This is a genomic window from Bacteroides sp. CAG:633 (assembly GCF_000435115.1).
Lineage (GTDB): Bacteria > Bacteroidota > Bacteroidia > Bacteroidales > Bacteroidaceae > Bacteroides > Bacteroides ndongoniae.
Map to the genome: position 1 here is coordinate 1 of NZ_FR883047.1, position 52,270 is coordinate 52,270.

The window sequence follows — 52,270 nt, forward strand, 5'->3', positions numbered from 1 at the left end:
CTGCAAAACTCATGGGGACAGGCTGGCTCAGGTCTGATTGGAGAACTGGAACATCCTGAAACAGAGCTGGAATTCCTGAAAAGAATAAAGAAAACGTTCGAAGTGGGATGTCTGAAACACAATAAACTGACAGGAAGGGAAATACAGACTGTAGCTTTATGTGGTGGTGCGGGATCCTTTTTAATCCCTCATGCCATACGCAATCAGGCAGATGTCTTCATTACCGGTGAAATAAAATACCATGACTATTTTGGCCTTGACACAGAAATACTGCTGGCCGAAATAGGGCATTATGAGAGCGAACAATATACGAAAGAAATATTTTATACAATAATCAGGGATTTGTTTCCCACTTTGGACATACAGATGACTAAAGTAAATACAAATCCCATAAAATACATGTAAAGCAATGGCTAAAGAAGCAAAAAAAGATCCACAAGAACTGACCGTGGAACAAAAGTTGAAAACGTTGTACCAACTACAGACAACCTTGTCCAAAATCGACGAAATTAAAACATTAAGAGGCGAACTGCCGTTAGAAGTGCAGGATCTGGAGGATGAAATAGCAGGTTTAAGTACTCGTATCGAAAGAATTAAATCTGAAATTGCAGAACTGAAGACTTCTATAGCAGGCAAAAAAGTTGAGATAGAGGCAGCTAAAGCTTCTGTTGCAAAATACAAAGAACAACAGGATAATGTCCGCAATAACCGGGAATATGATTTCCTGACCAAAGAAATTGAATTCCAGACACTGGAAATCGAACTCTGCGAAAAGAGAATCAAAGAGTTTACCGCACAGGAACAGGCAAAGACTGCTGAAGAAGCAGAAAGCTCAAACACACTGGAAGAAAGAAAGAAAGACCTGGAAGTAAAGAAGAACGAGCTGGACGAAATTATTTCTGAAACCAAACAGGAAGAAGAAAAACTGAGAGATAAGGCTAAAGACTTGGAAACCAAAATAGAGCCTCGTCTGCTTCAGTCGTTCAAACGAATCCGTAAGAATTCACGCAACGGTCTGGGCATCGTCTATGTACAACGTGACGCATGTGGCGGTTGCTTCAATAAGATTCCGCCTCAGAGACAACTGGATATTCGCTCACGCAAAAAAGTCATTGTATGTGAATATTGCGGACGCATCATGATAGACCCCGAACTGGCTGGAGTAACCCCTGAACATAAAGAAGAGCCAGTAAAGGAAAAGCCGACAAGAAGCAGAAGAAAAATAGCTGACGCTGATTAAAAAAGAATAAAAAAAGTCCGATTTGTCCGCATTACTTTGCAAAAGACAGATCGGACTTTTTTTCATGAGGAAACGCCATGAAACTGAGGACTACATTCATTTTAGTAAGTTATTTGTTTAGTGTAACAACTCTCTGTGCACAAAACACAACATTACAATCCAGAATTTCAGACTTCCTGAAAAACAAAAAAGCTACGGTAGGAGTCTCCGTTCTAACGGAAAGGGGAGATACGCTACTCTATAACAACAATTTACGTTATCCGCTCCTTAGTGTTTTCAAATTTCATATAGCAATGGCCGTTTTAGATAAAATGGATCATGCCGGCACACCTTTGGATAGTATTTTGCACATCAGCTCGTCTCAGCTACAGAAGAATACCTATAGTCCCTTACGAGACAAATACCCCAATCAAGACATCAATATCTCACTACGTGACTTATTGAAATACAGTGTCTCACTCAGTGACAACAACGCCTGTGACATTTTAATAGATTATGCAGGAGGCATCTCAAAAGTAGATAGCTACATAAGAAAGCTGGGTATCAAGAATTTCCATCTTTCGGAAACAGAAAACACCATGCATCAGGATCCGGAAAAGGCACCTTATAACAATTGGAGTTACCCGTCAGAAGCAACCCGGCTGCTTTTCATTGCAGATACAAAAACGCTGTTTGCCAACAATTACAAAGAGTTTCTCACAGAAATCATGCTGGGTACAACTACTGGCACAGATAAGTTAAAAGGCCTATTACCTCCCTGCACTCAAGTAGGGCATAAGACCGGTTCGTCCGATCGGAACCCAAACGGAATGAAGCTTGCAGACAATGATCTAGGCTTCGTCACGCTACCTTGCGGGGTGAAATATTACATTGCAATCTTTGTGATGAACTCATACGAAACCGATCAAGAAAACGCTTCTATCATTGCATTCATCTCAAGACTGATTTACGACGAACTGAATACACGCTATAGCAACCGGTAATCCGGTATGTCCTGCAAAAAGGTATAAGTATTCCGCTCGTAATCCATACGACAACAATAATGTTGTATACCGTTGCTTACCACCAGATAATCTACCTTAAGCACCATATTGTAGCGCGTTATCTGATTGAATACAGCTTGTGTAATCACTACATCCGGTGCTTTGTATTCTACAATCATCTGTGCACTAAGATCGCGACGATAAAGCACAGTATCACAACGTTTTCTTGTCCCATTCAATTGCAACTGTACTTCATTAGCCATTAAAGCCTGCGGATATCCTTTATAAGTCAACAGGAAGTGAACAAAATGCTGGCGAACCCATTCTTCTGGTGTCAATGCTACATATCGGCGACGTATTATGTCGAAAATAGCCTTTTTCCCATCTTTTACGATAATTTTAGCATCGAATGCTGGCAAATTTAACGATAACATTTACTACATTTGTGAATTTAATAATAGATGCATCCTTATTAGAAGGTGCAAAAATAATGAAATCTTATGAAAACAAAGGAAGAAATTGTAGCTAATTGGTTACCTCGTTACACAAAACGTAGTCTGGAAGATTTTGATGAGTATATATTGCTGACTAATTTCAATAAGTATGTAGAAATCTTTGCCGAAAAGTTTAATGTACCAATCTTAGGAAGAGATGCCAATATGATATCAGCAAGAGCTGAAGGCATAACGATAGTAAACTTTGGAATGGGAAGTCCCAATGCGGCAATTATCATGGATTTATTAAGTGCTATTCATCCCAAAGCATGCCTGTTTTTGGGGAAATGCGGAGGAATTGACCGTAAAAATAAAATTGGTGACCTTATTCTTCCCATTGCCGCAATTCGTGGAGAAGGTACCTCCAATGATTATTTTCCTCCAGAAGTGCCGTCACTGCCTGCATTTATGCTACAGCGTGCCGTTTCATCTGCTATTCGTGACTATGGCCGCGATTACTGGACCGGCACCGTTTATACTACTAACCGACGAATCTGGGAGCACGACGACGCCTTCAAAGAGTATCTGAAGAAAACTAGAGCAATGGCCGTCGATATGGAAACCGCAACCTTATTCAGCTGTGGATTTGCTAACCACATTCCTACTGGTGCTCTGCTTCTGGTTTCCGATCAGCCTATGATTCCGGAAGGTGTCAAAACAGAAAAAAGCGACAATCTCGTAACCCAGAACTACGTAGCAGAACATGTAGGCATCGGAATAGAGTCTTTACGTATGATTATCGATGAGAAAAAAACCGTAAAACATCTGAAATTCGACTGGTAAAACCACTCCATTTATATGACAAAACAAGAGATAACATGTGATGATATTTTAAGAGAACTACGCTCAAAACAGTATCGTCCTATCTATTATCTGATGGGGGAAGAAGCATACTATATTGACCTCATCTCTGATTATATCATGGACAATGTTCTGACTGATACGGAAAAGGAATTCAACCTTTCTGTAGTTTATGGTGCAGACGTAGATATCGCTACAGTCATCAATGCAGCCAAGCGATATCCCATGATGTCCGAACACCAGGTCGTTATAGTGAAAGAAGCTCAATCGATTCGTAATATAGACGAACTTTCCTATTACCTGCAAAAGCCTCTCAGATCCACCATACTGGTCATGTGCCACAAACACGGAGTACTGGACCGAAGGAAAAAATTAGCTGCTGAAATAGAGAAAGTGGGCATCTTGTTCGAATCAAAGAAGCTAAAAGAGGCCCAACTTCCGGCATTTATCACTTCCTACATGAAACGTAAAGGGGTAGATCTGGAGCCTAAAGCCACTTCTATGTTAGCCGACTTTGTGGGCACAGACCTTAGTCGGCTGACAGGAGAACTGGAAAAATTAATCATTACACTCCCTAAAGGGCAGACCCGTGTCACCCCAGAGCAAATTGAGCGTAATATAGGTATAAGCAAAGACTATAATAACTTTGAGCTTCGAAGCGCATTGGTAGAAAGGAATGTTCTAAAAGCTAATCAGATAATAAACTATTTTGAGAAAAATCCTAAAACCAATCCATTACAGATGACCTTATCTTTACTTTTTGGCTTTTATTCAAACCTCATGCTAGCCTATTATGCACCAGAAAAATCGGAACAGGGAATTGCCTCTTTCCTGGGATTGAAAAGTCCATGGCAAGCTAGGGAATACCAAACTGCCATGAAACGATACAGTGGCGTAAAGACAATGCAAATCATAGGGGAGATCAGGTATACTGATGCCAAATCAAAAGGAATTGGTAACTCATCATTGACAGATAGTGAGCTTCTTCGAGAATTAATTTTCAAAATACTACACTAATAAGAATAAAATATCCTTATACTTATTTGCCATAACAATAGTCTGTAACATCTTTCGTTTACATATTATCTGCACTACTTACAATCAGCAAGCTGCAAATAAGAAATGAATAGTCGGCAAAACTTATAAGTCCCCTTAGGGGATCTATTTCTTTATAATAGGTTTTTCCGACTTTTCACAAGATTCATTAACGGCAACTTCACTTTTTCCTCTTCTACCATTCATTCCTATTATTAATTCATGCTCAAAGCCATTATTTTCTAGAAGCGAAGTTATTTATAAATAGGAAATCGGATATATTATTCTGTTTTTCAACAGATTATAGCCAAATAAAGCTTTTTAGAATCACAAATTTGCACCCCGATCCAATATCCGGTAAAATTAAGCCCCAAATTTTAGGTTTAACCAGATTTTCTTTGTTTAAACCTAGGTGTTGGCATAATTAGAGAAGATTTAACTTCACAGATTCTTTTTAAATGTAATATTCAATAAAGTAAATCACGAATATTACATTTATAATCATACTTAAATACTACAAATAATATTCCCAAAATACATAAATCTTAATCATCGTACATACTATTCCAAAAGTATAGCGTTTAATCATAAATGTAATATGTATGAGTCAACAGAATACACATTCATATCTATAATAAAATCAATATCAATAGAATCAGCTGATTATAAGGATTATCTATCGTAAAAATTTAAATAAAATATAGCTGATATATAATAATAACCAGTTAATAGAATAAATAAGCCATAATACGATACGATAATCAACTGTATATCATTTATTTATATATGAATTATAAACTAAAAGATTAATATATAAACAGGGTTATTACAATCGTATATATAACAAACGAAATAATTCTATTACTTATGTATAATACTGTATTTACAAAAATATATTTGCTATTGTAATTTTAATACTTTATCTTTGTAATCCATAAAATACAAAAATACATTCATAATAATATATGGTATGAGCATAAAGGACCGATTAAAAATGATTATGGACCGTGAGAAATTAACGGCTGGTGCCTTTGCCGAGAGTATCGGCGTAGCCCAAGCCACCATTTCACACATATTGGGAGAACGCAACAAATATCCAAGTACCGAAGTTATCCTTCGCCTTCACCAACGTTATAGCGATATTAATTTAGAGTGGCTACTGACAGGTAATGGAGAAATGAGCAAAGACTCATCTTCCTCCACTGCTAGTTGCCCGGATTTCGACTATCCCTTATTTGCTGAGAATGCAGAAAATCCGTCCAATGGGACAGACAAAACTGAAAATCGCAAGGAAATCGCATTAGGAACGCCTCAAAACAGTCCTAATAGCATTGTTAGACAAGAAGTTATCTATAAAGAAAAGCCTGCAAAGAAAATAACGGAAATAAGAATTTTCTTCGACGATAATACTTACGAAATATTCAAACCCGAAAAATAATCTGTAAAAATGCCTATTTCCATAAATTGGCGTATCTTTGCCACACGAAGATAAATATCTCTTAATTGAATATGAAAAAATACATTTTAGATCTTATTGTAGCAGAAAACATCAGACTGCATACAAATTACGCTTTACTAAAATTGACCTCATCTTCTCCTCTTCCGGAGATGCGCCCTGGGCAATTTGCAGAAATTCGAGTAGACGGATCACCCACTACTTTTTTGCGCCGGCCAATATCCATCAATTATGTAGATACTTCCCGCAACGAAGTATGGTTCCTGGTTCAATTAGTTGGAGACGGGACTAAGCGCTTGGGAGAGGCAAAAACAGGTGATACGATCAATGTTGTACTTCCTTTGGGAAATGGCTTCACAATGCCTCAAAAAGCTTCTGACAAGCTGTTATTGGTAGGTGGAGGTGTAGGAACTGCCCCCATGCTTTACCTGGGAGAGCAACTGGCTAAAAACGGCCACAAACCCACCTTCCTTTTAGGCGCCAGAAGCAGTAAAGATCTGCTCCAACTGGAGCAATTTGCCCAATACGGTCCAGTCTATACCACTACAGAAGATGGCAGCCATGGCGAAAAGGGATATGTAACACAGCATTCCATTTTAAACCAAATAGACTTTGAACAGATTTATACTTGCGGGCCCAAGCCAATGATGATGGCTGTAGCCAAATATGCCAAAAGCAAAGGTATCAACTGCGAAGTCTCATTGGAAAACATGATGGCTTGTGGTTTAGGCGCCTGCCTGTGCTGTGTAGAAAACACCACAGAAGGGCATTTATGCGTATGTAAAGAAGGTCCGGTTTTTAATATAAATAGATTATTATGGCAGATTTAAGTGTAAATATCGGTGAATTACAAATGAAAAATCCGGTAATGACAGCATCCGGAACATTTGGATACGGTGAGGAGTTTGCAGACTTTATAGATATAGCGCGAATAGGGGGTATTATTGTAAAAGGAACCACTCTTCACAAACGTGAAGGAAACCCATATCCCCGTATGGCAGAAACCCCTTCAGGCATGTTAAACGCTGTGGGACTGCAAAATAAGGGTGTCCATTACTTTGTTGAACACATCTATCCCAGAATAAAAGATATCCAGACCAATATGATTGTTAATGTGTCGGGAGCAACTGTCGAAGATTATGCCGAAACCGCTTCTATCATTAACGAACTTGACAAAATTCCTGCCATTGAATTAAACATCTCCTGCCCGAACGTAAAACAAGGAGGAATGTCTTTTGGCGTAACAAGCAAAGGCGCTGAAGAGGTGGTAAAAGCCGTACGCTCGGTCTATAAAAAAACGCTTATTGTGAAACTGTCTCCCAATGTCACCGACATTACTGAAATAGCCCGAGCTGCCGAAGGAGCAGGTGCCGACAGCGTTTCATTGATCAATACTCTGCTTGGAATGGCTATCGATGCCGAAAAAAGACGCCCCATACTCTCTACCATTACAGGCGGTATGTCAGGAGCAGCAGTCAAACCCATTGCCCTGCGCATGGTATGGCAAGTTGCTAAAGCAGTAAAAATACCTGTCATTGGTTTAGGAGGAATCATGAACTGGAAAGACGCTGTAGAATTTATGCTGGCTGGAGCTTCTGCTATACAAATCGGTACTGCAAACTTCATTGATCCTACTGTCACCATCAAAGTTGCCGAAGGTATCAACGACTACTTGGAAAGACATAAATTCAGTTCCGTACGCGATATTATCGGTGCGCTTGAGGTGTAATAGATTACAACAGCACATCCTTCGCATACAAAAACAAGAAAAGAGGACATTTCAACGAAAGTCCTCTTTTCTTGTTTTCATACAACTTTTATTTCTGTTTCCAGGTTGATTCTCTATTCCCCCAACAAGTCAGGACGAAGTCTTCTGGTACGTTCCAAGGACTGTTGCAGCTCCCATTCCTTTATTTTAGCCTCATGGCCCGAAAGTAAAATTTCAGGAACCTTCCATCCTTTATAATCAGCAGGGCGAGTATACACAGGCGCAGCCAGCAAATTGTCCTGAAACGAATCGGACAGAGCAGATTGTTCGTCTGATATAACACCGGGAATAATACGCACAATCGCATCGGCCATAACAGCCGCAGCCAGTTCGCCTCCGGTAAGCACATAATCTCCTATGCTGACCTCCTTCGTAATAAGGTGCTCGCGGATACGATAGTCGATGCCCTTAAAGTGACCGCAAAGGATAATGAGGTTTTGCGCCAGCGACAGCGTATTAGCCATAGGCTGACAAAACTTTTCCCCATCCGGGGTGGTAAATATTACTTCATCATAGTTTCGTTCTGCTTTCAGGCTGTTGATGCAACGCTCAATAGGCTCTATCTTCATAACCATTCCAGCAAATCCTCCGAAAGGATAATCATCCACACGGCGATATTTGTCTTCAGTATAATCACGCAGATTATGAATACATATTTCCGCGAGTCCCTTGTTCTGAGCACGCTTCATAATCGAACAATTGAAGAATCCTTCAATCATTTCCGGCAGAACTGTGATAATGTCTATACGCATATTACTTGATTTTTTGCAAAAATACAGCAAGTTCTATTTTCACGCAACAAAAGTAAGAATATTCGCAGAGAAACCGCTATTTTTGCATTCAGACAATCGAACCAGATATATTATGAATATAAAAGAAAGAATAGAGGAATTGCGTGCCGAGCTGCACAGGCACAATTATAATTACTACGTGCTGAACGCTCCCGAAATATCAGATAAACAATTCGACGACATGATGCGCGAATTACAGGATCTTGAGAAAGAACACCCTGAATATCAGGATGAAAATTCTCCCACCATGCGCGTCGGAAGCGACATCAACAAAAACTTTACCCAGGTAGCCCACAAATACCCTATGCTTTCTTTGGGGAACACCTATTCGGAAAGCGAAGTTGCCGAATTCTACGAACGGGTTAAGAAAGCCCTGAACGAAGATTTCGAGATCTGCTGCGAACTTAAATATGACGGCACTTCCATATCGCTGACTTACGAGGATGGAAAACTGATACGCGCAGTCACCCGGGGAGACGGAGAAAAAGGAGATGACGTAACGGACAATGTAAAGACCATACGCTGTATACCTCTGGTATTACACGGCAATTATCCTCCTTCTTTCGAAATCAGAGGTGAGATATTGATGCCTTGGGTTGTTTTTGAAGAGCTGAATCGGGAAAAAGAAGCGCGCGAAGAGCCGCTCTTTGCCAATCCGAGAAATGCGGCTTCGGGCACTTTAAAACTACAAAACTCCGCTATCGTAGCCTCGCGCAAACTCGATTCGTACTTATATTACCTGCTTGGCGAGAATCTGCCGTGCGACGGGCATTACGAAAACCTGCAAACTGCCGCGCAATGGGGGTTCAAGATATCGGAACACATGAAAAAAGCACATACCTTACAAGAGGTTATGGACTATATCAACTATTGGGATACGGAACGTAAAAACCTGCCCGTAGCGACAGACGGCATTGTGCTGAAAGTAAACAGTCTGAGACAGCAAAAGAACTTGGGATATACCGCCAAGTCACCCCGGTGGGCCATTGCATACAAATTTCAGGCAGAGCGTGCCCTGACCCGACTGAACAAAGTGACTTATCAGGTAGGAAGAACCGGAGCCATCACTCCTGTTGCCAACCTGGACCCCGTTCAGCTGTCCGGTACCATCGTCAAACGTGCCTCTCTCCACAACGCTGACATCATCGAAGGCCTGGACCTGCACATAGGCGACATGGTCTATGTAGAAAAAGGAGGAGAAATCATCCCTAAAATAACCGGAGTAGACAAAGAAGCCCGTACTATGCTGATAGGCGAAAAGGTTAAATTCATTACCCGCTGTCCGGAGTGTGGAAGCCAGCTGATACGCTACGAAGGAGAGGCCGCCCATTACTGCCCGAACGAAACGGCATGTCCTCCACAAATCAAAGGAAAAATAGAGCATTTCATCAGCCGTCGGGCCATGAATATTGACGGACTGGGACCTGAAACAGTAGACATGTTCTATCGTAAAGGACTGATAGCGAATGCTGCCGACCTGTATACACTTACAGCCGACGACATAAAAGACCTGGAACGAATGGGAGAAAAGTCTGCCGATAACATAATCAAAGGAATTGCCAGCAGTAAAGAGGTGCCTTTCGAAAGGGTACTTTTCGCTTTGGGTATCCGATTTGTCGGCGAAACCGTAGCCAAAAAAATTGCCAAGTCGTTTGCCAATATCGAAGAACTGGAACAAGCCGATATGGCCACTCTGACAAATATCGATGAAATCGGAGAAAAAATAGCGCAAAGCATCGTCAGCTACTTTGCCAACGCTTCGAACCGGCAGCTGGTAGAACGGCTGAAAGAGGCCGGACTTCAGTTTTCGAGAAGCGAAGAAGATCTGAGCGGATATACCGATAAGCTGAGCGGTCAATCCATCGTAATCAGCGGAGTATTCCAGCATCACTCGCGCGATGAATACAAAGCCCTGATCGAGAAAAACGGAGGAAAAAATTCCGGAAGCATCTCTTCAAAGACTTCTTTCATCCTGGCTGGCGACAATATGGGGCCTGCCAAACTCGAAAAAGCCCAGAAACTAGGTATAAAGATAATGAACGAAGACGAGTTTTTGGAACTTATTTCCTAACATTTTTCTAGTGAAAACTTTTTTAATGGTTATATTTGTAGGCTAAATCGAAAAAAATCGTACTTTTGCGAATCATTAAGACATACTTATAAAACTCATGATACAGACAAGATTGAAAGGAATGGGAGTAGCACTGATTACTCCGTTCAAAGAGGATGAAAGCGTAGACTACGACGCACTGATGCGTATGGTAGATTACTTGCTGCAAAACAATGCCGATTTTCTGTGCGTACTCGGCACAACGGCTGAAACTCCCACGCTGACCGAAGACGAAAAAAGAACCATTAAGAAAAAAGTCATCGAACGCGTGAACGGCCGAATCCCAATCTTGCTGGGAGTAGGCGGAAATAATACACGCGCCGTGGTAGAAACGTTGAAAAACGACGATTTTACAGGTGTAGATGCTATTTTGTCTGTGGTACCATACTACAACAAGCCATCGCAGGAAGGCATATATCAGCATTATAAAGCCATCGCCGAAGCTACAGAGCTCCCGATTGTACTTTATAACGTACCCGGACGTACAGGGGTCAACATGAAAGCCGAAACGACTTTGCGCATTGCACGCGATTTCAAGAATGTCATCGCCATAAAAGAAGCTTCGGGCGACATCACCCAAATGGACGACATCATCAAGAACAAACCCGCAAATTTTGACGTTATTTCGGGCGATGACGGCATGACCTTCCCACTGATCACCTTAGGGGCTGTCGGCATCATATCGGTCATCGGAAATGCCTTTCCGCGCGAATTCAGCCGCATGGTACGCCTGGCCTTGCAGGGTGATTATGCCAATGCACTGACGATTCATCATAAATTTGCCGAACTTTTCAAGTTATTGTTCGTCGACGGCAATCCTGCAGGAGTAAAAGCGATGCTAAACGCCATGGGCATGATCGAAAACAAATTGCGTCTCCCGCTAGTTCCAACGCGAATCACCACGTTCGAAGCCATACGCAACATCTTGAATGAGTTAAACATCAAATGCTGATATCACAATAGCAAAGAAAACAAAAAATGGAGTAGAAAGAATGTGGATAGCTTTCTACTCCATTTTTTATTTTATCTCACCTCATAATCCTCAAACAAATAGTCCAGCAAATTCTGCCCAGTTAGGAAAATATTTTTTCCCAGTTAGGAAAAAAATATTAGCTAACTAGGAAATAAATCACGCATAAGTGAGGACCTGTGGATATAAACAAAAAACCCCGACAAATCTCTTGCAGGGGTTCTCTGTGATCGCGACAGGATTCAAACCTGTAACCGGCTGATCCGTAGTCAGCTACTCTATTCAGTTGAGCTACGCGGCCTCTTTGTTTAACGGGTGCAAAGATACAGCATATTTTTGAATTAGCAAACAAATCTCCTATTTTTTTTGAAAAAAATCATTCAATAAACCTATAATTGAATAACTGCCATCCTAACGTAATACCTACATTCCACTCCTTTCTCGGTGAACTATAGTGATTTACGTATGCTGAGATAGCTCCAAAGGGCAAATGGCATACGACGGACAATTCTCCCAAATATTCGAAGCGACTGAATACTTTTCCATAATATGCCTTATTAAAAGAGTTCTTCTTAATGGGGAAAATTGGCACAAATCCATAAAATTCGGTGCGAACCTGAAACATATCATTCAATACATATATCGGCTTAATACCTGCCGCTATGTACTGATTGGCGCGAAAAGCTTCGTTATACATCAATTCGCTGTGTGGAGTAGGCGAAAAATCGCATGCCTGCATCATGGTGGCCGTATAATTCTCCGAAAAATTCTTCGAAGAATAAACAGCCTCGGCCATCCAGCCTAAGGTAAACTTCGGGCTCATGGTATGGTAGGCTTCTTTCATATAAGAAATCTGAAGCCACGACTGCCTTTCTTTCCACGTAGCCGTTTCCGGAGAATTTCCAGGAATAAACTTTTCCTTTCCGGTGAAAATCTGTGCAATCAGTTTTTCATAATAGCCTTTCGTAGCATATTGCCTGGCATTAAGCGTACTCCCATAAAAGCCTATGGCCCCTCCCAACAAACGATACACACTTTGATCCGAACGATCCTTCTCAAAATCGATCACATTCGACTGGAAGTAATTATCCTCCAGTTTTCCTATTCCAAAGCTAAATTCAGCCCGTTTGTTGGCAAGAAAGGGCAAGGAAACCATCAGTTTCAGGAAACGCTCGTCTTTCGAATTAAACGAAGGAATATCGTGCCTCGAAAACAGTTTATCCTTTTTATAATAATCAAATGTACTGATCGAACCGATCAGACGGTAAGAAGTAGGCACACGTGTCGGCAAATCGAACCGAGCCATAAACTGGGCATTATTGTAGATTTTTCCTATCTGCCCGTCAATCGTCACTTCCTTCGAATAATAATTCAAGTTCTGATAACCCACTCCCAAATAAATCTGATTGGAACTGGTAGTAGATACGCTTCCACCAATGCGCACCGAAAAGTTATCTTCCATCTTTACCTTTAACCGGAGGGAATAAAGGTCGGTTTGCGGGTCATAAACCGCATGAGGAATGATTTCCGAAATCATGTTATCGGCCAACAAGCGGAAATATCCCCGTTTCAAATCCTCATAAGTAAACACTTCATGAGGATCGTCATGAAATTCCTTTTTTATATAAGCCTGTTGCTGCTCATTAGCACCCTCAATATAAATGTCACGGAACCGAAATTGCGGAAGATTACTCCGATATACCATTCGCCGCAGACGCACGTTGTCTGCATTTACCCGTCGATGAACACGGCTTTTTATGGAGTCCATGATACTCATCGTACGGTTATAACCGATATCGTGCAACTCGTCCAAGCGGTCAAAGTCCAGCAAACTGACATCATCGTATTTGAAGGTCATCACTATGCCCAACGAATCCGGAATGGAATAGTCGGTCTTTTGCATCACCATATTTTCAATCTGGCTCATCAGATCGTTTTCATTCGGTTTGCTGGGATTCGCAGCTACCACGCTGCCGATGATCACATCAGGATGGAAATCCTCACGCATCACATCTGTAGGGAAATTATTATAAATACCTCCATCATAAGCCAGTATGCTGTCTATTTCGATCGGTTTGAACACAAACGGAAAACTCATAGAGGCCCTGACTGCATCGCCCAGATCTCCCTTACGCATCACCAGAGGCTTCTTATTGTATACATCGGAAGCTATACAGCGGAAAGGAACAAACAAATCGTCAAAATTGCCATGACACGCCGCCGTAGAACGTGCAAAAAGCTCTACGAAGACCAAGTTCATCTGTATAGGATTGACCATACTGGTAGGCAGTCTTAACGACTTGGCACGCAATGAATCCCTAAAAGCAAAACGGATATTAAGAAACTCCGGCGTAGGCCGTCCTTTCTTAAAATAATATTCATACTGAGGTTCCACCTGCCCGGAATACCAGCGTTTAAAGTCGGGAGAACGCAAAAGCGCCTCCATGTCATCGGGCGAATATCCCATGGCATACAAAGAACCGACAATAGCTCCCATGGAAGTTCCTGCGATATAGTCGATGGGAATATTGTTTTCTTCCAAAGCTCGGATAATACCGATATGAGTCATGCCTTTAGCACCACCACCACTTAATACAAGCCCAACTTTCTGAGCCTGCGCTATGTGAAAACAGCACAATGCCAATACCAAAAGCAACAAATATCTTTTCATGGTTTACAACCGACTAATGAGTTCATAGATATGAGATTAATGCTCAAATATAAAAAATAGTCTACTAAAAAGCACGATTTCATCGCGCTTTTTAGCAATGCACCCGAAAAAAGATACTAAAAATCAATATCAACTTCTACCGGACAATGATCGGAACCATATATATCGGTATGTATTTTTGCATCTTTCAGCAACGGTTGCAGACGGTTGGAAGTCAGAAAATAGTCAATACGCCACCCCGCATTCTTTTCACGGGCACGAAAACGGTAAGACCACCACGAATAGATATCTTTTTGCTCCGGATAGAAATAGCGGAACGTATCGGTAAAACCAGATTCCAGCAAAACGGAAAATTTTTCCCGTTCTTCGTCAGTGAAACCTGCATTGCGGCGATTGGTCTTCGGATTTTTAAGGTCTATTTCCTTGTGGGCCACATTCAAATCACCACATACGACAACCGGCTTACGGGCATCAAGCGAAAGAAGGTAATTCCGGAAATCATCTTCCCACGTCATACGATAATCAAGCCGCCGGAGTTCGTCCTGCGAATTGGGAGTATACACGGTAACCAGATAAAAATCGGGCATTTCAAGCGTGATGACACGTCCTTCCTTGTCATGATGCTCAATATCAATGCCTTTCGTAACCTGTATCGGAGTATGGCGGGTAAAGATCGCCGTTCCCGAATAGCCTTTCTTTTCTGCATAATTCCAATAGGAAGTATAGCCCTCGAACTGCAAGTCCAATTGTCCTTCCTGCATTTTGGTTTCCTGCAGACAGAAGAAATCGGCATCCAACCGCTTGAAAGCATCTCCAAACCCTTTATCGTTACAGGCACGCAGCCCGTTTACATTCCATGATATAAACTTCATATACAACAAATTTATAGTTATTCATACATTCTTTCATACCGATAGTCCGACTGTTTCAGGATGCATCCGGAAAACCTTACCTACAAACAGATACGCAACATCCGGCAAATCATATACAAACATATAAAAAACTCTGATAACACTCAAAACTATACAACCACGTTTTTCAATAAAGCGCACAAAAGGAGATCTGTAGACCATATTTTCCACTGGTATGAGCAGCAAACTCCATACACAAAAAAAGAGGATGCATTTCCATAGGAAACACATCCTCCATATATCTGGTAGAAAAAGAATGATTACTTAATGAGTTCCAGGCTTCTCTTGACAAAGTCGTTCAGCGAAGCACCTTTCAGCATACCATTCTGAAGCAAAGCCAAATCGATAAGCTGGCGGATAACTTTGTTCGTTGAAGCATATCCGGCCCAGATGTTCTCTTTCTGCTTCTTCAGTTCTTCCCACTTTTTATCGAGTTCGTTCACTTCGTCTTTCTCTGCTGTAGGAATTTCCTCGTCCTTCTTACCTTCCTGAGCTTTCTTCAACTCTGTCCGGCGGTTATGAACTTCGTCCATTTCCTTCTGAACCGGAGCGATTTCTGCACCACAGGCAGCTTCTTCACCAGCCAACACTTCCTTAACCAGCGGATGATCAGCATTGAGCACCAGATTGAACATGTCTGGCATTTCTCCATAGAAGCTCATTCCGGCCTGGATATTAGCCATTTCCTTCATACGGCGCATGTATTCACTCTGTGTGATCATCACCGGTGCTACATTTTCGCCCAAAGCCTGAGCGGAAACGTGGAAGTCTGCCTTCTCAATCGTAGGCAGCTGACTCTTGAACAAGTGTGCAAGAGCCTCCTGCTTAGCTCCTTCGAGCACTTCGGCTTTCTTGTCTTCCTTCACAATCAGATTGTCAACCACGTCACTGTCTACACGGGTGAAGCGTGCTTTTTCCAGCTTTTGTTCCAGCATACCTACTACAGCAATGTCCAACTGACCGTCCATCAGCAGCACATTATAACCTTTGTTCTTAGCGGCTTCAATGTAGCTGTATTGCTCGTCCTTGTTGTTGGCATACAGATAGATCAGATTGCCGTCCTTGTCTGTCTGATTATCCTTGATCAGCGTCTTATACTCATCGAACGTATAGTACTTGGAGTCGGTGTCGATGAAAAGGGCGAAATCCTTGGCTCTGTCGTAGAAATCTTCCTGAGTCAGCATACCGTAGTTGATGAAAATCTTCAGGTCGTTCCACTTTTCTTCAAACTGCTTACGGTCGTTCTTGAAGATAGATTGCAGACGGTCGGATACCTTCTTAGTAATATAGGTAGAGATCTTCTTCACATTGGAATCACTCTGCAGATACGAACGAGATACGTTCAACGGAATATCAGGCGAATCGAGCACACCATGAAGCAGCGTCAGGAAGTCGGGCACGATGCCTTCGACAGAATCGGTTACATACACCTGATTGCAATAGAGCTGTATCTTATTCTTAGTCAGTTCGATATTGCTCTTTACCTTCGGGAAGTAGAGCACACCGGTCAGATGGAACGGATAGTCTACATTCAGGTGAATCCAGAACAACGGTTCATCGGACATCGGATAAAGATCGCGATAGAACGCCTTATAATCTTCGTCCTTCAGTTCGCTGGGCTTACGCGTCCACAGCGGAGTGGTCTCGTTGATAATGTTATCCTCGGCTGTTTCTACCTGCTTGCCGTCTTTCCATTCTTTCTTTTTGCCAAAAGCAACGGGTACGGGCAAGAAGCTACAGTATTTCTTCAGCAGGGTGGAGATGCGTGACTCTTCGAGGAATTCCTTGCAATCATCGTCGATATAGAGCACGATGTCGGTACCACGGTCGGACTTGTCGCAATCTTCGATGGTAAACTCAGGACTTCCGTCGCAAGTCCACTTCACTGCCTGAGCTCCTTCCTTGCACGACTTGGTGATGATTTCGACCTTCTTGGCTACCATGAAAGCTGAATAGAAACCCAATCCGAAATGGCCGATGATGGCATTGGCATCATTCTTATATTTCTCTAAGAAGTCGTTGGCTCCTGAAAAGGCTATCTGATTGATGTATTTGTCTATCTCTTCGGCAGTAAGTCCCAAGCCACGGTCGGACACGGTAATAGTATCTTTACCCAGTGTGACGTGAATGGTCAAATCGCCCAGTTCGCCTTTATACTCGCCGATGGATGCGAGGGTTTTCAGCTTTTGGGTAGCATCTACCGCATTGGATACTAATTCACGCAAGAATATCTCGTGATCGCTGTACAAGAACTTTTTAATAACGGGGAATATGTTTTCGGTTGTTACCCCAATGTTTCCTTTCTGCATAATAATAGGATATTTTAGGTTTTACTTTTTATTCTTTGTCCAAATGAAAACAAAAAAAATGCCAGCCCCGAAGGAACTGACATTTTGTCTGTATGAGATAGAAATTCTGTCAAGCCTTTTGCATCTTCAGCTCATCTTTGTCGGCATCCCATGTGACACGGATAGTATCACCAGCCTGTGCTTCGCCCGAAACAATCAGCTCGGACAAGCCGTCTTCCAGATAAGTCTGGATGGCACGCTTCAACGGACGAGCTCCGAACTGTACGTCGTAGCCTTTCTTGGCCAGGAATTTCTTGGCTTCGTCGTCCACGTCAAGATGGTATCCAATGGCTTCCAACCGTTCGTAGAGACCCTTCAGCTCAATGTCTACGATGCGTGTGATGGCATCGAGCGACAGTTGGTCGAAGGTTATAATTTCGTCGAGACGGTTCAGGAACTCGGGCGAGAAGGTTTTGTTCAACGCCTTCTGAATAACGCCACGTGAGTATTCCTTATCGTCAGTACGATTCTGTGCGGCAAATCCGACACCACGGCCAAACTCCTTCAGCTGACGGGTTCCAATGTTGGAAGTCAGGATGATAACGGTATTCTTGAAGTCGATCGTACGGCCTACGTTATCGGTCAAGCGCCCTTCGTCGAGCACTTGCAACAGAATATTGAACACATCAGGATGTGCCTTCTCGATTTCATCCAGCAGGATGATGGAGTAGGGTTTGCGGCGCACCTTTTCGGTCAGCTGTCCGCCTTCCTCGTAGCCTACATATCCGGGAGCGGCACCAATCATGCGCGACACGGTATACTTCTCCATATACTCGCTCATGTCGATACGTATCAGTGCATCGTCCGAGCCGAACATATAACGTGCCAACTGCTTAGCCAAGTGAGTTTTACCCACACCTGTAGGCCCCAGGAACATGAAGGTACCAATGGGACGGTTAGGATCTTTCAGGCCTACACGGCTACGCAGGATAGCCTTCACCAGTTTATCGATGGCGACGTCTTGCGCAATGACTTTCGACTGAAGAGCTTCCTTCATACCAGCCAGTTTCAATCCTTCGGCCTGCGCCATACGTTGCACGGGCACGCCCGACATCATTGACACGACGTTGGCTATCTCTTCTTCGCCCACTGTCTGACGGTGATCTTTCAGATGAGCTTCCCAGTCGGCTTTCATCGACTCCAGTTGAGCCGAAAGCTCTTTCTCGCGATCGCGATAGCTGGCAGCCAGCTCAAAGTTCTGCGACTTCACGGCTTCGCCTTTCTGTATGCGGGCTTCTTCTATCAGTTTTTCCTGTTCTTCAATCTCCTTGGGAGCGTTGATATTGGTCAGATGCACACGCGAACCGGCTTCATCGAGGGCATCGATGGCCTTGTCAGGGAAATTGCGGTCGCTGATATAGCGGGCTGTCAACTTGACACATGCTTCCAGGGCTTCGTCTGTATAAGTGACGTTGTGATGGTCTTCGTACTTATCCTTGATGTTCTTCAATATCTGAAGGGTTTCCTCGGCTGTGGTAGGCTCTACCATCACTTTCTGGAAACGACGCTCCAAAGCTCCGTCTTTCTCGATGCTCTTGCGGTATTCGTCCAACGTAGTAGCGCCGATGCACTGTATCTCGCCACGAGCCAGTGCCGGCTTCAGCATATTGGCGGCATCCATGCTTCCTGCGGCAGCTCCCGCACCGACAATGGTGTGGATCTCGTCGATGAAGAGGATGACATCCGGATTCTTCTGCAACTCGTTGATAATGGAACGGATGCGTTCTTCAAACTGACCGCGGTATTTGGTACCGGCCACCACGCTAGACATGTCGAGCATAACGACACGCTTATCGAAGAGGACACGCGACACCTTCTTCTGATTGATGCGCAACGCCAGACCTTCGACAATGGCCGACTTGCCCACACCTGGCTCGCCTATCAGCACGGGATTGTTTTTCTTACGACGGCTTAAAATCTGGGCCAAACGTTCAATCTCGCGCTCACGACCTACGACAGGATCGAGTTTGCCTTCGGCGGCAGCACGGGTAATGTCCGTACCAAAATTATCGAGTACGGGAGTATCGTTAGCTGATTTACGTGCCGTGGTTTGCGCCGTCGACGACGAACTACCTGCATTGCGACCGTTGTCTTGTCCGGAACGGGGCATGTCCATTTCTTCCTCATCATCGTCGTCTTCGGTAAAGCCCATACCCGCATTAGGGTTGGTCGACTTCTTAGTAAGCACTTCGTATACAGACTGATAGCTTACATAGTCGTCATTAAGCACCGTCGCAGCCATGTTGCTCTCGTCTTTCAGGATAGCCAGCAACAAGTGCTCCGTATCGGCCTGTTCGCTTTTCAGCAGACGGGCTTCGAGCATACTCATCTTAAGTATGCGTGTTGCTGTGGGCGAAAAGGACATATCGCCTTCGGACAGCAAATTATCGTCTTCGGCATCTCTCAGTTCGTCTTCGAGACGCTTCTTGATTTGATTCAGATTTGCATCGAGTTTCTCCAGCACTTCTACAGCTTTTCCGCCGCCATCACGCAAGATGCCGAGCAGCAGATGTTCGGGTCCGATGATGCTGTTTCCCAGCCGATTGGCTTCTTCTTTGCTATAAGTCAGTACGTCTGAAACTCTTTGTGAAAATTGACTGTTCATTGATTATCTCCTTTATATTAGGTTATATCCGGGACAAAGATACACATTTTTAGCGTGTGCACATCGCCGTTGCTTAATATTCTACAAATCTCATGCCAAGAATTGTGTGACAAACAGTCTCACGGAGAACCACCAGACAAGGTGTCACCAAAACGAAAGAATCGGTTTCATTTAGGCACAGATTTTCTACTTTAGCCATCATGAGTATTATTCATAACTCGCCAAATAGAATGAAAAAGAAGAGGAAAAGCATCCTCGCAGAGGAGAAAAACGTATGTAAGCCGGCTTCAGATTGCTTCTTGCAAAGGATAACATTACTTTTCGGACAGAAAAACATTGCTTTTGGCGCACCCAAACATCGACTTTCTCACCGCAAAGAGGCACTTTCGTCGAGCAAAAGAGGGAAGAAAACCCTCAAACGAATAAGAAAACCCTCCGAAAACACCGTTTTCGGTCTAATTCTCTTCTATTTCAAATGTAAACATTTCGCTATTCCACTGAATACAAGATAGTAAGACGTTTACCGCTTCATTTTTTTCCATCACTCCCGACATCCGTCCGAAATACGCGATTCTCAGGCAGTCAGAAAAGCAAAGTGTCATTTTGCTAACGGACAGATCCCTTTTTCGAAGAGGGGAGTATACCTTTATTTATATAGTAATATTCACTCCGCTTGCTTCCTGCCAACTTTCTCGCCGAAACTTTCTTTTCGAAATGTTTTCGTATGTCGTAAAAAAGCAGTACTTTAGCGTGGTTTTTCACAAACCACGCAATGTATAATTAATAATCTTTTTAAATGCTTGAACAAGACAGAATTATAAAGATTAACATCGAGGAGGAAATGAAGTCATCGTACATTGACTACTCCATGTCGGTCATTGTTTCGCGTGCCCTTCCGGATGTTAGAGACGGTTTTAAGCCCGTTCACCGAAGAATTCTTTTCGGTATGATGGGATTAGGAAATACATCAGACAAACCTTATAAGAAATCGGCCAGAGTCGTGGGCGAAGTATTAGGAAAGTATCACCCACACGGTGACTCGTCCGTATACGGAGCACTCGTCCGTATGGCACAGCCGTGGGCCATGCGCTACATGCTGGTAGACGGACAAGGAAACTACGGTTCGGTAGACGGCGACAGCGCAGCAGCTATGCGTTACACCGAATGCCGTCTTCAGAAGATCGGCGAAGACATGATGCAGGACATCGACAAGGAAACTGTCGATATGCAGAACAACTTCGACGACTCCTTGCAGGAACCCACCGTCATGCCTACACGCATTCCTAACTTGCTGGTGAATGGTGCGTCGGGTATCGCCGTAGGTATGGCAACCAATATGCCTACCCACAACCTGTCGGAAGTAATCGATGCTTGCGTGGCTTACATTGACAACAACGACATCGAAATCGAAGAGCTGATGAACTACGTCAAAGCCCCCGATTTCCCTACTGGCGGATACATCTACGGCATGAGCGGCGTACGCGAAGCCTACTTAACCGGACGCGGACGCGTAGTTATGCGTGCCAAAGCTGAAATAGAAACCGGCTCGACTCACGATAAAATCGTTGTAACCGAAATTCCTTACGGAGTAAACAAAGCCGAACTCATCAAATCGATAGCCGACCTGGCCAACGAAAAGAAAATAGACGGCATCTCCAACGCCAACGACGAATCCGACCGCGAAGGTATGCGCATCGTTATCGATGTGAAACGCGACGCCAATGCCAGCGTAGTACTGAACAAGTTGTACAAGATGACTCAGCTGCAGACCTCGTTCGGAGTAAACAACGTAGCACTTGTTCACGGACGCCCGCGCCTGCTCAACCTGAAAGACCTTATCAAGTACTTCATCGAGCATCGCCACGAGGTAGTTATACGCCGTACACAATACGACCTGCGCAAAGCCAAAGAACGCGCACACATCCTGGAAGGCCTGATCATTGCTTCGGACAACATCGACGAAGTAATCCGCATTATCCGTGCTGCCAAAACCCCGGCTGATGCCATCACAGGATTGATGGATCGCTTCCAACTGACTGAAATTCAGAGCCGAGCCATCGTCGAAATGCGTCTGCGTCAGCTGACAGGACTTATGCAAGACCAGCTCCACGCCGAATACGAAGAAATCAAGAAACAGATAGCCTATCTGGAAGAAATCCTCGTAAACGACGAGCTATGCCGCAAAGTTATCAAAGATGAATTGCTCGAAGTTAAAGAGAAATACGGTGACGAACGACGTTCAGAAATCGTTTACTCGTCCGAAGAATTCAATCCTGAAGACTTCTATGCCGATGATTCGATGATTATCACCATCTCGCACTTGGGCTACATCAAACGTACACCATTGAGCGAATTCCGTGCACAAAACCGCGGTGGGGTAGGTTCCAAGGGAACAGAAACCCGCGACGAAGACTTTGTAGAGCACATCTATCCGGCTACGATGCACAACACCATGATGTTCTTTACCCAAAAAGGTAAATGCTATTGGCTGAAAGTGTACGAAATCCCCGAAGGAACGAAGAATTCCAAGGGTCGCGCTATCCAGAACTTGCTGAATATCGATGCCGACGATGCGGTAAATGCATACCTGCGTGTCAAGAACCTGAACGATCAGGAGTTTATAAACAGTCATTACGTGCTGTTCTGCACCAAGAAAGGTGTCATCAAGAAGACGTTGCTCGAACAATATTCGCGTCCGCGTCAGAACGGTGTCAATGCCATCACTATTCGCGAAGACGACCGCGTCATCGAAGTACGTATGACCAATGGCAACAACGAAATTATCATAGCCAACCGTAACGGACGTGCCATCCGCTTCCACGAAAGTGCAGTCAGAGTCATGGGACGTACAGCTACTGGCGTACGAGGCATCACGCTTGATGAAGACGGCCAGGACGAAGTTATCGGTATGATTTGCATCAAGAACCCGGAAGAAGAAACCATTATGGTAGTATCCGAACAAGGTTACGGCAAGCGCTCCGATATCGAAGACTACCGCAAGACCAACCGTGGAGGAAAAGGTGTAAAAACACTGAACATCACCGAAAAGACTGGTAAGCTGGTAGCTATCAAGTCGGTAACTGATGAAAACGACCTGATGATTATCAACAAATCCGGTATCACTATTCGTCTGAAAGTCGCCGATGTACGTATCATGGGACGTGCCACACAAGGAGTCCGCCTGATTAACCTCGAAAAACGCAACGACGAGATAGGTTCGGTATGTAAGGTTACTTCCGAAAGTGAAGAAACCAACGTAGCAGAAACGCTGGAAGGTGAAAATATGGAGGAAAACGGAATAGCTAATAATGGAGATCTTTTTGAAAACGATCTTCAGGAGGAGCAAAACGATAACGAACCAACAACCGATGAAAATGAAGAATAGACATAATATTAATTTTAATTTTTCTACAATCATGAAAAAAGTTTTATTTTCAGTGGTTTTATTGCTTGCCGCTGGCTCAGCTTTCGCACAGGAAAAAGCCGTGAAAGAAGCCAAAAGCATCGCTAATGGAACAAACCCCGATTTTGCTAAAGCTGAACAGCTGATTCAGGGAGCTTTGACCAATCCGGAAACCAAAGACGATCCCGAAACATGGAACGTTGCTGGATTCATCCAACGCCGGAGAAGTGAAAAAGAAATGGAGAATGCCTATTTGAGAAAGCCATACGACACACTCCAAATCTATAATAGCGCATTGAATATGTGCAGATACTTCTTCAAATGCGACGAACTTGCTCAGATTCCTAACGAAAAAGGAAAGATCAAGAACAAGTATAGAAAATCGAATGCCGCTACTATGTTGACTGAAAGAAACAACCTGATCAATGGTGGTATTCAATACTTCAACATGGCAACAGGAAAAGAAGGAGCTGAAGCAAAGGAATACAATCAAAAAGCATTAGATTTCTTTGCTACCTATATTGATATTGCAGCTAGTCCGATGTTTGAAAAAGAAAACCTTCTTCAGACAGATACCGTTCTGCCGCAAATCGCATATTATGCAAGTTTGGCTGCAACAAAGAACGAAGATTATCCCAGCGTATTGAAATATGCACCGTATGCTCAGGATGACAAAGAAGTAGGTAAATATGCTATGGAGTTCATTTCTACAGCTTTGAAAGCTCAAGGAGATACTGTAAAATGGGTAACATCACTGAAAGAAGGTATACAAAAATATCCTGATCATCCGTTCTTTTTCGGCCATTTGATTGATTATTACAGCAGTCATAACAAGTACGATGAAGCAATGCAATTTGCAGATGAAATGTTGGCTAAAGATCCTAATAATACATTCTATCTGTATGTAAAAGGGTATTTGTATCATAATATGTACAATGTCCTCAAAGAGCAGAAAAAAGATCAAGAAGCTAGCGATGCCCTGAATAAAGGAATCGAGTACTACCAAAAGACAGTAGAAGTAGATCCTAATTATGCAGAAGCATATTCTAATTTAGGTCTGATTTACTGTCTGCAAGCTCAAGACTTCTCAGAAAAGGCAACTACAGATGTTAACGATCCGAAATACAAAGAAGATCAGGAAACACTGAAAACATTCTATGAGAAAGCAAGACCTTGCTACGAAAAAGCAAGAGCTTTGAAACCCGACCAAAAAGACTTATGGTTGAACGGTTTGTATCGCGTATACTATAACTTGGATATGGGACCGGAATTCAAAGAAATCGAAGATATGATGCCGTAATCATAGAATTGAAATAACAATCATACAATATAGCCCAGGAAATATTTTCTTGGGCTATATTTTTAATAATACTCTAGATTCTTGTATTTACATACTTAAAAGTGGCACATTATACACGGAATATAAAACTTTAATATCAGCATTATGTTTAATATAGCATTAGAAGCAATCCCCTTTCTATCATTTTACACGCCTTATTGCCCAGAAAAAAGCTTGCAACAAATGTTATTAGGATCTATTAGTAAGAACCAGCATTGGTGTATCTGAATGAAAAATCATTTTCCGTGCAATACTCGGATTAAAAAGCCTATAAAATATGTTACGTCTATACGACGTCAAAGCAATAATATCAATATTTTCCTTTTCGATATACTGCTCCAGATTATTTAATAAATCATCATCCTGTACAACATCATAATGAATGTCTAGTTGAGGATATTGCTTATGAAAATATTCTTTTATTCCTCCCAGCTTAATTTCATCCCAAGTGTCCTTAATCCCAGAAAGATGAATTAACGAAACAGAAAACCGGAAGGATTTAAAACTAGCAATCAAAGAATCAAAAGCTATTAAGTCACGTTGATCAAAATTTGTAATAAATGCAATGTGCTTAACTTCAGAGAATTGTCGGAAAGGAGTATTTTCTGGAATAGCTAAAACCGGCACTCGACTCCGTTCAATAACTTCAGCCGTTACACTACCTATTAAATCCAAATCCTTTTGATTCTTACCTCGTGTACCCATAATAACAATACGCGGACAGCAATCTTTCACATAACGTAAGATCTCTTCCTCTGGAATACCCTCACGAAGCACGCACATATACTTGACATTTGGAAATTGTCCAGAAGCAATCTTCTCTTTTACCTTATCCAATAAGCCATTAAGCTCTGCATGTACCTTTTGCAAGATCGTTTTTACATTTTCATCATCTGAAAGCTGATAATTGAATATATCGCCATACGGTAATGATGTTGAATAAATAGGCGTAAAATACACATGTAATAAAATAACCTCTGCACCTGTATTTTGAGCATAATTAAAGCCAAATTCACAGGCTTTCATCGAATACCCCGAGAAATCTACCGGTATTAAGACTTTATTGCTTGTAGATTTAGTCTGAGAAACCTTCCCTCCTACTACATCTTCTGATAGCCAAGCTGAACTTTCTATAATTTTCAAAGCATGAGGCAAATCGCTTTCTTTTATACGCACACGTACTCCAGAAGAAATAACAGGTTGTATCTGATTGACATTATGTATATAGGTTTCAATACCTTCATCTTCTAAAATAGTTTTTAGTATTTGGGCCTTTGCGTATGTCAAAATAGCTAATGTTACTAACTTATCCTCCATAATTCAAGTATTTTATTGAAAATAAAAGAACAAAAAGCACAAATTTCATAGATAACGATTTCACGGAAATACTATTCCGCAAAAATCCGTGAAATTTGTGCTTCTAAAAACTAGTGATCAACAAATCTCTACTCGCAGATTCAAGATTCCTCAGGTGTTGAATTACTATTATTAGCTATTTCATCTAGGATCTTTAAAGCTCGATCCAAAACCGTTGTATCATCAATCATCACTAAACCACCATCAGGACCCGGCTCTAAATGAATACCTACACTTTTCCCTTCTTTAAAATTATGTCCTCCAAAGAAATTACGCACCGTATCAACATTCAATCCTAATTCATCTGCAATACGATGCATACTGCCATTGGGCAATGAGTCTTTTATTTTACGAAGTTCATTAAATGTTATTGTTCTCATATTCATAAATTTAATGGTTAATACTCTGTTTTATTTAATATCGCGGTATAAACTTAAGGAAAAAATAAGAGAAAACAAACAAAATCCCTATCTTTTTGCAAAAAAATAGTTCGTGTAAGCTTTCTCCTACACGAACTATTCCTCAAGTTTATTTCTCAAAAAATTAAATAACTTCAATAGAAGAAGTAGGTACCCATCCTACTTTACCATCCTCCAAACGTATTTCCTTCCATTCACGCATAGAATTGTCTTTAAGTTCTACCTTACTACCTTCATGGAGGATAAATAAGCTTGTTCCACTTTCACTGGGAGTACTTCGTACTGTGACACTTGGCACAAGGACAATAGCCGCATTACGATTCACTAGTACAGCCTTTTGCTGAGATGCAAAAACATTACTTAATACCACTAATATTAAAAATACAATACCGCCAATAAATCCTCCCTTTTTCAAACTTGCCTGTTTTGAGAAAAAGAAAAGAGCAACAGCAACCAAAAAAAGTATAAAGAATAATATACCGCATTTGGCCCATGCATCCACACTTAAACAATTAATCAATGACTTAATCCAAGCAACAAAGAAAATATCAGGAATGGGAGTTATTTTATCAACAGTCTTAGCACGAGCCATTTCCAAATTCACACGTATATCTGTATTTCCTGGATCAAGTAACAAAGCACGCTCATAATTTAATATAGACTTTGCAATATCATTGGTCTTATAATAGCAGTTACCTAAATTATAATATACCTCAGCCGCTTCTCCTTTTTCCAAAAGCGCTTCGTATATCTGAATGGCTGATTTATAATCATTCTTGATATAGGCACTATCACCTCCTGATTTGGTTATGTTTTTACCGCTCTTTTCTGTAGAAAATTCGGTATGCGATCCTATTGAAACAGAATCTTTCCCTGACTGTATTGAATCCAAGGAAATTTCTTCTGCCCATAAAGACATTGCAATTAATAAGTTAAAGGCAAAAAACAATATCTTTTTCATTACTCTTTCCTCCTTGATTAATGTTTAATTGAATTTTCCATTTTGGTAATCACATTCAAAGATGCAGTATAGACCTTATCCATTGCTTGATTATCACTTCCTGGAGCAAAACGTGCAAACTCACAATCATTCAATGCATCTAAAAAGTCTTTTATCAGAGTATCATCAACGCCATACTTACGAAGTTCTTCCTCTATATTATCTTTTGACAAACGCGATACAGGAATACTCAACTTATCACTTATATAACCCCAAAGTGCCTTTAAAACCTCATCATAGAAATCCTCTTTCTTATTCTCCTGCAATAACTTACCTGCCAGCTTCATTCGTTTTACAGCTACTTTATTTGCCTTCTTGGTACGCATTTTAGCTACATTGGCATTAGCAGCTATTTGCTTACGATACACAATAAAGAATACTATAAATGCTATTCCCGGTACCAAATAGAACAAATAATATCCCATTGAACCAAAGAAGAAATCTCCTTTTGGAGTTAATACAACATCGTTCTGCTTGATAAAACGAATATCTTCATTCAAAACTTTCAAGTCTTCCTTATTGGTAAAGTTAGCTATCGTCTGTGCCGCATTACCAGCTCCCTTCTCAACTTGTAACGTATATTCATCCGTAGTCAACACTTTATAAGACTGAGAATGAATATCAAAATAACTAAACTTTATAGATGGAATCTTAAAAGTACCCGCATTACGCGGAATAGCCAAATATTCAATAACCTGACTTCCAGACAGTCCGGCATTAGTCAAACGGAAATTATTTTCAACCTTCGGATCATAGACCTCAAAATCTTCAGGAAATTTCACTTCTGGAGTAGAAAGCAATTTCAGATTTCCCGTTCCAGAAATAACCACTTTTAAGGTAACGGCATCATTAGTCTTCAATTTGGTTTCATTGATAGAAGAAGAAATACTAAATTCACCTACCCCGCCAGAAAAACCTTCAGGTTTACCCGAAGGCAGAGGCTTTGCATTAATCGTTACTTGAGGTGTTATCAGCGTTTTCTTCACTTCTACATAGTTGCTACCCCCATTCAAAAATGCTTCAAACGGATCGTTCACCTGCACTGCTTTAGCTATTGATGCATCAAAACGAGCCGGTTCTATCGTCAATTTACCAGATTGTTGGGGGAAAAGTACAAACTGACGATAAACAGTTGTCTGATAATTCCGGCCTTTATAATGTTCCAAACTCCATCGGCGATCGTTGGGCAATTCTACTTCTTGGGAATGAAAACCTTTAAAATCTGGCAATTTCACATTATCAAAGCCACGTAAATCAACTAATGTATATATCTTATAAGTCAGCAAAAAGGCTTCCTGCTCATACACATTCACTTTACTGGCCGTAGCCGTTATAATTAAATCATCCTTTGAAACAGAAGAGCCGGAAGATGCCTGTCCAGATCTACCACCTCTACTTTGATTTCCAGAAGATGACTGCTGGTCAGCTGGCAAAACCTTGACTTTTACAGAGTTAGACATCATTTGATTACCCCCTGCGGTAATAGAAGCACCTGGAATAGTGAATGTACCTTCCTTATTCGCCATTAAAATATAAGTAAAAGTCAGGTTTTCACTTCTTTTCCCATTAATGCTCTGCATACTATAAGAACGGCTCGGTCCCATAAGTACTTCGAAATCCTTAATAGAAGGCACCCGGAAATCTCTTACATCTTGTGTATTCACTGTATAAGATAGTCTAAATTGGTCTCCTACAGCCACTGCCTCCGGTGCTGATGCTGAAAAAGTAATTTTGTCATCGGCAATAGCAGTATGTACAAAAACAGCCATTAAAGCTATCCATATAAAAACAAATTTTCTCATATATCATCTCTTTTTTATTACCAATCTTTCTCTAAACGTCCTCCTTGGATGACTTGTTGCTGCTTCTTTACTTTGTCCTGAACATCTTTCTCGTCCTGCATCACAGACTTCAATAATTGTTCTGCATTTTCTTTAGACATCTGTTCATTTTGTTTCTGTGACTGTGGAGGTTGCTGTTGTTGATTATTCTGTTGATCCTGCTTATTCTCCTGATCTTTCTTTTCCTGTTCCTTTTTCTCTTGTTCCTTATTTTGATCTTGATTTTGGTCCTGATTCTGCTGATTTTGCTCTTGGTCTTTTAATAGTTTCTGTGCTAAAGCCAGATTATAACGAGTTTCATCATCTTTGGGATTATTGCGCAATGATTCTTTATAAGCTTCCACTGCTTTTGCATAATCTTTTTGTGTCTGAAAGATATCCCCTATATTATGAAATATATAGGCCAGTTTTGATTTATCCTTTTCTATTTTTGCAGCAGCACTATACTGTTCCATAGCCTCCTGTACCTTATTTTGTCTGACCAACGTATTTCCCAAATTATACATTGATATAGAAGATTTTGGATTTACTTCCAACGCTTTTCTATAATTTACTTCAGCATCAACAAATACACTGTCTTTAAAAGCCCGATTTCCTTTACGTATATAATCACGTTCAGCTTTTTGGGCTGAAGCAGAAAATATAGCAGCAAACATCATCAGAACTAGCCCTATGCATCTTTTCTGTAACATAATAATCATTTCTTATTTGAAAATAGATGAATATTTCGGAACAATGGATTTTTACGTTCCAAAATCAACATTTCAACCAATAATAATATCAATATAAACCACGCTACAGCCTGAAACTGCTCATTAAATTCCGTGTAAACTTGAGTCTCGACATCAGCCTTAGCCATTTTATTAATTTCCTGTCCAATAGCCTTTTGTGCATTGTTGGTATTATCAACACGTACATAAAGTCCATTTCCAGCTTTTGCGATTTCCTGGCACATTGCTTCATTGAGACGTGTCACAATCACATTACCTTCACGGTCTTTACGATAATCATTGGTACCCTCCATAGGTATTGGTGCTCCATCAGGCAATCCTACACCAAGCACATTTACCTGGATTCCTTTTTTGGCAGCTTCTGTCGCAGCTTCCACAGCACCTCCTTCATGGTTTTCACCATCTGTAATCACAATTACCGCACGCCCAACTCCTTCTTGCGGAGTAAAACTACGCGTAGCCAAGTTTATGGCAGCACCAATAGCTGTTCCTTGCTTCGATATCAATGACGGGTCGATAGATTCCAAAAACATTTTTGCAGAAATATAATCGCTGGTAATAGGCAGCTGTGTAAAAGCATCTCCCGCAAAAACAATCATACCAACTTTGTCATTTTCCATTTTATCAACCAACTGAGCAACCAATCGCTTTGCTTTAGCCAAACGACTAGGCTGCACATCTTGAGCCAACATCGAATTAGATATGTCCAACGCAATCATTACTTCTACTCCCTGCCGTTTTACCGTTTCAAGTTTTGAACCAAACTGCGGGCGTGCCAATAACAAAGAAAACAAAGCTACCACAAGCCAGATTATTCCGAATTTCACATCTGGACGATACTTTGAGACATCTGGCATCAACATTGCCATCAGTTCTGGATCACCAAATTTACGTATAGCTCGTCTTCTCCTATAATTGGAATACCAATAAAGCAGTGCTAAAACAGGCAACAATAACAGTAAATATAAATATGCAGGCTCTTCAAATCGAAACATTTTTACTAAGATTTAAATTCTACAACATACAAAATACACATCCAAAGAAACAGACCTATGGAATTTTCTTTAGAATGGTATTTCTTAACAGTACCTCCAATAATACACATAAGAAAGCTGCCAACGCAAACCAGCGGTATTCTTCTTGTCGTTTACTATACTCTTTTACATTAAGTTTTGTCTTCTCCAACTTATCGATTTCTTCATATACTTCCTTCAACTTTGAATTACTCGTTGCGCGAAAATAGTTACCATCGGTTGTTCCGGCAATTTGCGTCAATGTCTTTTCATCAATTTCTACAGGCATATTCACATATTGCACTGTTCCTCCTACCGGATAAGGATAAGGTGCCATTCCATTAGTACCTACACCAATGGTATAAACCCTAATTCCAAAACTTTTTGCTATTTCAGCAGCAGTCAACGGAGAAATTTCTCCTCTATTATTTGTTCCATCCGTCAACAATATAACGACTTTTGATTTTGCCTTGCTGTCTTTCAAGCGAGTAACCGCATTAGCAATTCCCATTCCGACTGCCGTTCCATCCTCTATAAGCCCACATTTCACATCCTTGATCAAATTTAGCAACACTGCATGATCAACCGTCAACGGACATTGTGTAAAACTCTCACCTGCGAACAAAGTTATACCGATATTGTCATTAGGACGTCCGTTAATGAATTCAGCAGCTACATCTTTTGCTGCTTCCAGACGATTCGGTTTCAAGTCTTCAGCTAGCATACTGGTAGACACATCAATAGCCAACATTATATCGATACCCTCTATTTCACTATTTTGCCAACTATTAGTTGTTTGTGGACGTGCTAAAACAAGAATAATCAATACCAAAGAAATGATCCGAAGCACAAATGGAACGTGCAACAAATAATTCTTATAACTCTTAGGTGTATGAGCATAGACACGAGCATCTGAAATCTGAAGCGTAGCCTCAGATTTCTTCCTCTTCATAATATACCATAACACATAAGGTATAATCAGTATCAATAAAAATAAATATTCAATATTGGCAAAAACCATGATACTTATAACTTTTACAAATTACAAAATTCAACCTCTACAATGATCTTCATGCAAAATATGAATACAATTCTGTACCTATATATATTAATGAAGCAATAACAGCAATCGACAATACTACAATTCCAGCGCCAAGCAATATTTTCATACGCAATGAACGTTTTTCAATAACCGTAATCTCTGTAGGTTGCGGCTTAGCATTATCATCCTCCTGAACCTTTGTTTCATTAATAAAATCTATAGCATTAATCAGATTTGCATCGTTTTCATTCATTAACGGATTATGCTTGGCAAATTTCACCAAATCAGCTGTTTCAAATAAAGAGCGCAAATCTGCAATTGCATCTTTATCATTAACTTCCAATAATTTAGCAATGATTTCCGAAGAAGTCATTTCCAATGCATTAAATCCAAAACGATCTTTTATATATCCACGAAGTGCATCTGTCAACTCTGTATAATACTCCTTCTGCATACCTTTCTGCCAAACCTTCTCGGCCTTGATTCGTTCAATCTCTTGCAAAGCCAACTGATGTGGAGGCAATTTAGGCTCTACCTTCACTTTTCGAATAATTGGTTTATTATCAAAAATTCGCATAATTAAGTATACAAGGAGAAAACCGAACGGAATCAGCAAAATACCACATGCCATAACTCCATACCAGTCTTTCCAAACAAAAGGTGCAGCCATTACAGGCTTCGGACCATAAAAACGTAATGTATCCAATGGAACGGAATATACTTTCAAAGCCAATGCTTTTGACTGGTACGGTTTATTGTCAACCAAAACCTGCATTGGAGGCAAATAATAAAGAGCGGAATCAAAAGAAGTAATGGTATATTCCTGCTTTATCAACAAACGTTTCCTGTCATTCAGATATTGAGTATCCGGTTTAGCTATGTCTATAATTTCAACTCCTTTTACAATTGTATCTGTATAAACTGGAAAAATCGCACGTTTGTCGGCATCCGTCGAAACCTCTAAAGTGATTTTAGTCTGCTCTCCTATAAGAATCTGCAAAGAATCTATTTTGGCATCTACCGTCACCGACTGAGCTGCCATTCTGCCAGTCAACAGTCCTAACAGCGTTATCAGAAATATAATTTTTCTCATTTCCCGATCAATTTCGTTTTGCAAACAAACTCATCAATGCCTTGACATAATCCTGATCAGTCCGCACTGACACGTTGTCCACATTGCTTTTAGTAAATGTTTCATTCAGTTCAGCCTGCCTATTTACCCACCAGTCATGATGAGCACGGCGCACCGCACGCGAAGAAGTATCAATCCATTGTTCATGTCCGGTTTCTGCATCCTTTATTTTCATCATTCCTATCGCCGGTAATTCTTCAACACGCTTATCATACACCTGTATAGCTACTACATCATGCTTCCGGTTAGCAATTGTCATTGCATTTCTAAAACTCTCCTGATCAATAAAATCAGATAGGATAAAAGCTGTGCAACGACGTTTCATCACATTTGTCAGATATTCCAACCCAAGCCTGATATTAGTTCTTCTACTTTCGGCATGAAAATCTATCAGTTCACGAATGATGTAAAGTATATGCTTACGTCCCTTTTTAGGAGGGATAAATTTTTCTATCTGATCCGAAAAGAAAATGACTCCAATTTTATCATTATTTTGTATGGCTGAGAAAGCCAAAGTTGCGGCTATTTCTGTTACCATATCCTTCTTCATTTGCTTTACCGTACCAAATTCCAAACTTCCGGAAACATCAACCAACAACATCACTGTAAGTTCACGCTCTTCTTCAAAAACCTTCACAAAAGGTTTATTGAAACGAGCAGTAACATTCCAATCGATGTCGCGAATATCGTCACCAAACTGATATTCACGGACTTCCGAAAAGGCCATACCTCTACCTTTAAAAGCCGAATGATACTGGCCTGCAAAGATATTATTGGACAATCCTCGGGTCTTGATTTCAATCTGACGAACTTTCTTTAATATATCTGTTGTTTCCATTGATCCAATCTAAACAATCATTTTCTTTCTAAAGCATAATACCTGTTACATTCATTAGGGTACTTCTACTTTATTCAAGATCTTGCTTACAATCTCATCCGATGTTAAATTACTTGCCTCTGCTTCATAAGTCAATCCTATACGGTGACGCAATACATCATGTGCTACAGCACGTACATCCTCAGGAATCACATATCCACGGCGCTTAATAAAGGCATAACTTCTTGCAGCCAATGCCAAATTAATAGAAGCACGCGGAGAGCCACCAAAACCAATCATTTCTTTCAATTCCTTCAAATCATATTTCTCAGGATAACGTGTAGCAAAGACAATGTCTACAATATATTTTTCGATTTTCTCATCTAGATATACCTGACGCACTACTTTACGTGCCTCGATTATTTCTTCCGCCTTCAGAATAGGTTTAACAGAAACTTTATCCCCACTAATATTCTGACGAATTATTAATTTTTCTTCCTCCAGTTTTGGATAATCAATAATCACTTTCAGCATAAAACGGTCTACCTGAGCTTCAGGCAATGGATAAGTACCTTCCTGTTCTATAGGATTCTGTGTTGCAAGCACCAAAAAGGGCTCTGGCAGTCTAAATGTATCCTTACCTATAGTAACTTGACGTTCCTGCATTGCTTCCAACAAGGCACTTTGCACTTTGGCTGGTGCACGGTTAATTTCATCAGCCAATACAAAATTAGCAAATACCGGACCTTTTTTAACTTGGAAAGCTTCATCTTTCTGGCTATATACCATGGTACCGATTACATCCGCCGGCAATAAGTCTGGCGTAAACTGAATACGGCTATATTGGGCATCAATCAAAGAAGCCAATGTCTTTATGGCCAAAGTTTTTGCAAGTCCAGGGACACCTTCCAACAATACATGTCCATCAGACAACAAACCTATTAACAATGACTCTATCAAATGTTTCTGACCAACAATCACTTGGTCCATACCCGTAGTAAGATTAGTAATGAAAGCACTTTGTCTTTCAATTCGCTCGTTCAACTCGCGAATATCAACTGTTCCAGTCATAAATTAAGCTATTTTTATATTTTCACATTCATTCATTATAATCCGGAATCAAACCGGTATTTTTCTTTCCGCTTTCAAAAGTACGGGAATAAATCAACCATACCAATTAATTTTTATTAAAAAAGCATTGTGCAGTCTTCAGATTAAACTACTTTCATAGAGTTTAGTATTTAACACAAAAAAACAGCACTTTTTTACTATTTCCTGATCAAATCTGGTATTTTTATTGTTACTCCCGAAGGCACGTTGTCCGGATTCTTAATAAGTTCCCGATTATATTTCACTATATAAGGCCATAAAGCTTTTGTTCCGTAGAATCGCAGGGATATTTTTGTTAGTGTTTCCCCCTCTTTCATCGTATAAGTGGCTTTTGTACCAACAATCTCATAATCTGTAGAATCTGGAATAAACAAGTCTTTAGAGGCTTTAACAGCCTTCTTTACATCTTTTTGAGGTGTAGATGAAGCCTTCGGCGCAACCTTCTTTTTTAGTGTTTCCGAATTAACTGTGTCCTGAGTTGTTGCTTTGATTGTATCAGCAATAGCTTTTCTGCAATCTTCATTATTTTCTAAGACAACCGAAGTCGTAGAATCTAACTGAGACTTATTTTTATCCGTATCCTCTACCCGAATTATATCTCTATCCGATATTCTTACCTCATTTTCTTTATGTTGCATCAGGTCTGGCCAGTACATCGCCCCCACAACAGCTATACATATTAATACAACAATAATAGCCGTGCTCACCAAATACTTCATCAACGCCGTACCTCCTCCTTCTTGATGTTCAGAAGAGGTCTCGTTTTTCAGATTTTCAATATTTTCCTCTATGTCCTCTTCCTCCACAGGCATCTTCTCTTCTTCAGGCAATTCTGTTTGTTCTATACTTATTGAATGATTTTCTTCCTCCGATTCCACCAACGTTCTTTCTGGTTCAGAAATATTATTAGTTGAAACCACAGTTGCAGTCTCCTCCTCCTGACATTGCATAACAGAATCCTCTGTTACCGTTTTACTCTCATTGTCATCATCATCTGTACTACTGTCTATCGCAGGCATATCATCAAACACCACATTGTCATTCAATAAAACCGATTCAAAATGAGCAAAAGGTTTATTGATAGCCTCCTTTAGCAAGGTTTCAGGAGTAAATGATATTTTGGCATGCCCCAGAATCTCAAAACGTTCACCCGTATTAATATTGATGCTTTCCCGACTTTCTACATTTATCAATTTAAAGGTTCCCAATCCCCTTATTTTCACATATTTATCTTTCTCCAAAGATTCTTCAATCAAAGCAAAAAACTCCCTCACAAAACTTTCTGCATCCGCTCTGTTCATACTATGTTTTTCAGCCAGCAGATCAATCAAATCCTGTATATTCAGTTTATCCGACATATTTTATGATAAAAGGGAATTATTATTTGAATTTATCCTTTAAAGAAGAACTTGGTTTGTAAGTCAATATCAGCTTGGGAGGTATCAACATACGTTGTTTAGTTACAGGATTCACAGAAATACGTTCTATTTTCTTTTTTACTTCAAATGTACCGAAGCCTTGTATAGAAATAACATTTCCCTCCTGCCACTGTTGTGACATTGACGATAACAGCGAAGATACCAATTCCGAAGTATCTTTTAATGTATATCCCAGTCTAGAAGACAATTCTGTTACAAACTCTTTATTATTCAAAGCTTCTACTTTTAAATATCACATAATAATATCCACACCCACTTATACCCTAAACAATTTCTCCAAAAAGGTCAAAATCATCTGAGCTTAAAATACGAACATTATAAAAACATCCGATTTCTAATTCTCTATCTTGCTTTTCAATCAAAACCTCCGGATCCACTTCAGGTGAATCAAATTCCGTTCTTCCTATATAATAATCACCTTCAATGCGATCGATTATAACCTTCATTATTTGCCCGACTTTGGCTGCACTCAACTCTGCAGATATTCCCTGCTGAATAGCCATCAGTTCGTCCAAACGTTTTTCCTTCACTTCCTGTGGAATGGAATCCTCATAATTCGCAGCCGAATATGTCCCTTCTTCTTCCGAATAGGCAAAAGCCCCCATTCTGTCAAAACGAGCCTTACGGACAAAATCCTTCAGTTCTTCAAAATCCGCTTCCGTTTCTCCTGGGTGCCCGACCATAAGTGTCGTACGCAAGTGAATGCCAGGCACTTCTTTTCTAAATTCTTCTATTAACTTATAAGTATCTTCTTTTGTAACATGACGCCGCATCTTTTCCAACATATTATCGCTAATATGCTGCAAAGCAATATCCATATATTTACAGACATTATCATGTTCACGCATAACCCTAAACAGTTCCTTAGGAAAATGAGCCGGATATGCATAATGCAGACGGATCCATTCGACACCGTCAATCTCTGCAATACGCTCAATCAATTCAGGAAGCATTTGCTTTTTGTACAAATCAACCCCATAATACGTCAATTCCTGAGCAATTATCTGTAATTCCTTTACTCCTTTTGCTACAAGATATTTAACTTCGTCCAATATTTCTTCCATCGGACGTGATACATGACGTCCTGTTATTATAGGTATTGCACAATAGGAGCATTTACGATCACATCCTTCGGAGATTTTCAGATATGCATAATGTTTCGGGGTTGTAAGGGTTCGCTCATTCCGCAACTCTTCATGGTACACCTTTCCTAAATCAGCAAGCAGATTTTTCCAGTCAAATTTACCATAGAACTTATCTACTTGTGGAATTTCCACAGAAAGTTCTTTCAGATAACGTTCCGAAAGACATCCCATAACATACAACCGTTCAAGGTCTCCCTGCTCTTTGGCTTGGGCAAATTCAAGAATCATATTGATAGACTCTTCTTTTGCATCGCCAATAAAGCCGCACGTATTAATAACTGCAATCTGCCCCTTCGGATGTTCGGCATCATGAGTAACCTTATAACCAACAGCTTCTAACTGACGCATTAAATGTTCCGAATCCACCAGGTTTTTAGAACATCCTAACGTTATAATATCTATTGTTTTCCGTCTCATGCATTTCCTCCAAACAAAGAATCTACAAATTCCTTTTTACGGAAAACCTGCAAATCTTCCATTCCCTCTCCTAATCCAATATATTTTACGGGGATTTTAAACTGATCTGAGATACCAATAACAACACCACCCTTAGCTGTACCATCCAACTTTGTAACAGCCATAGCAGTTACCTCAGTAGCCAATGTAAATTGCTTGGCCTGTTCAAAAGCATTTTGTCCTGTAGATCCGTCCAAAACCAATAAAACTTCATTCGGAGCATCAGCAACAACTTTTTTCATAACATTCTTTATCTTGGTCAATTCATTCATCAGACCAACTTTGTTATGAAGACGTCCGGCCGTATCAATAATCACCACATCTGCATGATTGGCTACAGCAGAACTTAGTGTATCAAAAGCAACTGAAGCCGGATCGGCACCCATTTTTTGTTTGACGACAGGCACTCCCACACGTTCTCCCCAAATCACCAGTTGTTCTACAGCAGCAGCTCTAAATGTATCAGCAGCCCCGAGATATACAGTTTTACCAGCTTTTTTAAACTGATAAGCCAATTTTCCAATTGTCGTAGTCTTACCCACTCCGTTTACTCCTACTACCATAATAACATATGGCTTATTCGAAATAGGAGCTTCGAAGTCATCCACATCATCCGAATTATTTTCTGTCAGCAAAGCTGCAATTTCATCGCGCAAAATATGGTTCAATTCTGTCGCATTCATATATTTATCGGTTGCAGCACGTTTCTCAATACGTTCTATAATCTTCAACGTAGTTTCCACTCCCACATCCGATGTTATCAGAACTTCTTCCAGATTATCTAAAACTTCATCATCAACCTTCGATTTTCCAGCCACAGCGCGGGCTATTTTTCCAAACACACTTTCTTTGGTTTTAGACAAACCCTTATCCAAGGTTTCTTTCTTTTCCTTTGAGAAAAAACTAAAAAATCCCATAATTTAAATATTTGTACGACAACATTATGCTACAAAGATATAATAAAACTGACAAATAATAAACACTTCCACCCTTTTTTAAAAAAAGAAATCCTCTCATCGAAAAATCAATGAGAGGATTTTTTATTCTTTATCAGCGCTCCAACAAAACCAAGCACTCTTATAGTTATTTCTTAAAGAAATCCTGTACTTTCTCGTTAGGGACCATTTGTTCATCAAAGATGTAAGCACCCGTCTTCGGAGACTTCACCATCTTAATAACTTTCGTATAAGCACGACCTTCTTTAGAACCTTCGTGCAAACTTGCTACTGTTTTCTTTGCCATGGATTATACTATTTTATTTAATTTCCTTATGAACTGTTACTCTTTTCAGAATGGGGTTATATTTTTTCAACTCCAATCTTTCAGTAGTATTCTTTCTATTTTTTGTTGTAATATAGCGAGAAGTACCCGGCATACCGCTATCCTTCTGCTCTGTGCATTCCAAAATCACTTGCACTCTGTTACCTTTTGTTTTCTTTGCCATAATCAGTATCTCCTCTTACTTTTTAGCCAATAACCTTGATGCTTTTCCAATCGCAATATCCCTTAGCAACAGCTTCGGTCAAAGCAGCATCCAATCCTTTTTTATTAATAATACGCAGCCCGTTAGCACAAATACTAAGGCTGATCCAACAATCTTGTTCTACATAATAGAACTTTTTGTTAAACAAGTTCACGTCAAAAGTTCTTTTAGTTCTTCTTTTTGAGTGTGAAACATTGTTGCCAATCATGGCTTTCTTTCCGGTAATTTGACAAATCTTCGACATTTCTATCTCTATTTTTATAGTTTTTATCTTGCTTATTTCAAACAGAGCGCAAAGTAAGCACTTTTATCGTTACAAAACAAGTATTTCTTAAAATAATTCACTGTATAATAGTATTTTTCTTTATTCCAAACCGTTTCTAAGCATGATAAGGGCATTTTTAATGGCTTTTTCCACATTTCCTGCTCTTCCATCGTCGCCTTCCTGTTTCATGGTAACAATTTCATTTTTATATGCAACTGCTATCCACACCGTACCAACAGGCTTTTCTAAGGTTCCGCCTCCCGGACCGGCAATCCCCGAAGTAGCAATTGCACAGTCAGTTTTCAGCCTATTCATCGCACCTTTTGCCATTTCAATCACTGTTTCACGACTTACTGCACCATACGCAGACAATGTCTCAGGAGATACTCCAAGCAGATTCTTTTTTACCTCATTGTCATACGCCACAATACCTCCTTTAAAATATCCAGAACTGCCTGGTACTGATGTGATCAGTGCCGCAACTCCTCCTCCCGTACAACTTTCTGCGGTGGAAAGGGAGAGATTATTCGCAATCAACAGCTTTCCTATTTCCTCCTCCAGTTTCATATCTTACTAATTATACAGTTCTTTTTCTTGTCATTTCAATGTTACACGCGAATATGCAGGCGCTTCCATCGGACAGAAATCCTTATCCTGGTATTTAAAATAGCCTGTAATGGCAATCATCGCTGCATTATCTGTCGTATAACTGAATTTTGGAATAAATATCTTCCATCCATATTTTGAAGCATGTTCACGAAAAGCATTCCGCAAGCCATTATTAGCCGACACTCCACCGGCAACAGCAACTTCCTTTATATTATATTGTTTAGCAGCCTTACGCAACTTATCCATCAATATATCTACAATAGTAGCCTCCAATGAAGCGGCCAGGTCTGTCTTATGATGTTCTATAAAATCCGGATCATCCTTAATCCAGTCGCGCAAAGAATAAAGGAAAGATGTTTTCAGTCCGCTGAAACTGTAATCCAACCCTGGTATATGAGGTTTGCTGAAACTAAATGCTTTCGGATTTCCTTGGCGTGCCAGTTTATCAATAATAGGACCGCCCGGATAACCCAGACCCATCACTTTCGAACATTTATCAATAGCTTCACCGGCAGCATCGTCAATAGTCTGCCCCAATATTTCCATGTCATTATAGGCTTTTACTAAAATAATCTGCGAGTTTCCTCCAGATACCAACAGGCACAAGAAGGGATAATCAGGTTGCTCCGATTCTTCACCTTCGACTTTAATAAAATGAGCCAAAACATGTCCTGTCAGATGATTAACATCTATCATTGGAATTCCTAACGAAGCGGCAAATCCTTTTGCAAAAGATACCCCCACCAATAAAGAGCCCATCAAGCCCGGCCCTCTCGTAAAGGCGATAGCACTTAATTCTTCTTTTGTCACTCCAGCCCGCTTTAATGCCTCATGCACCACTGGAACAATATTTTGCTGATGTGCGCGCGAAGCCAATTCCGGAACTACTCCTCCATAAGCTTCATGGACAGCCTGACTGGCTATTACATTCGAAAGCAAATAACCATCTTTGATAACCGCAGCCGATGTATCGTCACACGAAGATTCTATTCCTAAAATTACTGTACTCATAGTGTTTATTTACGTTTAAACCTTGCAAAAGTAATGATAAAAGTAGGAAGGATAACGTTTTATTTTATATTTTTGTTGGCCGAACAGAAAAATTAACCGCTCATCAAGAAAGTTAAAAGGATAGTACGTTGGGTTCTTGGTATCATATTAACTTTGTATATCGGGACTATTCTCTTGCTGAATCTGCCTTCTATTCAGCAGGAGTTGTCGTCTATTGTTGCAAAAGAGCTTTCGTCCCAATTGGGTAGTAAAATGACTATCAAGAAGATAGACATCGGACTACTTAATCGTATCATTATCGAAGATCTTCTTTTAAATGACCAATCTGGAAAGGAAATGTTAAAAGTGGCACGTCTTTCCGCCAAATTCGACATAATTCCTTTGCTGAAAGGGAAAATATCCATCAGCAACGTACAACTCTTTGGATTCAACATTTCCTTGGAAAAAGAGACCCCCGAGGCCAAACCTAATTTTCAGTTTGTATTAGATGCTTTTGCCCCCAAGGACAGTATCAAAAAAGAATCCAATTTGAACCTTCGTATCAACTCAGTGCTGATACGGCGAGGGAAATTATCTTATAATGTACTTTCCGCACAGGATACACCGGGAAAATTTAATCCACAACGTATCCAATTGCAAAATATCATAGCCAATATTTCATTAAAAGCCATACAGAACGATTCTATCAATGCCGCAATCAAACGCATGAGTGTAGAAGAAGCCAACTCTGGCTTCGAATTGAAAAAGTTAAGTCTGAAGTTGATTGCCAATGACCATAAAATGAGCATTGAAGATTTTCATGTCGATTTGCCTAACACAGCCTTGGCTATGGACACCATACAAATGCAATACGATAGTCTCAGTGCATTTAAAAACTTTGCGGATGAAGTTGATTTCTCTTTTCGTATTCTGCCTTCTAGCATAACATTGCAAGATATCGCCCCCTTTGTTCCAGCGTTTAAAGAGTTTAAAGAAAAACTTCAGTTAGAATTAGATATCAACGGGAGTATCAATCAATTAGAGTGTCCATATATATCTATTTCATCGGGCAATCATTTTTACCTTAAAGGAGACTTGTCATTACAAAACCTGTCTCAGCCACACAATGCATTAGTTTTCGGTCATCTTACCAACCTATATGCCGATTCAGAGGGACTCAACTTTTTCACCAGAAATTTTAATAAGAAAGAGCTCAATCTCAGTCCTATATTCAAAAACATGGGGTTTGTTGCATTTCAAGGCGAAATATCCGGCTACTTTACAGACCTAGTAACCTACGGACAAGTACGGACCAATTTAGGTACCATCCATAGCGACTTAAAACTTACACTCAATAAAGAACAAAACAACATTTCCTATTCCGGTTCTGTAAAAACAAAAAATTTCGAACTTGGCAAAATGATAGGGAATAATAAAATGGGAAAAATTACTCTCGACTTAAAAGTTAATGGAAACCATCGTAACCAGCTCTATCCGTCTGTCAATATGCAAGGGCTGATCGCATCTGCCGACTACAGCGGATATACCTACGAAAATATAACATTAGACGGAGAATATAAACAAGGGGGATTTAATGGTAAAATTGCGTTGGACGACCCTAACATATTTCTCCAACTAAACGGAAATGTCAATATTGCCAGCAAAAATCCAACATTCAACTTCAGTGCAGATATCAGTAACTTCCGTCCCAATAACCTTCATTTAACCTCGAAATATAAGGACACCGAAGTTGCCGTAAAGGTAAAAGCTGATTTTACGGGAGGATCTATCGATGAAATGAAGGGAGAAATCAATGTAGACAGCTTGACTTTTGTCAGTCCTGACAAAAACTATTTCATGCAAAACCTGAAACTGACAGCTACTCAGAAAGACGAACATAACAAAAGTCTAAACATAACATCCAGTTTCCTCAAAGGCAACATTGAAGGCGATTACTCATATCGCACACTACCGGCCAGTGTGCTCAACATCATGCGCAAGTATGTACCGGCTCTTATTCTGCCTGACAGAAAAACGATTGAAACCGAAAACAATTTCTATTTCGATCTGCATCTGTTCGATACCGAGCTATTATCTACTGTATTTCAAATCCCCCTGAAACTATATACGCACTCTACATTAAAAGGGTATTTTAACGACAAAGCACAACGCATACGTATAGAAGGCTATTTTCCACGTTTTCGCTATGAAGACAAGTTCTTCGAATCGGGTATGATATTGTGTGAAAACCCAGGCGATCAGTTCCACACCAGAATCAGGTTTACCAATCGTAAGTCTGCCGGCTCGGTCAATCTGTCTGTTGACGCCAAAGCCAAAAACGATAGTATACAAACTATTTTAAATTGGGGAAACAGCAGCAAAGTGACTTACAGCGGACAACTTTCTGCCATAGCCCAATTCATCCGACAGCAAAAAAGCGAAACTCCTGCAAGCACTAAACAGCGCCGTTCCAGGTCAAGAACCCCCCAAGCTGCATCGCCTCTTACTACTATTATAAATGTACAGCCCACTGATATCATTCTCAACGATACACTTTGGAAAATACATCCGTCACAGATTGTAGTTGATTCAGGGAAAGTGCACATCAACGAATTTCGTTTCACCCATAAAGAACGCTATCTGCGCATCAATGGCATACTGTCCGATTCGCCTCAGGATACCGTCCGCCTCGACCTGAAGAAAATCAATATTGGCTATGTCTTCGACATTGCCGCACTGAACGTCAACTTCAAAGGAGAAGCCACTGGCCAGGCTTACGCCAATGGCGTACTGAAACAGCCGGTTATGAGTACCAACCTTCATATCCGAAATTTCGGATTAAACGACGGTCTGCTTGGAGATGCTGATATTCAGGGCAAATGGCACCACGACATAAAGGGTATTTATCTGGATGCACATATCCGCGAACAAGAAATAGCACAAAGCCATGTATACGGATTCATATATCCGCTAAAGCCTACCAGTGCCCTTGACCTCCAAATAGAAGCTCATAACACAAACCTGAAGTTCGTCCATCATTATATGAATAGCATTACGCCCGAATTCAACGGACGTGTCAGCGGAAACGTGCATTTCTATGGGAAATTCAAGGCTCTCACGATGGACGGCCGTGTGACTGGCGACGCATCCATGAAGGTAGAAGTTCTTAATACTACATTCTCGCTGAAAGACAGTATTCTGATCACTCCCGACGGATTGACTTTCAACAACAACCGGATTTACGATACTCAGGGACATGAAGGTCGCATGAGTGGAGAGTTGCGCTACGAACATTTCAAGAATCTGAGATATAGGTTCAATTTTTCTGTCAACAACATGCTGGTCATGAATACGCGTGAATCGCATGACTTTCCTTTCTATGGTACTATTTATGGAACCGGCAACGCTACCATATCGGGCAATCAGCTGGACGGAGTCAATATTGACGTAGCCATGACTACCAACCGGAATTCCAGCTTTACCTACATAAAGGACTATGTTTCGTCTGCCGCCAGCAGCCAGTTCATCAAGTTTGTGGACAAGACTCCACGGCGTGCTGTTTTGCAGGATACCCTGCTTCTTTCGGCTTACGAACTGGCTCAAAAAGAGATGGAGCAGGAAGAGGAAGAAAACGAAACCGACATTCACTTGAACCTTCTGGTAGACGCGACTCCGGAAGCCACTATGAAAATTATTATGGACCCGGTTGCCGGAGATTACATCAGTGGCAGAGGAAGTGGAAACATACGGACCGAATTCTATAATAAAGGCGATGTCCGGATGTTTGGCAGTTACCGGATCAATCAGGGAATATATAAGTTCAGTCTTCAGGAAGTCATCCGAAAAGACTTTATCATTAAAGACGGAAGCACCATCACTTTCAACGGTTCACCGCTGAATGCGACGCTTGACATCAGCGCCAGCTATACTGTCAACTCAGCTTCATTGAACGACCTGATTTCAAACGCAAGTGCCTATGTCGATCAGACCAATGTCAAAGTAAACTGCCTCATGAACCTGACCGGCCAGCTTACTTCTCCCGACATCAAACTGGGACTGGAGTTGCCCAACGAACGCGACGAAGTCCAGGCATTGGTACGCAACTACATTCCTACCGACGAACAAATGAACATGCAGATTCTTTATCTTCTCAGCATCGGAAAGTTTTCTCCTGAAAATGTCGATGGAACCCAGAATTCCGATATGATGTCCAGTGTGCTCTCCTCAACCCTGTCGGGACAGCTGAACAATGCCCTGTCACACATCATCAACAGCAACAACTGGAACTTCGGCACCAACTTCAGTACCGGAGAAAAGGGCTGGACGGATGTTGAGTTCGAAACCATGCTTTCGGGACAATTGCTGAATAACCGGCTACTCATCAACGGTAATTTCGGTTATCGCGACAATCCTTTGGCCAATACAAACTTTGTCGGCGACTTTGATGCCGAATGGCTTGTCAACCGTTCAGGCGATATCCGTCTGAAAGCCTACAACGAGACAAACGACCGTTATTACACCAAAACCAACCTGACAACACAAGGTATCGGCATCATCTTCAAAAAGGACTTCAATAAATGGAACGAACTTTTCTTCTGGAACAAATGGCTGCAAAGAAGAAAACAGAAAAAGCAGGCGACAAACGATTCCATTGCCATACCGGCCATTGCACCAGCACAGTCCAAAGTCAAAAGAGAAGGAAGATAAATCCGTAGCTGGTAAGCATTTCACTTCCGGTTCATCACGTCCAGCAGTTTGCCGTATGCGTCGAACGATCTGCGTGAAGCCAGCGAAACGGTAATCATCAGTGAAAGCATCGAAGCAGTGAAGGTGATCACCATAATCATCATCTGATATTTAATGGCTACGTTCGGACTGCTTCCCCCCAGAATCTGTCCGCTCATTGTTCCCGGAAAGGCCACCAGTCCCATCACGGCAATGTTGGCAATCAGCGGACTGAACGACTTGATTATGGCCTGACGGATAAACGGAGCCTGTGCTTCGGCCCGGGTAGCGCCATTGCCCAGCAGATAGCGGTACAACTGCTCCTCCCGTTTCAGTCCGCTATAATAAGTATTCAAAGCTATTACATTGCTCGACAGCATGTTGCCCATCAATATTCCGAATATCGGAACAAAATAACGGGCACTGAACACATTGTCCGGACGCAGAACGATACAGATGAAGTACATGCCTACGCACACTACGCTACACAGAAACCCTACGGATATAGGCATCAACAGAACCTTTTTCTTCAGCCCGGTACGTGCCAAGGCTGTTTGCGATGCCACCAGAATCATGACAACAGCCCACAAGAAATTAATCCACGGATTATCCCATAAAAAAAGATATTTCAGATACATGCCAATAAGAAACAGCTGCACAATCATCCGCGCCGTACCTACAACAGTAGCACGCAGCAGCCCCGTCTTGAATTTCCAGATATAAAACAAAGGAATCAAAAGTAGCAAAAGCCCGATACACAGACTGGAATATGAAATATCAATCGTACCTACTTCCATCATTTCTTCCTCCTCACTATCTTTTTACTTCATTACTATCTGTTGCTGACATCCGGCCGTAAACACTTCATCGTGCGAAACTGCCAATATAGCACTTCCCTTCTCTGCCTGCCGATGCAGAAAACCGAGCACTCTGCCTGTTGCTTCCGCATCAAGAGCCGACGTTGGTTCATCCACCACCATCAGCGGCTTGTTCATCAGGGCGGCTACAGCTATCATCATCCGTTGCCGTTGTCCGCCCGATATCTCGTTCACCCGTTTTTCGTACAGTCTGCGTTCCAGTCCCAGTTCCTCAAAGCAGGCAAACAGACGTTCTTCCGAAAAAGGTGTCACCCGGTTTGCCTTCAAATCGAACGGCAGCCTCACCATCTCTCTGACCCATTCTGACGGCAGAGCCAGTTCTTGCGGAATCCATGCCGTATGCTTACGGATATGATCGACCGTATTTCTCTCCAGCAGCATGCCATTCACCGTTATACGCCCTTCCCGCAAGGGTACGAAACCCAGCACAGCATTCAGCAACGACGTTTTCCCACAACCCGAAGGTCCTGAAATACTTGCCATTTCTCCACAACCCAACTCCAAGTTGAAACCTGAAAAGAGCACTCTGTCACCATAAGCTATGCTGGCATTTTCGATCTGTAACATGTTCTAAACTCATCTTTCTTATTGCACAAAGATAATACTAATATTTTTTTATGCTATCTTTGTCCTGAACTAATTAATTCAACAAACAACAGATTATGATACAGAACGAACGTGACTGCCGCCACGAACACATACTCCACGTGGCCCGACAGATGATGACCGCCGCCCGCACCGCTCCCAAAGGGAAAGGCATCGACGTTATCGAAATAGCTTTGGTTACCGACGATGACATCCGGAAGCTTTCCGACAAGATGATTGCCATGGCCGAAGAGAACGGTATGAAGTTCTTCCTGCGCGATGCCGACAACATCCTGCAAGCCGAGTGTATAATAATAATAGGTACGCGCGCGTGCGCGCAAGGACTTAACTGTGGTCATTGCGGATTTCCGACCTGTGCTTCGCGCCCCGAAGGCGTACCCTGTGCCCTGAATACGGTAGACGTAGGCATTGCCGTCGGATCGGCCTGTGCCACAGCCGCCGATTTGCGGGTCGATACACGTGTCATGTTCTCTGCCGGTTTGGCCGCTCAGCAGCTGGGATGGCTGAAAGATTGTGCCACCGTGTTCGCCATTCCCGTCAGCGCATCGTCCAAGAACCCGTTCTTCGACCGCAAGCCGAAGGCATAACGCGTATCATACAGGATTCACACAGGTTCCCCCGTCGTGCATCCATTCATCATTATCCATCACTACATGTCAACTGAAAACAGTATGAAATCCGAAACCAATCACTCTAAAATACAGAAACCATATCTGCCTGCCGAATGGGCTCCGCAAAGCGGTGTACAACTGACTTGGCCACACGCTGCTACCGACTGGGCATACATGCTCGACGAAGTACAGGAATGTTTCGTCTGCATCGCCCGCGAAATAGCAGCCCGCGAACAGTTGCTGATTGTCACCCCCGAACCCGAAGCCGTCAGCAAACAGATAGCCGACCGTGTCAACATGAACAATGTTCGTCTGGTGCAGTGCCCTACCAACGATACGTGGGCACGCGACCACGGTGCCATCACCTTGCTCGACACAGACGGTCCTGCCCTGCTCGACTTCAAATTCAACGGTTGGGGTCTGAAGTTTGCATCGGACAAAGACAATCTTATTACCCGCCGTCTGACAGAAGCCGGAGCACTCTGCGGCAAGTACGTCAATCGTCTGGGCTTCGTCCTCGAAGGTGGTTCCATCGAAAGCGACGGTTGCGGCACACTGCTCACCACCTCCGAGTGTCTGCTTTCGCCCAACCGCAACGGACAGATGTCGCAAACGGAGATAGAGGAATACCTCCGCAACACCTTCCACGTGCAACAGGTTCTCTGGCTCGACCACGGCTACCTGGCCGGCGACGACACCGACAGCCACATTGATACCTTGGCTCGTCTCTGTCCGAACGATACCATTGCCTATGTACGTTGCACCGACTCTCAGGACGAGCACTACGAAGCCCTCCGCCTGATGGAAGAACAGCTGAAGACGTTCCGCACCCTGCAAGGAGAGCCTTACCGCCTGCTTCCTTTGCCCATGGCCGATGCCGTTGTTGACGACGGCGAACGCCTGCCTGCCACTTATGCCAACTTCCTCATCATGAACGATGCTGTGCTCTACCCTACCTACAACCAGCCGGCCAACGACCGCCGTGCCGCCGAAGTCTTGCAGGAAGCCTTCCCCGGCTACGAAATCGTAGGCATCGACTGCCAGGCACTCATCCGCCAGCACGGGTCGCTACACTGTGTGACGATGCAGTATCCGGAAGGGATTATTGCTTAAAATATTCGAGTTTCTGATTTATATAGATTTGCAGGAGTTAGAAAGATCTGATTAACCTCCAGATTGCATATTAATCCGAAAAACAAAAAAAATATATTTCTAAAAAATCCATTATGAGAAAAATAAAAGTAGGAATCATCCAACAAGCCAATACGGCCGACTTACGGACCAACCTGATGAACCTGGCACACAGCATCGAAGCCTGTGCCGCACACGGGGCACAGCTCGTTGTCCTCCAGGAACTGCATAACTCGTTGTACTTCTGCCAGACAGAGAACACCCAGCTATTCGACCTGGCCGAACCGATTCCCGGTCCTTCCACCGGATTCTACTCCGAGCTGGCTGCTGCCAACCACATTGTGCTTGTCACTTCACTCTTCGAAAAGCGCGCACCGGGACTGTACCACAACACAGCCGTGGTCTTCGACCGCGACGGAAGCATCGCCGGCAAGTACCGCAAAATGCACATCCCCGACGATCCGGCCTATTACGAGAAGTTCTATTTTACTCCCGGCGATCTGGGCTTCGAGCCGATACAGACATCACTGGGCAAATTAGGTGTATTGGTATGCTGGGACCAGTGGTATCCCGAAGCAGCCCGACTCATGGCACTGCGAGGAGCCGAAATTCTGATCTACCCCACTGCCATCGGTTGGGAAAGCACTGATACGGATGATGAAAAGGCACGCCAGCTTGGAGCCTGGATCATCTCGCAACGCGGACACGCCGTAGCCAACGGACTGCCGGTAGTATCCGTAAACCGTGTAGGCCACGAACCCGACCCGTCGGGACAGACCAACGGCATCCTGTTCTGGGGAAACAGTTTCGTAGCAGGACCGCAAGGCGAACTTCTGGCACAGGCCAGCAACGACCGACCGGAGAATCTGGTTGTAGAAGTGGACCTGGAACGCTCGGAAAACGTACGCCGCTGGTGGCCTTTCCTGCGCGATCGCCGCATCGATGCCTACGAAGGTATTGTGAAACGCTTTCTGGACTAACCGTCCGGAAAGCATTATCTAATTCTATGTAAAACCAACTTAACAATAGCCCTATTATGAGCAACATGAATATACCGGGTAATTACGCCGTGTGCATCGCAGGCGGCAGTTGTCCATTGGCCGAACAGTGCCTGCGCGCGCTGGCATACAAACAACTGGCCCAATCGCCCAAACAGTCTGTGTCCATCAGCATCGTCAATCCGAATAATGATGAAATCCGCTATGCCACCGAACAGTGCAAGCAGTTCCGTTCGTCTCAGCCTAAACGTTACGCCAAAGGAATGACGCATCTGTACGACCACATCACCCAACACCATATTAAGACGGTACGCCTACAGGTAGAACATTGCTTCTCCAGCCGCCGGGTCTATTACTACAGCCGCTCGGGCGACATGCTCATTTCGCCCCGAATACAAAAGGCCATTGCCGATATATTCCGGAAAAACGGCATTGAAGAGCCACCCCAATTCGACGATTATATAATGGAATACGATTGGCGTAATTAAGGAAAAACAGTGCAATGCTTACTGCACTATGAGTGCAATAACTACTGCACTGCGAGTGCACTGCCTACTGCACTGTGAGTGCAATAACTGTTGCACTGCAAATGCCTAAGTAGTTAAATTTGTGGGAAGGTTACCTTTTTGTTCATCAGGAAGTTGACCGCACCGTAAACAAACAGCCCCAGGAACTGGGCCAGGTATTCGTTGCACGACAGCCATTCTACCAATATGACAATGAACAGGAACTGTGCCAGATAGGCCATTCCGAAAGCAATAAGAAAGAGCAGCACCTGCCGCCAGGTGTTGCTCTTCTTGTCTGTGGGAAATATCCAGAACTTGCACCAGACGAAATTATGCGTCTGGGCAAGAACATAAGCTGTAATGTTGGAGGCCAGATAGTGAACGCCCAATACGCCCATCATAAATCCGACGGTAGCTGCCGTAATCAGGGCATTCAGCGTACCGATCAGGGCAAAACGGAAGATGCGTGTGGACTCTTTCACTATTCTTTCCGAACGTAAGTTTACTCTTTTACGTCTACTATCAGGTTCAGTTCGTCCAGCTGTTTCTGGTCGAGGTAACCCGGTGCATCAAGCATGACGTCGCGTCCGCTATTGTTCTTCGGGAAGGCAATGCAGTCGCGGATACTGTCGAGTCCGGCAAAGATACTTACCCAACGGTCCAGACCGTAAGCCAGACCTCCGTGAGGGGGTGCACCGAACTTGAAGGCATTCATCAGGAAGCCGAACTGCTCCTGAGCCTTTTCGGGCGTGAAGCCCAGAATCTCGAACATCTTGGCCTGCAGCTTCGCATCGTGAATACGGATAGAACCGCCACCCACTTCGATACCGTTGCACACCATATCGTAAGCATCGGCACGCACAGCAGCCGGATCGGTATCGAGCAAAGGAATATCCTCGTCCTTCGGATGAGTGAACGGATGGTGCATAGCCATCAGACGGCCTTCTTCCTCGCTCCACTCGAACATCGGGAAGTCTACCACCCACAACAGCGCAAACTTGTTCTTGTCGCGCAAGCCCAGCTGGTTACCCATTTCCAGACG

Annotated in this window: 46 protein-coding genes and 1 tRNA gene; 17 read left to right on the top strand and 30 right to left on the bottom strand. The window is 42.0% G+C overall.

What is annotated here, in order from left to right; all coding sequences use genetic code 11:
• The 3 genes from QVP67_RS06110 to bla all read left to right on the top strand — a co-directional run.
• On the top strand, positions 1-405 hold a 405-nt coding region (locus tag QVP67_RS06110), incomplete at its 5' end, for a Nif3-like dinuclear metal center hexameric protein (RefSeq protein ID WP_288179963.1).
• Between the two features lie 4 nt (positions 406-409).
• On the top strand, positions 410-1,240 hold the full coding sequence (locus QVP67_RS06115) for a zinc ribbon domain-containing protein (protein ID WP_022162685.1): 831 nt from the start codon (positions 410-412) through the stop codon (positions 1,238-1,240).
• Positions 1,241-1,323: 83 nt separating this feature from the next.
• A complete protein-coding gene (gene bla, locus QVP67_RS06120; protein WP_288179967.1) occupies positions 1,324-2,223 on the top strand; it encodes a class A beta-lactamase, subclass A2 in 900 nt (299 codons plus the stop codon).
• On the opposite strand, the gene QVP67_RS06125 is transcribed toward bla, so the two are convergent.
• Positions 2,208-2,657 carry a type I restriction enzyme HsdR N-terminal domain-containing protein gene (locus tag QVP67_RS06125; protein WP_022162687.1) on the bottom strand — a complete coding sequence of 150 codons (450 nt, stop codon included), beginning with the start codon at positions 2,655-2,657 and terminating at the stop codon, positions 2,208-2,210. The two genes, bla and QVP67_RS06125, sit on opposite strands and share 16 nt — an antisense overlap.
• Positions 2,658-2,723: 66 nt before the next feature.
• Here QVP67_RS06125 and QVP67_RS06130 point away from each other — a divergent pair, with 66 nt between their 5' ends.
• From QVP67_RS06130 to QVP67_RS06150, 5 genes are all read left to right on the top strand, one after another.
• Positions 2,724-3,500, top strand: coding sequence for an AMP nucleosidase (locus QVP67_RS06130; RefSeq protein WP_022162688.1), 777 nt, complete (start codon positions 2,724-2,726; stop codon positions 3,498-3,500).
• A 15-nt stretch (positions 3,501-3,515) separates the two neighbouring features.
• A complete protein-coding gene (holA, locus tag QVP67_RS06135) occupies positions 3,516-4,535 on the top strand; it encodes a DNA polymerase III subunit delta (RefSeq protein WP_022162689.1) in 1,020 nt (339 codons plus the stop codon).
• Between the two features lie 988 nt (positions 4,536-5,523).
• A complete protein-coding gene (locus QVP67_RS06140) occupies positions 5,524-5,991 on the top strand; it encodes a helix-turn-helix domain-containing protein (protein WP_022162690.1) in 468 nt (155 codons plus the stop codon).
• A gap of 71 nt (positions 5,992-6,062) precedes the next feature.
• A complete protein-coding gene (locus QVP67_RS06145) occupies positions 6,063-6,839 on the top strand; it encodes a dihydroorotate dehydrogenase electron transfer subunit (RefSeq protein ID WP_022162691.1) in 777 nt (258 codons plus the stop codon).
• Positions 6,827-7,738, top strand: coding sequence for a dihydroorotate dehydrogenase (locus QVP67_RS06150; protein WP_022162692.1), 912 nt, complete (start codon positions 6,827-6,829; stop codon positions 7,736-7,738). The genes QVP67_RS06145 and QVP67_RS06150 overlap by 13 nt, the downstream gene beginning before the upstream one ends.
• A 113-nt stretch (positions 7,739-7,851) precedes the next feature.
• Here QVP67_RS06150 and trmD read toward each other — a convergent pair whose 3' ends face one another.
• Positions 7,852-8,529: a tRNA (guanosine(37)-N1)-methyltransferase TrmD gene (trmD, locus tag QVP67_RS06155; protein ID WP_022162693.1), complete on the bottom strand. Its 678-nt coding sequence runs from the start codon at positions 8,527-8,529 to the stop codon at positions 7,852-7,854.
• A gap of 112 nt (positions 8,530-8,641) precedes the next feature.
• Between trmD and ligA the strand changes: the two genes are divergently transcribed.
• Together ligA and dapA are read left to right on the top strand one after the other, a co-directional pair.
• Positions 8,642-10,639 (top strand): NAD-dependent DNA ligase LigA, encoded by a 1,998-nt coding sequence (ligA, locus tag QVP67_RS06160; protein WP_288179964.1) that lies wholly within the window; start codon positions 8,642-8,644, stop codon positions 10,637-10,639.
• A 97-nt stretch (positions 10,640-10,736) separates the two neighbouring features.
• Positions 10,737-11,630 carry a 4-hydroxy-tetrahydrodipicolinate synthase gene (gene dapA / locus QVP67_RS06165; protein WP_022162695.1) on the top strand — a complete coding sequence of 298 codons (894 nt, stop codon included), beginning with the start codon at positions 10,737-10,739 and terminating at the stop codon, positions 11,628-11,630.
• Positions 11,631-11,875: 245 nt separating this feature from the next.
• On the opposite strand, the gene QVP67_RS06170 is transcribed toward dapA, so the two are convergent.
• The 5 genes from QVP67_RS06170 to QVP67_RS06190 form a co-directional block, all read right to left on the bottom strand.
• Positions 11,876-11,949 (bottom strand) — tRNA-Arg (locus QVP67_RS06170).
• A 75-nt stretch (positions 11,950-12,024) separates the two neighbouring features.
• On the bottom strand, positions 12,025-14,319 hold the full coding sequence (locus QVP67_RS06175; RefSeq protein ID WP_022162696.1) for a patatin-like phospholipase family protein: 2,295 nt from the start codon (positions 14,317-14,319) through the stop codon (positions 12,025-12,027).
• Between the two features lie 116 nt (positions 14,320-14,435).
• Positions 14,436-15,191, bottom strand: coding sequence for an exodeoxyribonuclease III (locus QVP67_RS06180; RefSeq protein ID WP_022162697.1), 756 nt, complete (start codon positions 15,189-15,191; stop codon positions 14,436-14,438).
• Between the two features lie 299 nt (positions 15,192-15,490).
• On the bottom strand, positions 15,491-17,539 hold the full coding sequence (gene htpG, locus QVP67_RS06185; protein ID WP_022162698.1) for a molecular chaperone HtpG: 2,049 nt from the start codon (positions 17,537-17,539) through the stop codon (positions 15,491-15,493).
• A gap of 109 nt (positions 17,540-17,648) precedes the next feature.
• A complete protein-coding gene (locus QVP67_RS06190; RefSeq protein ID WP_022162699.1) occupies positions 17,649-20,183 on the bottom strand; it encodes an ATP-dependent Clp protease ATP-binding subunit in 2,535 nt (844 codons plus the stop codon).
• A 796-nt stretch (positions 20,184-20,979) separates the two neighbouring features.
• Between QVP67_RS06190 and gyrA the strand changes: the two genes are divergently transcribed.
• Positions 20,980-23,568: a DNA gyrase subunit A gene (gene gyrA, locus QVP67_RS06195; RefSeq protein ID WP_022162701.1), complete on the top strand. Its 2,589-nt coding sequence runs from the start codon at positions 20,980-20,982 to the stop codon at positions 23,566-23,568.
• Complete coding sequence (locus QVP67_RS06200) at positions 23,552-24,886, top strand: tetratricopeptide repeat protein (protein ID WP_287641470.1); 1,335 nt, start codon at positions 23,552-23,554, stop codon at positions 24,884-24,886. Before gyrA ends, QVP67_RS06200 begins: the two co-directional genes overlap by 17 nt.
• Before the next feature lie 228 nt (positions 24,887-25,114).
• Here QVP67_RS06200 and QVP67_RS06205 read toward each other — a convergent pair whose 3' ends face one another.
• From QVP67_RS06205 to tsaD, 19 genes are all read right to left on the bottom strand, one after another.
• Positions 25,115-26,242, bottom strand: a complete 1,128-nt coding sequence (locus QVP67_RS06205; protein ID WP_022162703.1) for a universal stress protein — start codon at positions 26,240-26,242, stop codon at positions 25,115-25,117.
• A gap of 140 nt (positions 26,243-26,382) precedes the next feature.
• A complete protein-coding gene (locus tag QVP67_RS06210; protein ID WP_022162704.1) occupies positions 26,383-26,667 on the bottom strand; it encodes a hypothetical protein in 285 nt (94 codons plus the stop codon).
• 157 nt (positions 26,668-26,824) lie between these two features.
• Positions 26,825-27,661: a tetratricopeptide repeat protein gene (locus QVP67_RS06215; protein ID WP_022162705.1), complete on the bottom strand. Its 837-nt coding sequence runs from the start codon at positions 27,659-27,661 to the stop codon at positions 26,825-26,827.
• A gap of 17 nt (positions 27,662-27,678) precedes the next feature.
• A complete protein-coding gene (locus QVP67_RS06220) occupies positions 27,679-29,502 on the bottom strand; it encodes a BatD family protein (protein ID WP_022162706.1) in 1,824 nt (607 codons plus the stop codon).
• Between the two features lie 17 nt (positions 29,503-29,519).
• Positions 29,520-30,242 (bottom strand): tetratricopeptide repeat protein, encoded by a 723-nt coding sequence (locus QVP67_RS06225; protein WP_071149620.1) that lies wholly within the window; start codon positions 30,240-30,242, stop codon positions 29,520-29,522.
• Positions 30,239-31,267 (bottom strand): vWA domain-containing protein, encoded by a 1,029-nt coding sequence (locus QVP67_RS06230; protein ID WP_022162708.1) that lies wholly within the window; start codon positions 31,265-31,267, stop codon positions 30,239-30,241. The genes QVP67_RS06225 and QVP67_RS06230 overlap by 4 nt, the downstream gene beginning before the upstream one ends.
• 55 nt (positions 31,268-31,322) lie before the next feature.
• Complete coding sequence (locus QVP67_RS06235; RefSeq protein ID WP_022162709.1) at positions 31,323-32,306, bottom strand: vWA domain-containing protein; 984 nt, start codon at positions 32,304-32,306, stop codon at positions 31,323-31,325.
• Between the two features lie 49 nt (positions 32,307-32,355).
• Positions 32,356-33,420: a hypothetical protein gene (locus QVP67_RS06240; RefSeq protein ID WP_022162710.1), complete on the bottom strand. Its 1,065-nt coding sequence runs from the start codon at positions 33,418-33,420 to the stop codon at positions 32,356-32,358.
• Positions 33,421-33,427: 7 nt separating this feature from the next.
• A complete protein-coding gene (locus tag QVP67_RS06245; RefSeq protein ID WP_022162711.1) occupies positions 33,428-34,297 on the bottom strand; it encodes a DUF58 domain-containing protein in 870 nt (289 codons plus the stop codon).
• Between the two features lie 54 nt (positions 34,298-34,351).
• Positions 34,352-35,347, bottom strand: a complete 996-nt coding sequence (locus QVP67_RS06250; protein WP_022162712.1) for an AAA family ATPase — start codon at positions 35,345-35,347, stop codon at positions 34,352-34,354.
• Between the two features lie 197 nt (positions 35,348-35,544).
• Positions 35,545-36,744 (bottom strand): HU family DNA-binding protein, encoded by a 1,200-nt coding sequence (locus QVP67_RS06255; RefSeq protein ID WP_022162713.1) that lies wholly within the window; start codon positions 36,742-36,744, stop codon positions 35,545-35,547.
• 22 nt (positions 36,745-36,766) lie between these two features.
• Positions 36,767-37,039, bottom strand: coding sequence for an HU family DNA-binding protein (locus QVP67_RS06260; protein ID WP_022162714.1), 273 nt, complete (start codon positions 37,037-37,039; stop codon positions 36,767-36,769).
• Positions 37,040-37,088: 49 nt separating this feature from the next.
• A complete protein-coding gene (gene rimO, locus QVP67_RS06265) occupies positions 37,089-38,387 on the bottom strand; it encodes a 30S ribosomal protein S12 methylthiotransferase RimO (RefSeq protein ID WP_022162715.1) in 1,299 nt (432 codons plus the stop codon).
• The gene (gene ftsY, locus QVP67_RS06270; protein ID WP_022162716.1) at positions 38,384-39,343 is read right to left on the bottom strand and encodes a signal recognition particle-docking protein FtsY; all 960 of its coding nucleotides are present in this window, start codon (positions 39,341-39,343) and stop codon (positions 38,384-38,386) included. Before ftsY ends, rimO begins: the two co-directional genes overlap by 4 nt.
• A 166-nt stretch (positions 39,344-39,509) precedes the next feature.
• On the bottom strand, positions 39,510-39,668 hold the full coding sequence (locus QVP67_RS06275; RefSeq protein ID WP_005777897.1) for a DUF4295 domain-containing protein: 159 nt from the start codon (positions 39,666-39,668) through the stop codon (positions 39,510-39,512).
• 13 nt (positions 39,669-39,681) lie between these two features.
• Positions 39,682-39,870 (bottom strand): 50S ribosomal protein L33, encoded by a 189-nt coding sequence (rpmG, locus tag QVP67_RS06280; RefSeq protein ID WP_022162717.1) that lies wholly within the window; start codon positions 39,868-39,870, stop codon positions 39,682-39,684.
• A 22-nt stretch (positions 39,871-39,892) separates the two neighbouring features.
• Complete coding sequence (gene rpmB, locus QVP67_RS06285; protein ID WP_022162718.1) at positions 39,893-40,153, bottom strand: 50S ribosomal protein L28; 261 nt, start codon at positions 40,151-40,153, stop codon at positions 39,893-39,895.
• A gap of 120 nt (positions 40,154-40,273) precedes the next feature.
• Complete coding sequence (locus tag QVP67_RS06290; protein ID WP_022162719.1) at positions 40,274-40,741, bottom strand: CinA family protein; 468 nt, start codon at positions 40,739-40,741, stop codon at positions 40,274-40,276.
• Positions 40,742-40,771: 30 nt separating this feature from the next.
• The gene (tsaD, locus tag QVP67_RS06295; RefSeq protein WP_022162720.1) at positions 40,772-41,794 is read right to left on the bottom strand and encodes a tRNA (adenosine(37)-N6)-threonylcarbamoyltransferase complex transferase subunit TsaD; all 1,023 of its coding nucleotides are present in this window, start codon (positions 41,792-41,794) and stop codon (positions 40,772-40,774) included.
• A gap of 204 nt (positions 41,795-41,998) precedes the next feature.
• Between tsaD and QVP67_RS06300 the strand changes: the two genes are divergently transcribed.
• Positions 41,999-46,480 carry a translocation/assembly module TamB domain-containing protein gene (locus QVP67_RS06300; RefSeq protein WP_288179968.1) on the top strand — a complete coding sequence of 1,494 codons (4,482 nt, stop codon included), beginning with the start codon at positions 41,999-42,001 and terminating at the stop codon, positions 46,478-46,480.
• Between the two features lie 20 nt (positions 46,481-46,500).
• Here the strand turns inward: QVP67_RS06300 and QVP67_RS06305 are convergent, their stop codons facing one another.
• Positions 46,501-47,295 (bottom strand): ABC transporter permease, encoded by a 795-nt coding sequence (locus tag QVP67_RS06305; RefSeq protein ID WP_022162722.1) that lies wholly within the window; start codon positions 47,293-47,295, stop codon positions 46,501-46,503.
• 24 nt (positions 47,296-47,319) lie between these two features.
• Positions 47,320-47,943 (bottom strand): ABC transporter ATP-binding protein, encoded by a 624-nt coding sequence (locus QVP67_RS06310; protein ID WP_022162723.1) that lies wholly within the window; start codon positions 47,941-47,943, stop codon positions 47,320-47,322.
• A 95-nt stretch (positions 47,944-48,038) separates the two neighbouring features.
• Between QVP67_RS06310 and QVP67_RS06315 the strand changes: the two genes are divergently transcribed.
• The 4 genes from QVP67_RS06315 to QVP67_RS06330 all read left to right on the top strand — a co-directional run bounded on the left by QVP67_RS06315 (position 48,039) and on the right by QVP67_RS06330 (position 51,210).
• Positions 48,039-48,569: a ferredoxin domain-containing protein gene (locus tag QVP67_RS06315; RefSeq protein WP_022162724.1), complete on the top strand. Its 531-nt coding sequence runs from the start codon at positions 48,039-48,041 to the stop codon at positions 48,567-48,569.
• Between the two features lie 84 nt (positions 48,570-48,653).
• Complete coding sequence (locus QVP67_RS06320) at positions 48,654-49,706, top strand: agmatine deiminase family protein (RefSeq protein WP_022162725.1); 1,053 nt, start codon at positions 48,654-48,656, stop codon at positions 49,704-49,706.
• 113 nt (positions 49,707-49,819) lie between these two features.
• Positions 49,820-50,704, top strand: coding sequence for a carbon-nitrogen hydrolase (locus tag QVP67_RS06325; protein WP_022162726.1), 885 nt, complete (start codon positions 49,820-49,822; stop codon positions 50,702-50,704).
• A 56-nt stretch (positions 50,705-50,760) separates the two neighbouring features.
• Entirely contained in the window at positions 50,761-51,210 is a 450-nt protein-coding gene (locus tag QVP67_RS06330; protein WP_022162727.1) for a DUF6078 family protein, read from the top strand.
• A gap of 113 nt (positions 51,211-51,323) precedes the next feature.
• Here the strand turns inward: QVP67_RS06330 and QVP67_RS06335 are convergent, their stop codons facing one another.
• On the bottom strand, positions 51,324-51,710 hold the full coding sequence (locus tag QVP67_RS06335) for a GtrA family protein (protein ID WP_022162728.1): 387 nt from the start codon (positions 51,708-51,710) through the stop codon (positions 51,324-51,326).
• A 20-nt stretch (positions 51,711-51,730) separates the two neighbouring features.
• A partial coding sequence (locus tag QVP67_RS06340) for an amino acid--tRNA ligase-related protein (RefSeq protein ID WP_288179965.1) occupies positions 51,731-52,270 on the bottom strand: 540 nt, incomplete at its 5' end.

Excerpts from the sequence above, each read along its gene's own strand:
- QVP67_RS06115 (WP_022162685.1), top strand. The coding sequence starts at position 410 with ATGGCTAAAGAAGCAAAAAAAGATCCACAAGAACTGACCGTGGAACAA.
- QVP67_RS06125 (WP_022162687.1), bottom strand. The coding sequence starts at position 2,657 with ATGTTATCGTTAAATTTGCCAGCATTCGATGCTAAAATTATCGTAAAA.
- QVP67_RS06130 (WP_022162688.1), top strand. The coding sequence starts at position 2,724 with ATGAAAACAAAGGAAGAAATTGTAGCTAATTGGTTACCTCGTTACACA.
- holA (WP_022162689.1), top strand. The coding sequence starts at position 3,516 with ATGACAAAACAAGAGATAACATGTGATGATATTTTAAGAGAACTACGC.
- QVP67_RS06140 (WP_022162690.1), top strand. The coding sequence starts at position 5,524 with ATGAGCATAAAGGACCGATTAAAAATGATTATGGACCGTGAGAAATTA.
- QVP67_RS06145 (WP_022162691.1), top strand. The coding sequence starts at position 6,063 with ATGAAAAAATACATTTTAGATCTTATTGTAGCAGAAAACATCAGACTG.
- QVP67_RS06150 (WP_022162692.1), top strand. The coding sequence starts at position 6,827 with ATGGCAGATTTAAGTGTAAATATCGGTGAATTACAAATGAAAAATCCG.
- trmD (WP_022162693.1), bottom strand. The coding sequence starts at position 8,529 with ATGCGTATAGACATTATCACAGTTCTGCCGGAAATGATTGAAGGATTC.
- ligA (WP_288179964.1), top strand. The coding sequence starts at position 8,642 with ATGAATATAAAAGAAAGAATAGAGGAATTGCGTGCCGAGCTGCACAGG.
- dapA (WP_022162695.1), top strand. The coding sequence starts at position 10,737 with ATGATACAGACAAGATTGAAAGGAATGGGAGTAGCACTGATTACTCCG.
- QVP67_RS06175 (WP_022162696.1), bottom strand. The coding sequence starts at position 14,319 with ATGAAAAGATATTTGTTGCTTTTGGTATTGGCATTGTGCTGTTTTCAC.
- QVP67_RS06180 (WP_022162697.1), bottom strand. The coding sequence starts at position 15,191 with ATGAAGTTTATATCATGGAATGTAAACGGGCTGCGTGCCTGTAACGAT.
- htpG (WP_022162698.1), bottom strand. The coding sequence starts at position 17,539 with ATGCAGAAAGGAAACATTGGGGTAACAACCGAAAACATATTCCCCGTT.
- QVP67_RS06190 (WP_022162699.1), bottom strand. The coding sequence starts at position 20,183 with ATGAACAGTCAATTTTCACAAAGAGTTTCAGACGTACTGACTTATAGC.
- gyrA (WP_022162701.1), top strand. The coding sequence starts at position 20,980 with ATGCTTGAACAAGACAGAATTATAAAGATTAACATCGAGGAGGAAATG.
- QVP67_RS06200 (WP_287641470.1), top strand. The coding sequence starts at position 23,552 with ATGAAAATGAAGAATAGACATAATATTAATTTTAATTTTTCTACAATC.
- QVP67_RS06205 (WP_022162703.1), bottom strand. The coding sequence starts at position 26,242 with ATGGAGGATAAGTTAGTAACATTAGCTATTTTGACATACGCAAAGGCC.
- QVP67_RS06210 (WP_022162704.1), bottom strand. The coding sequence starts at position 26,667 with ATGAATATGAGAACAATAACATTTAATGAACTTCGTAAAATAAAAGAC.
- QVP67_RS06215 (WP_022162705.1), bottom strand. The coding sequence starts at position 27,661 with ATGAAAAAGATATTGTTTTTTGCCTTTAACTTATTAATTGCAATGTCT.
- QVP67_RS06220 (WP_022162706.1), bottom strand. The coding sequence starts at position 29,502 with ATGAGAAAATTTGTTTTTATATGGATAGCTTTAATGGCTGTTTTTGTA.
- QVP67_RS06225 (WP_071149620.1), bottom strand. The coding sequence starts at position 30,242 with ATGATTATTATGTTACAGAAAAGATGCATAGGGCTAGTTCTGATGATG.
- QVP67_RS06230 (WP_022162708.1), bottom strand. The coding sequence starts at position 31,267 with ATGTTTCGATTTGAAGAGCCTGCATATTTATATTTACTGTTATTGTTG.
- QVP67_RS06235 (WP_022162709.1), bottom strand. The coding sequence starts at position 32,306 with ATGGTTTTTGCCAATATTGAATATTTATTTTTATTGATACTGATTATA.
- QVP67_RS06240 (WP_022162710.1), bottom strand. The coding sequence starts at position 33,420 with ATGAGAAAAATTATATTTCTGATAACGCTGTTAGGACTGTTGACTGGC.
- QVP67_RS06245 (WP_022162711.1), bottom strand. The coding sequence starts at position 34,297 with ATGGAAACAACAGATATATTAAAGAAAGTTCGTCAGATTGAAATCAAG.
- QVP67_RS06250 (WP_022162712.1), bottom strand. The coding sequence starts at position 35,347 with ATGACTGGAACAGTTGATATTCGCGAGTTGAACGAGCGAATTGAAAGA.
- QVP67_RS06255 (WP_022162713.1), bottom strand. The coding sequence starts at position 36,744 with ATGTCGGATAAACTGAATATACAGGATTTGATTGATCTGCTGGCTGAA.
- rimO (WP_022162715.1), bottom strand. The coding sequence starts at position 38,387 with ATGAGACGGAAAACAATAGATATTATAACGTTAGGATGTTCTAAAAAC.
- ftsY (WP_022162716.1), bottom strand. The coding sequence starts at position 39,343 with ATGGGATTTTTTAGTTTTTTCTCAAAGGAAAAGAAAGAAACCTTGGAT.
- QVP67_RS06275 (WP_005777897.1), bottom strand. The coding sequence starts at position 39,668 with ATGGCAAAGAAAACAGTAGCAAGTTTGCACGAAGGTTCTAAAGAAGGT.
- rpmG (WP_022162717.1), bottom strand. The coding sequence starts at position 39,870 with ATGGCAAAGAAAACAAAAGGTAACAGAGTGCAAGTGATTTTGGAATGC.
- rpmB (WP_022162718.1), bottom strand. The coding sequence starts at position 40,153 with ATGTCGAAGATTTGTCAAATTACCGGAAAGAAAGCCATGATTGGCAAC.
- QVP67_RS06290 (WP_022162719.1), bottom strand. The coding sequence starts at position 40,741 with ATGAAACTGGAGGAGGAAATAGGAAAGCTGTTGATTGCGAATAATCTC.
- tsaD (WP_022162720.1), bottom strand. The coding sequence starts at position 41,794 with ATGAGTACAGTAATTTTAGGAATAGAATCTTCGTGTGACGATACATCG.
- QVP67_RS06305 (WP_022162722.1), bottom strand. The coding sequence starts at position 47,295 with ATGGAAGTAGGTACGATTGATATTTCATATTCCAGTCTGTGTATCGGG.
- QVP67_RS06310 (WP_022162723.1), bottom strand. The coding sequence starts at position 47,943 with ATGTTACAGATCGAAAATGCCAGCATAGCTTATGGTGACAGAGTGCTC.
- QVP67_RS06315 (WP_022162724.1), top strand. The coding sequence starts at position 48,039 with ATGATACAGAACGAACGTGACTGCCGCCACGAACACATACTCCACGTG.
- QVP67_RS06320 (WP_022162725.1), top strand. The coding sequence starts at position 48,654 with ATGAAATCCGAAACCAATCACTCTAAAATACAGAAACCATATCTGCCT.
- QVP67_RS06325 (WP_022162726.1), top strand. The coding sequence starts at position 49,820 with ATGAGAAAAATAAAAGTAGGAATCATCCAACAAGCCAATACGGCCGAC.
- QVP67_RS06330 (WP_022162727.1), top strand. The coding sequence starts at position 50,761 with ATGAGCAACATGAATATACCGGGTAATTACGCCGTGTGCATCGCAGGC.